The organism is Salinispora fenicalii (assembly GCF_000514815.1).
Taxonomy (GTDB): Bacteria; Actinomycetota; Actinomycetes; order Mycobacteriales; family Micromonosporaceae; genus Micromonospora; species Micromonospora fenicalii.
In genome coordinates this window covers 1-57,671 of sequence record NZ_AZWQ01000015.1, presented here as the reverse complement: position 1 = coordinate 57,671, position 57,671 = coordinate 1, and the positions used below count along the sequence as shown (strand labels likewise).

The following is a 57,671-nucleotide window of genomic DNA, read 5'->3' as shown; positions in this document are numbered from 1 at the left end:
CTGCACCGGCCGCAACTCGCCCAGATAGCGCATGCCACCCGTACCCTCGGCGCCCACCTGCTGGTGCTGATCCCGATCGGCGAGGAGAGCGGCGAGCTGCCGCCGGAGGCCCTGGTTCGCAGCGTCTTCGCCGCCCGGGACCGGATGCCGCCGGCGACGCTGATCGCCGTTCCGCTGCCCCGCCGCCGCGAGGAGATCAGCGACGCGCTGCTCCGGGCGCGGGTCTCGGCGGCGTACGGGGTGACCCATCTGCTCTCCACCGGCGAGATGCTTTCCGGGGCTGGGCTGCGGGTGCTGGTCCCGCGGGAGTTGGCCTACGACAACCGCGATGGGCAGTGGCGGTGGCGGGAGGACATCCCGCCGCGCAACCGGCGGCAGGCGCTGACCCAGGCCGAGATCAACGATCTGCTGGACCGCGGATTCCCGCTGCCGGAGTGGCACACTCCCCCGGCGGTGGCGAAGGAGTTGGTGCACGCCCGCCCACCCCGCCGCTACCGAGGCTTGGTCATCTTCCTGACCGGCCTCTCCGGGTCCGGCAAGTCCACCATCGCCCGTGGTCTCGCCGATACCCTACGGGAGCAGGGCGAACGGACGGTCACCCTGCTCGACGGCGACATCGTGCGCCGGGAGCTGTCGGCTGGGCTCGGCTTCAGCAAGGCTGATCGGGACGCGAATGTCCGCCGGATCAGCTGGGTCGCTGCCGAGATCGCCCGGCACCGGGGGGTGGCGATCTGCTGCCCGATCGCCCCCTACGAGCAGGCGCGGGCCGCCGCTCGGAAGATGACGCTGGCCGCCGGGGCGGGCTTCCTGCTCATCCACGTCTCCACCCCGCTGGAGGTCTGCGAGCAGCGGGACCGGAAGGGCCTGTACGCGCGCGCCCGCGCCGGTCTGTTGACCGGGATGACCGGAGTGGACGATCCGTACGAGGAGCCGACCGACGCCGACCTGACGGTCGACACGACCGACCTGTCGGTGGAGGAGGCGGTGCAGGAGGTCCTGCACCAGTTGGCCGAGACGGGCTGGGTCGAACCCCGCCACTCGAGCGGGTAGTTCCCGGTCACGCCGCCCCGCGGCAGAGGGGACAGGACGCTGGCCCGGGACGCCCGGGCCAGCGGTCCGAGGGCTCGCGGTGTCGCAGTGCCGGGGCCCCGGGTGTCGCAGTGCCGGACCGGGTAAGAGCCCGGGGTGCGGGGGGCCCGGGACAGGGCCCCCCGCTGGGAAGGGACGGCTGGCTGTGCGTGACAGCCGGGAAAGCTGACGGGCGGCGCACGTCGCGGGCGACCGCGGCCAACCTTCCTGGACGCGACTGGCATCTCGTCCATCTGGGTCAACGAGGCGCGCCGAAGAAAGTCGCGCCATCCGCCGGCTCGATCCCCACCCCGCCGACTACCGCACCGGTAGTCGGCGGCCCCGCCGGTCGGGAATCAGGCGAGCTTGCGGGCCAGGTTCTCGTCCAGCGCGTTCATGAACTCGTCGGTGGTCAGCCACGGGGCGTCCCGCGAGATGAGCAGCGCGAGGTCCTTGGTCATCTGGCCGCCCTCGACGGTCTCGATGATGACCTTCTCCAGCGTGTTGGCGAACTCGGAAACCGCCGGGGTGCCGTCCAGCTTGCCCCGGTGGGCCAGGCCCCGGGTCCAGGCGTAGATCGAGGCGATCGGGTTGGTCGAGGTCTTCTCGCCCTTCTGGTACTGCCGGTAGTGCCGGGTGACGGTGCCGTGCGCGGCCTCGGCCTCGACGGTACGGCCGTCGGGGGTCATCAGCACGGACGTCATCAGGCCGAGCGAGCCGAAGCCCTGCGCGACGGTGTCGGACTGCACGTCACCGTCGTAGTTCTTGCAGGCCCAGACGAAGCCGCCCTCCCACTTGAGCGCCGCGGCGACCATGTCGTCGATCAGCCGGTGCTCGTAGCTGATGCCGGCCGCCTCGAACTCGGCCTTGAACTCGGCCTCGTAGACCTCGGCGAAGATGTCCTTGAACCGGCCGTCGTACGCCTTGAGGATGGTGTTCTTCGTCGACAGGTAGACCGGGTAGCCACGGTCGAGGCCGTACCGCATGGAGGCGCGGGCGAAGTCCCGGATCGACTCGTCGAAGTTGTACATGCCCATGGCGACCCCGCCGCCGGGGAAGTTGGCGATCTCCATCTCGACCGGCTGGGTGCCGTCGGTCGGGGTGTAGGTGATGGTGACCTTGCCCGGCCCGGGGACGACGAAGTCGCTGGCCTTGTACTGGTCGCCGTGGGCGTGCCGGCCGATGATGATCGGCTTCGTCCAACCGGGCACCAGCCGCGGCACGTTGGACATGATGATCGGCTCGCGGAAGACGACGCCGCCGAGGATGTTGCGGATGGTGCCGTTCGGCGACCGCCACATCTTCTTCAGGCCGAACTCCTCGACCCGCGCCTCGTCCGGGGTGATCGTGGCGCACTTGACGCCGACGCCGTGCTCCTTGATCGCGTTGGCGGCGTCAACAGTGGCCTGGTCGTCGGTCTCGTCCCGGTGCTGGATCGAGAGGTCGTAGTAACGCAGGTCGACGTCGAGGTAGGGCAGGATCAGCTGCTCCCGGATCTGCTTCCAGATGATCCGGGTCATCTCGTCGCCGTCGAGCTCTACGACCGGGTTGTTTACCTTGATCTTCGCCATCGGCCGGCGCTCCTCTCGGGGGACATGCTCAAGCAGTACGAGCGTACTGCAAACAATCCCGATCTCCCCAGCCGGCCTCATTCCGGGGCCCTCGGCGTGGGCGACGGCGGCCCCGCGGCCGGGTGACCACGGGGCACTGCCGTCGGTGTGGTCACATGCTGGCGACGTCGCCCTGCTTGGCGCGAACTGCCTCCGCGGCCTCCTTCAGGGCGGCCAACTCGTCGGCGTCCAGATCGGTCTCGACGACCCGCCGGACTCCCTGCGCGCCGATCTCCGCCTCCACCCCGAGGTAGACGCCGGAGATGCCGTACTCCCCGTCCACCCAGGCACAGACCGGCATGACCTCGCCGGAGTCCTCGGCGACGGCCTTCGCCATCCGGGCGGCGGCGGCTGACGGGGCGTAGTAGGCCGAGCCGGTCTTCAGCAGCGCCACCACCTCGGCACCACCGTTGCGGGTCTTGACTACCAGCTCCTCGATCTGCTCGGCGGGCATCGCCTCACGCAGCGGCTTGCCGGCCACGCTGCTCTTCGACGGCACCGGGACCATGGTGTCCCCGTGCGAGCCCAGCGTCAGCGTCCGCACCGACGCCACCGGTACGCCCAGCGCCTCGGCCACGAAGTTGGTGAACCGGGCGGTGTCCAGCATGCCGGCCTGACCGAGCACCCGGTTGTGCGGGAACTGGGTGGCGATCTGGGCCAGCGCGGTCATCTCGTCGAGCGGGTTGGAGACCACGATCACGACGGCGTTCGGCGCGTACTTGGCGACGTTCTCGGCGACCTGCCGGACGATCTTGGCGTTGGTCTCCAGCAGGTCCATCCGGCTCATGCCGGGCTTGCGTGGCAGACCGGCGGTGACAACGACGACATCCGAGCCCTCGATGGCCTCGTAGCCCTCACCGTTGGGGCCGGTGGTCACGCCAACCAGCTTGGTCTCGAAGCCCTCGATGGCCCGGGACTGGTTAAGGTCCAGGGCGAGACCCGCCGGCTTGCCCTCCACGATGTCCGTGATCACGACGGTGTCGAAGACGTCGTACTCGGCCAGACGCTGCGCGGTGGTGGAGCCGTAGAAGCCGGCCCCGACGACAGTGACCTTCTTACCCATTGACGTCCCACTCCCTGATACCAGTCGGCTTTTCCGGACCGTATCAGCCATCCTGACACCGATCCGGTCAGGGGCGGACGGTTATGACCCCGATGGGTGCGCTTCGGTGCCGCTGCGGGACTTCAGCCGCGCTCGGCCCGCTCCACGACGTTGGTCAGCAGCATCGCGCGGGTCATCGGCCCCACTCCACCCGGCATCGGGACCAGGGCCCCGGCCACCTCGGCGACGCCGGAATCCACGTCGCCGGTGTAGCGGCCCTTGCCGTCAGGGCCGATCACCCGGGTGATCCCGACATCCACCACGACGGCACCCGGCGTGATCATGTCGGCGGTGAGGAGCCCCGGCACCCCGGCCGCGACGATCACGATGTCCGCGGCCCGGGTGTGCGCGGTGAGGTCGAGGGTGCCCGTGTGGCAGAGGGTGACGGTCGCGTTCTCGCTGCGCCGGGTGAGCAGCAGCCCGAGCGGGCGGCCGACCGTGTTACCCCGACCGACCACGACGACTCGGGCACCTCGCAGCGCCACGTCGTGTCGGCGAAGCAGCTCGACGATTCCGCGCGGGGTGCAGGGCAGCGGCCCCGGGTAGCCGAGCACCAGCCGGCCCAGGTTGACCGGGTGCAGACCGTCGGCGTCCTTCTCCGGGTCGATCAGCTCCAGCACTCGCTGGGTGTCGAGGTGGCCGGGGAGCGGCAGCTGCACGATGTAGCCGTGACAGGCCGGATCGGCGTTCAGGTCGGCCAGTACGGCGTCCACCTGCTCCTGCGTGGCGTCGGCCGGAAGCTCCCGGCGGAGCGAGGCGACGCCGACCTCGGCGCAGTCCCGGTGCTTGCCGTTGACGTACGCCTGGGAGCCGGGATCGCCACCGACCAGAACGGTGCCGAGACCGGGGGTGACACCCCGTTCCGCCAGAGCCTTCACGCGGACCCGCAGCTCGTCCTTGATCTCGGCTGCGGTCGCCTTGCCGTCCAGAAGCGTCGCCGTCACCTCCAGATCGTCTCACGCCAGCCCCGTGCGGAGCCGACGACCCGGGCAGTCGACGGCCGGCGCTGCTGTGGCCGGGGACACCAGAACCGCCAGCCGAGTGCAATAAGTCACTCTGAGTAACGCATGCTGCTCCAAAACCGGAAAATCGACTGCGGTCCGGGGCATGCGGGACGGTCGGCGACGGCGGGTTCGGCGTCGCCGTTACGAGTCGACACACCCCGACCGACCCACCGATTCGGCGAGCCAAAAGCGCAGGTCAGCAGCGGCATCTATAGCACGGGGGAGCACCCCCGACAAGGCTCATCCCCACCCTCCGTTACGACTTCGCAACCCTTCCGTTGTCGATCGCTGACCGGCGACCTACCGTTGCCGATCGTTGCGCAGCGTTACCCAGCGTCGGGTCATGCGCAGCGTGAGGATGAGGAGGCTTCATGCGCGTTCGTAGACTCGCCGCCTGGACGGCCCTCCCGCTCGCGGCGACCCTGGGCCTGGTGGCCTGCGGTTCCGGCGGCGGTGGTTCCGGCGCGACCGACCCCAACGCGGCCGTGCGGATCGAGATCGCCGAGCCGCAGCACCTGGTTCCGACCAACACCACCGAGACCAGTGGCTCGCAGGTGCTCGCTGCCCTGTTCAGCCCGCTGATCGACTACGACGACGCCAACCAGGCGTACGAGGTGGCAGCCGAGTCGGTGACGTCCGAGGACAACATCACCTGGACGATCAAGCTCAAGGACGGCTACACCTTCCACAACGGCGAGCCGGTCACCGCCGACAACTACATCGACGCCTGGAACTACGGCGCCTACGCCCCGAACGGCCAGGGCTCAAGCTACTTCTTCGAGAAGATCGCCGGGTACGACGAGCTACAGGGCGAGACCCCGGCGGCGCAGGCGCTGTCCGGCCTGGAGAAGGTTGACGACCTGACCTTCACCGTGACCCTGTCCGCGCCGTACTCCGATTTCCGGACCATGCTCGGGTACAACGCCTTCTACCCGCTGCCGAAGGCCGCGTTCTCGGAGCCGGGCGTGCTCGACGAGGGCTACGAGCAGGCGCCGATCGGTCAGGGCCCGTTCAAGATGAAGGGCACCTGGCAGCACGACGCCCGGGTCGAGGTCGAGCGGTACGACGCCTTCCCCGGCGAGCAGCCGAAGGTGGCGGGCGTCGAGTTCCGGATCTACCAGCAGCCCGCCGCCGCGTACGCGGATGTCCTCTCGGACAACCTCGACGTGATCAAGGCGATCCCGACCGAGAACCTGTCGACCGCCCCCACCGACCTGGGGGATCGGTTCCAGACCAGCCCCGGATCGTCCTTCCAGTTCCTCTCCTTCCCGACTTACCAGGAGGAGTTCAGCAACCCGGACGTGCGTAAGGCGATCTCGATGGCGATCGACCGGGAGGAGATCACGAAGGCGGTCTTCAAGGACTCGCAGACTCCGGCCCGCTCGTTTGTCTCCCCGGTTGTCGCGGGCTACCGCGAGAACACCATCGGCGACGCCGGCACCTTCGACCCGGCCAAGGCGAAGGCGCTCTACGAGAGCGCGGGCGGCCCGAGCCAGATCGAGATCTCGTACAACGGCGACGGCGGCCACAAGGACTGGGTCGACGCCACCTGCAACCAGCTCAAGGCGAACCTGGATGTGGAGTGTGTCGGCAACGCCGAGCCGAAGTTCTCCGACCTGCTGACGAAGGTCAAGGCAGAGCAGTCGGTCGGCCTGTTCCGGATGGCGTGGGTCATGGACTACCCGTCCATGGAGAACTACCTCGGCCCGCTGTACAGCAGCACCGGTTCGGCGAACTTCTACGGCTACGAGAACCCCGAGTTCGACAAGCTGGTCGCCGAGGGTTCGGCGGCGGCCTCCGAGGAGGAGGCGATCGCGAAGTACCAGCAGGCCGAGGAGCTGCTGGCCGAGGACATGCCGGTGATCCCACTGCGCTACGGCCAGAACGTCTTCGGGCACTCGAGCAAGGTCACGAACGTGGAGTTGGACCTCTTCAACCGAGTCGACCTGCTCAAGATCGAGGCAGTCCAGTAGTTCCGTAGCGAGCGGCGTGGTCGGGTCACCGGGTAGCTGGTGACCCGACCACGCCTCCCCTTCGCCCTTTTTCAGAGAGACTGCCTAGTATGGTCCGCTTTATTCTGCGACGACTGCTCCAGATGGTCCTCGCCTTCTTCGGGACCACGCTGATCGTCTACGCGCTGATGTTCGCCGGTCAGGGTGACCCCATCCAGGCGCTCGCCGGCGAACGCCCGGTCACCGAAGCCCAACGGGCATACCTGACGGAGAAGTTCCACCTGGACCGGACCGGAATCGACGGCTTCTTCTACCGGTACTTCGACTACATCCGGAACCTGCTCCAGGGCGACCTCGGCGAGTCCCTCACCGGGCGGCAGATCGGCGACATCCTCGCCGCCGCCTGGCCGGTGACGATCAAGCTGGCCCTGATCGCGATGACGGTCACCGTGCTCGTCGGGGTCACCGCCGGTGTGCTCGCCGGCATTCGGCGAGCCAGCATCTTCGACAACTCGACGCTGCTGCTGACCCTGGTCGTGCTGGCCGTGCCGACGATCGTGCTGGCACCCATCGCGCAGTACCTCCTCGGCGTCCGGTGGCAGCTCTTCCCGCCCACCGCCGGCGCCGACCCCGACTTCTACGCGCTCCTGCTGCCCGGGATCGTCCTCGGTTCCCTCTCCCTGGCCACCGCGCTGCGACTGACCCGGACCTCGGTGGCCGAGAACCTGCGCGCCGACTATGTCCGCACCGCCCGGTCGAAGGGCCTGGTCAAGCGACGGATCGTCGGCATCCACGTACTGCGCAACTCACTCATCCCGGTGGTCACCTTCCTCGGCGTCGAGTTGGGCAACCTGATGGGCGGCGCGATCATCACCGAAGGCGTGTTCAACATCCCCGGGGTCGGTTTCAACCTCTTCCGCGCCATCCGCACCGAAGACGGGCCGTTGGTGGTGGGGATCGTCAGCGTGCTGGTCGTGGTCTACCTCATCGCCAACCTGGTGGTGGACGTGCTCTACGCCGTACTCGACCCGAGGATCCGTTATGAGTGATTTCCAGACGGTGGCCGGGGCGGAGGATCCGAACGCCCGGCGCGGTCCCTCTGGCGAGCCGAACGCGCCGAACCAGGTCGGCGGCACCTCCGTCACCCCCGGCCGGCCGCGCAGCCTCGCCGGCGACGCCTGGCGGGACCTACGGCGAAAGCCGATCTTCTGGATCAGCTCCGCCCTGGTCCTGGTGGTCACCGCGATGGCCGCCGTGCCCGCGTTGTTCAGCAGCGCCGACCCGGCCGACTGCCTCCTCTCCCGGCAGCACGCCGGCCCCTCCGGCGGAGCGATCTTCGGGTACGACTTCCAGGGCTGCAACACCTACGCCCGAGCGGTGTACGGCGCCCGCGCCTCGCTCCTGGTCGGCGCCCTCTCAGCGCTGCTCACCGGGCTGATCGCGCTCACCGTCGGCATGCTCGCCGGCTACTTCGGCCGGTGGATCGACGCGATCCTCTCCCGGGTCATCGACATCGTGCTCGGTATCCCGCTGCTACTCGCCGCGATCGTGCTGCTCAAGCGAGTCGCCAGCGACAGCGCGACGATCCGGATCGCGGCGGTCATCTTCGTCCTCGCGGTCCTCGGCTGGACCACGACGGCCCGGGTGGTCCGTTCGTCGGTGATCACCGCGAAGGAGCAGGACTACGTCTCCGCCGCCCGGATGCTCGGCGCGAGCAACAGCCGAATCATGTGGCGACACATCCTGCCCAACACGCTCGCCCCCGCCATCGTGGTGCTGACCATCGCGCTCGGATCGTTCATCGCGGCCGAGGCGACGCTCTCCTTCCTCGGCATCGGGCTCAAGGAACCCACGATCTCCTGGGGCATCGACATCAACAACGGCCGGGTGCACATGCGGGAGTCGGCCACCCCGCTGATCGTCCCGTCGACCTTCCTCGCGCTGACCGTGCTCGCGTTCATCATGCTCGGCGACGCGATCCGAGACGCCTTCGACCCGAAACTCCGGTGAGCATGCGCGGGAACCGGCCCACCCGTGGCAGCGAGCGAAAGGCAGGCACTGTGTCCCAGTCCGCAGTCCAACCCACGCCCGCCTCCCCCACCCCGGAGGGCGGCCACCTGCTCGAGATACGGGACCTGCACGTCGAGTTCCGCACCGGCGAAGGTGTGGCGAAGGTGATCAACGGTGTCTCGTACCACCTGGACGCCGGGGAGACCCTTGCCGTGCTCGGCGAATCCGGCTCCGGCAAGTCCGTCACCGCCCAAGCGATCATGGGCATCCTGGACACCCCGCCCGCGGTGATCCGCTCCGGGCAGATCCGCTACCAGGGACGCGACCTACTCACCCAGTCCGAGGAGCAACGCCGGCAGGTACGCGGCACCGAGATCGCCATGATCTTCCAGGATGCCCTCTCCGCGCTGAACCCGACCTTCCCGGTCGGCTGGCAGATCGGCGAGACGCTGCGCCAACGGGCCGGGATGTCCCGCGGTGACGCCCGTCGGCGGGCGATCGAGCTGATGGAGCTGGTCAAGATTCCGGCTGCGGCCAACCGGCTCGGCGACTACCCGCACCAGTTCTCCGGCGGTATGCGGCAACGCGTCATGATCGCCATGGCGTTGGCGCTGGACCCGAAGGTCCTCATCGCCGACGAGCCCACCACCGCGCTGGACGTGACCGTGCAGGCCCAGATCATGGACCTCCTGTCCGACCTGCGCCGAGACCTCCGCATGGCGATAATCCTGATCACCCACGACCTCGGCGTGGTAGCCGGCGTCGCCGACCGGATCGCCGTCATGTACGCCGGGCGGATCGTCGAACACGCCGACGTCCGGTCGCTGTACAAGGCACCCGCCCACCCGTACACCAAGGGGTTGTTGAAATCGATCCCGCGGCTGGACTTCCAGGGCCAGCAGCTGTCGACCATCCGGGGGCTCCCGCCCAACCTGATGCGGATCCCCTCCGGTTGCCCCTTCCACCCCCGATGCCCGTACGTCCAGCAGGTCTGCGTGGACGTCGTACCGCACGACCTGGTCCTCGGCGACGGCCGGACCAGCGCGTGCCACTTCGCGCAGGAGGTCCGCGATGACCGCGCCCGCTAGCCCGCCGAAGAAGGTACGCGGCGAGCCGATCCTGGCCGTCGAGAACCTGGTCAAGCACTTCCCGATCACCCGGGGCGTCGTCTTCCAGCGCCAGATCGGCGCGGTCCGCGCCGTGGACGGGGTCAGCTTCGACCTGCGCCGCGGGGAGACCCTCGGCATCGTCGGCGAGTCCGGCTGCGGCAAGTCCACCCTGGCCCGGCTGCTGATGCGGCTGGAGATGCCGACCTCCGGAGCGGCGACGCTGGAGGGGCGGGACCTCTTCGCCGCCCGTGGCGGGGAGCTGCGCCGGCTCCGCCGCAACATGCAGATGGTCCTCCAGGACCCGTACACCTCACTGAACCCGCGGATGACCGTCGGCGACATCATCGGGGAACCCTTCGAGATCCACCCGGAGGCGGCGCCCAAGGGCAGCCGACAGCGGAGGGTCCAGGAACTGCTGGACATGGTCGGGCTCAGCCCCGAGCACATCAACCGGTACCCACACCAGTTCTCCGGCGGGCAGCGGCAGCGCATCGGCATCGCCCGCGCGCTCGCGCTACGCCCCGAGGTGATCGTCTGTGACGAGCCGGTCTCCGCGCTGGACGTCTCGATCCAGGCGCAGGTGATCAACCTGCTCGAACAGCTTCAGGACGAGCTCGGCCTCTCGTACATCTTCATCGCCCACGACCTGTCGGTGGTGCGGCACATCTGCGACCGGGTCGCGGTGATGTACCTGGGCCGGATCGTCGAGCTCGGCACCGAGGAGGAGATCTACCAGCGGGCCACCCACCCGTACACCCAGGCGCTACTGTCGGCGGTGCCGGTGCCCGACCCGGAGCTGCGGGACAGCCAGAACATGATCCGCCTGATCGGCGACGTACCGAGCCCGGCGAACCCGCCGAGCGGCTGCCGATTCCGCACCCGGTGCTGGAAGGCGCAGGACATTTGTGCCACCCAGGACCCGGACACCGTGCCGCGCGCCGCCGACCCGCACCCGTCGGCCTGCCACTTCGCCGAACTCCGCGAGCCAGCGTCCCCCTCCTGACGACCGCACCCCAGCTCGCGGCCACCAGGGATCCGGGCAGCGGGCCCGGCGAAGGCCGGTCCACCCGGTTGCCGTGTCGCCGGCCTGCTGCCTGTCCGGTAGGCGGGTTTGTTCGGGCTACCGGAGCCCGCCCCGTGGCCTAACGGCTTGACCGGCGCTGGCGGCCCGGCCGGTGGGCCACACACGGGCCTCACCTTGTTCAGTGAAAGAAGTGCCGGGTGCCGGTCAGGTACATGGTTATGCCGGCCGCCTTGGCATCGGCGATGACCTACTCGTCCCGGATTGATCCGCCGGGGCTGGACCCTGATGCCGACCCCGGGGTTTCGATCTGCGGGGCACTCACCTTTCGATCTGCGGGGCACCCGGCTTTCGATCTGCGGGGGCCTCAGGCAGGCCGCCTACGACGCCGACGTGACTGCCCACGTCGTCCCGGTCGGCGGCGCCGAGGACGGCGCCTAACAGTCCGGGGAAGCGGGCGTCGAGGTCGCCGCCACGAAGTTCGACGAAGCAGCGGGTGCCTTCCTGTCGGGTGCGGGTGATGCCCGCATCGCGGAGCACGCGCAGGTGATGGCTGAGGGTGGACTTGGCGACCGGCACGCGAAGTTCGCCCCACCCGCGTTCGCGGCCATCGGCGAGCACACGTACCAGACCGACCCGGATGGGGTCGTTGAGGGCCCCCAGCACGTCGATGAGGGAGAGCTCGTCGGGGTCGGGATGTCGTGCTCTTTTCATGGCGACCATGCTACCTTGTTCGACGTTTTGCGAACATCGAACAAGGAGATGGACCGTGAACGCCGGACCCTGCATCGATCTCACCGCACAAGTCGTTGTCGTCACCGGCGCCGGATCCGGCATCGGCCGCGCCACAGCACACGCGTTCGCCCGCGCAGGCGCCCAGGTGCTGGGGGTCGGACGCCGCAAGGATGCCCTCGCGGAGACCGCCGCCGAAAGCCCCGCGATCGCCGTTCACCCGGCCGACCTGAACGCCCCCGGAGCACCGCAGGAAGTGGTTGACGCCGCAGTCGACCGCTGGGGACAACTGGACATACTGGTCAACAACGCCGGTGCCACCAGGATCATGCCGTTGGCACACACCACGGCCGCGGGCATCGCTGCCCTGTTCGACCTCAACGTCGTCGCGCCCAGCCTGCTGGCGCACGCGGCCCTACCACACCTGCGCCGGAGCCGCGGATCGATCGTCAACGTCTCCAGTACCTACGGCCACCGGCCCCTGCCCGGCGCCGCCCACTACGCGGCCTCCAAAGCCGCCCTCGAACAGCTCACCCGGAGCTGGGCGGCAGAACTCGCGGCGGACGGCATTCGGGTCAACGCCCTGGCTCCCGGCCCAACCGAGAGCCAGGCGTTGGCCGCCGCCGGACTCTCCGACCCGGCCATCGAAGAGATCAAGCGAGCAGAGGCCGTCCGCATCCCCCTCGGTCGCCGCGGTGACCCCGAAGAGATCGCCGCCTGGATCCTGCGTCTGGCCGACCCGGCCAGCACCTGGCTGACCGGGCAGGTCCTCACTGTCGACGGTGGGCTGGAGCTGACGTGACCTCGGTCAGTGGAAGAAGTGCCGGGTGCCGGTCAGGTACATGGTCACGCCGGCCGCCCTGGCAGCTTCGATGACCTCCTCGTCCCGGATCGACCCGCCGGGCTGGACGATCGCCCGCACGCCGGCGTCGAAGAGGATCTTCGGCCCGTCGGCGAACGGGAAGAACGCGTCGGAGGCGCACACCGCCCCGCGCGCCCGTTCGGCACCGGCCCGCTCCACCGCCAGCCGGGCCGAGTCGACCCGGTTGACCTGCCCCATGCCCACGCCGACGGTCGCGCCGTCGCGGGCGAGCAGGATCGCGTTGCTCTTCACCGCTCGGACCGCCCGCCAGGCGAAGGCCAGGTCCCGCAGGGTCGCCTCGTCGGCGGCCTCGCCGGTCGCCAGCTGCCAGGTGCCCGGGTCGTCGCCCGCGGCGTCCACCCGGTCCCGCACCTGCACCAGCATCCCACCAGTGACCGGTCGCCACTCCGCCGACGCCGGGGCGTAGGCCGGGGCGCGCAGCAGGCGCACGTTCTTCTTGCCCCGCAGCACCTCGAGGGCGTCGGGTTCGAACTCCGGGGCCACAACAACCTCGGTGAACACCTCCGCCACCTGCCCGGCGAGCTCGACGCCGACCGGCCGGTTCACGGCGATCACGCCGCCGAAGGCGGACACCGGGTCGCAGGCGTGTGCCTTGCGGTGCGCCTCGGCGACGTCCGCACCCACCGCGATGCCACACGGGTTGGCGTGCTTGATGATCGCCACCGCCGGCTGGTCGGAGAAGTCATTGGCGGCCCGCCAGGCGGCGTCGGCGTCAACGTAGTTGTTGTACGACATCTCCTTGCCGTGTAGCTGCTCGGCCTGGGCGAGCCCGGCCGGGCTCGACGGGTCGGTGTAGAGGGCGGCCGGCTGGTGCGGGTTCTCCCCGTACCGCAGCACCGCCTCGCGACGCAGCGCCAGCCCGGCGAAGCCCGGCCACGGCGCGTCCTCCTCGACCAACTCTCGCGCGCACCACTCGGCGACGGCCACGTCGTAGTCGGCGATCACCGCGAACGCCCGGGCCGCGAGCGCCCGGCGCTGTGCCAGGGTGAAGCCACCCGCCCGTACCGCCGCCAGCAGTTGGGGGTAGCCCGACGGGTCGGTCACCACGGCGACCGAAGCGTGGTTCTTGGCGGCGGCCCGCACCATCGCCGGCCCACCGATGTCAATCTGCTCGACGCACTCGTCCTGCCCCGCCCCGGAGGCGACAGTCGCCTGAAACGGGTACAGGTTGGACACCAGCAGGTCGATCGCCCCGATGCCGTGCTCGGCGAGCTGCCCCACGTGCGATTCCTTGCGCAGGTCCGCGAGGAGACCACCGTGGATCTTGGGGTGCAGCGTCTTGACTCGGCCGTCGAGGATCTCCGGGAACCCGGTCACCGAGTCCACCGCGGTGACCGGCACGCCGGCACCGGCGATGGCCGACGCGGTGCTTCCGGTCGAGACGATCTCCACGCCGGCGTCGTGCAACGCCTGGGCCAGCTCGGCCAGACCGGCCTTGTCGTAGACGCTGACCAGCGCCCGCCGGATCGGGCGGCGCTCGTCCTGACTGGAACTCACGGGACCGTGACCTTTCTTCCGGAAATTGTCCAACCTGCACGGACCAGGCGGCCCACCTGCTCGACGAGCTGGCGACGCTCGGCCTCTTTGATGCGCTCGGTGAGCGTCTGCTCGTCGTCGCCGTCCCGGACCGGCACCGCGACCTGGGCGACAATCGGGCCGGTGTCCGTGCCCGCGTCAACGAAGAAGAGGGTCGCCCCGGTGATCTTCACCCCGTAGGCGAGTGCGTCGCGGGGCCCGTGAATGCCGGGGAAGGCCGGCAGCAGAGTGTTGTGCGTGTTCAGATAGCGGTCGCCGAACGCGGCGAGGAAGTGCGGGCCGACCAGCTTCAGGAAGCCGGCGGAGACGACCAGGTCGGGAGTGTGCTCGGCCACTCGCGCGGTGAGCGCGGCGTCCCAGTCGGAGCGGGTCGGATAGTCCTTCACCCGCTCAACGAAGGTCGGCACCCCCGCCGCCGCGGCCCGGTCCAGCCCGGCGATGCCATCGCGGTCCGCCCCGACCGCGACCACCCGAGCCCCGTACCCGGGATCGGTGCTGGCGTCGAGCAACGCCTGAAGGTTACTGCCGGAGCCGGAGACGAGAACGACGATACGGGCGGCAGACGCGGGCTCAGGCACCGGACAACCCTATCGGGGCCGCCCGGCCACCGATTCGCTGGGCGGCAAGCCGGCGCTGAATCAGCGACCAGGCCAGGTACGCTGCCGATCGCTCCCCCGCGCACCGGTAGCGACAGTTGTCCCGATGTCGCATCCTGTGCAAAGGAGTAGCGAGAGATGCAGCCCGGAATCCCGCCCCAATCCACGAGCTCCTGCTGATCGACCGGGAGGACGCATGCAGCCCGACCCATCCACTCCGCAGCACGATCCGTCCACCCCTCAGCCCACTCCGTCCACCCCACCCGCGGACCCGTACGCTCCACCGGCCGCAGACCCCTACGCCCCACCCGCGGACCCGTACGCCCCGCCCGCGGACCCGTACGCCCCACCGGTGGACCCCTACGCCCCACCCGCGGACCCCTACGCCCCACCGGCTACCTCGGTTTCGCAGCAGCCGTACCCCCCGCCGCCGGTAAACCCGTACGCCATGCCCACCACACCGCCGAACCCGCCACCACCGGACCCGTACGCCGCGCCCACCGCTGCGCCGTACCCAGCGCCCTATGGTGGGATGCAGATGTACCCGAACGCGGGCTACCCCCTACCGGCGGGGAAGCAGAACACGCTCGGGCTGATCTCTATGATCCTCGGCATTGTGTCGGTCCCGCTGACCTGTTGCTATCTCGGCCTGCCGCTGGGAATCGCCGCGGTGGTGACCGGACGGCTCGGCCAGCAGAAGGTCGAGCAGGGGCTCGCGGACAATCGTGGCCAGGCCCTGGCCGGGATGATCTGCGGACTGATCGGCGCGCTGCTGGGCCTCGGCTGGATTCCCCTGAGCATCGTGCTCAACAACTAGTCATGTCACGGCGTCAGCCGCGGGACAGGAAGCGAGCCGCCACCACGCCACCCAGCACGCCGGTCCCGGTCACCACAGTCGCCACCGCCGCCACCTGCCACGGCACTGGTCCGACCTCCGCCAGCCGGCCCGCACCCAGCGGGCCGGCTGATGCCACCGCCGCGACCCCCACCAGTAGGCCCGCCACCGGGCCGGCGAGCAACGCCGGGCGCAGTAGCGGACCCCACTCTTCCCGGGCTCCGTTGCCACCGGACCGAAGCATGCGCCGGGTCAACGACCAGCCCGCCACCATCCCGACCAGAACTGGCACCGCGAGCAGGCCCGTCCCCAGGCCGTCCACCGGTCCGCCGGGGAGGCCCGCGACCAGCGGCAGGGCCGGCAGCACCCCCACTGTCACCTCGCTGGTCTGCACCGTGGTGTCGGTGCCGACCGCGAACCCGGGGCCGAGCAGGTAGCTGGTTGACCAGATCGCCGCGTTCGGGGCGTACGCCAGGTTGACCAGGGTGATCCCGGCCTGCCCCGCCACCCCGGTGTGGTAGGCCGCGATCAGGTCGGCCGCGTCACCGCCGCCGGTCGCGACCGCCAGGCCGGCCACACCGGCACCCGCCGCGAGCAGCAGAAGCGCCGCGACCAGACCGGTCCGGATCCCCTCCCGCAGCGGTAGCGGCGCCCGCGCGGCGAGCAGGTCACCGAGCCCGGTCGTACGAACCGCCCCGGCGAGGGCAGCAACGGTGGCAACCGCGGCGAGGGTCAGACCGGCCCGTACCGGCGATACGTCCAATTCCCCGCGGGCCACCAGCAGTGCGGCGAGCACTCCGAGGATGGTGTACGCGACGCCGACCGCCCCCGCGGCGACCAACGCGCGCTTTGGCGACCTGCTACCCCGGGCGCCGATGGCCCGGGTGACGTGCACCCCGGCCCGAATGAGTCGCCAGCTGGCGAGCAGGGTCACCACCAGCGGGGCGAGCCCGAGGGGACCGGTGTTCGTCGTCAGCGGGACGCCATGCCCGAGCAACCAGCCGGCCAGCCCGACCCGGACCGCCTCCGGCAGGCTCGACGCACCCTCACTGAGCTGAAAGAACCAGAGCACCACTGCCACCGGCAGCCAGGAGGTGAGCGCCGCACCAACAGCGGCGACGCCCGCGGCCACGGCCAGCGGCGGACGACTCGGCGGCCCACTCGCCCGTGGCGCGGGTGCTCGGCGAGCCGGCCCGGGTCGCCCCGGCGGGCGGGCGCTCACTGGGGCGCGTCGGCCGGGCTGATCGGGGGTGACAGAGGACATCAGGTCCACTCTGACATGCCGTCGGGGTAGTGGCAGGTCGATAAACCCCTCGGGCGGGTTCGAGTTACGTGATCCACCGTCTCCTGCCTCCGATCCGGTCTAGCCTCGGCCAGAGGACGCCACCGCGGCCGACCAGGGTGTCAAGTGGGGACCTCCACCACTGCCAGGTGTGGACCATGGACCGTGCCCCTGCACCCCCGGCGGGCGCGGGCATCGACGCAAGGAGGCACGCCGTGACCGCTGCATATCCGCCGCCCGGCGCGGCGGCGGGCAAGGACCGGACGACGCTCTGGGGCGTACTCGGCATCGTCGTCGGCCTGCTCTGCTGCGGCGTCCTCGGGATCGTCTTCGGCTACCTGTCGATCCGCGATGCGCGGCGCTTCGGCAACTCGCCGGTGCTCGGTTGGTTAGGCATCGCCTTCGGCGTGCTCAACATCATCGGGAACGGACTTCTCTACATCGGCGGCAGCAATCCGTTGAGCTGAGTTGACGACCGGAGGGATCAGCCGTGGACGGCCGATCCCTCCAGCTGTCGTCGCCGGGGCTTAGCCCGCGGACATAATCTCCCGCATCAGCCGGGCCGTCTCGGTCGGAGTCTTGCCGACCTTGACGCCGGCTGCTTCCAGCGCCGTCTTCTTGGCCTCCGCGGTACCGGCCGAACCGGAGATGATCGCACCCGCGTGCCCCATCGTCTTACCGGGCGGTGCGGTGAAGCCAGCGATGTAGCCGACCACCGGCTTGGTGACGTTCGCCTTGATGAACTCGGCGGCCCGCTCCTCGGCATCGCCACCGATCTCACCGATCATGACGATCGCGTCGGTGTCCGGGTCATCCTCGAACGCGGCCAACGCATCGATGTGCGTGGTGCCGATGATCGGGTCGCCGCCGATTCCGACGCAGGTGGAGAAGCCGATGTCACGCAGCTCGTACATCATCTGGTAGGTCAGCGTGCCGCTCTTGCTGACCAGGCCGATCCGGCCGGCGCCGGTGATGTCGGCCGGGATGATGCCGGCGTTGGAGGCGCCCGGCGACACGATCCCCGGGCAGTTCGGCCCGATGATCCGAGTCCGCTCGCCCTGCGCCACGTTGTACGCCCAGAAGGCGGCGGTGTCGTGCACCGGCACGCCCTCAGTGATCACCACGGCGAGCGAGATGCCGGCGTCGATCGCCTCGATCACCGCACCCTTGGTGAACTGCGGCGGCACGAAGATGACCGTCACGTTGGCGCCGGTCTCCCGCATCGCGTCAGCGACGCTAGCGAAGACCGGCAGTTCGGTGCCGTCGAAGTCAACGGTGGTGCCCGCCTTGCGCGGGTTCACCCCACCGACGATGTCGGTACCCGCGGCGAGCATCCGCCGGGTGTGCTTGGAACCCTCGGAACCGGTCATCCCCTGCACGATGACCTTCGAGTCCTTGGTCAGCCAGATCGCCATTGTCAGACCCCCGCAGCGGCCAGCTCGGCGGCCCGCTCGGCCGCACCATCCATCGTGTCGACCCGCTGGATCAGCGGGTTGTTCGCGCCGTCGAGAATCGCCCGACCGGCCTCCGCGTTGTTGCCGTCGAGGCGGACGACCAACGGCCTGGTGACCTTCTCGCCGCGCTGCTCGAGCAGGGCCAGCGCCTGCACGATGCCGTTGGCGACCGCGTCGCAGGCGGTGATCCCGCCGAAGACGTTGACGAAGACGCTCTTCACCGCGGGGTCGGAGAGCACGATCTCGAGGCCGTTGGCCATCACCGCGGCGCTCGCACCGCCGCCGATGTCGAGGAAGTTCGCCGGCTTCACGCCGCCGTGCCGCTCACCGGCGTACGCGACCACGTCGAGGGTCGACATGACCAGTCCGGCGCCGTTACCGATGATGCCGACCTCACCGTCGAGCTTGACGTAGTTGAGGTCCTTCTCCTTGGCGGCCTGCTCGAGGGGGTCCACCGCGGCCTGGTCAACCAGTGCCTCGTGGTCCGGGTGCCGGAACGCCGCGTTCTCGTCCAGGCTGACCTTGGCGTCGAGCAGCAGCAGCCCACCCTCGGCGGTCTTGGCGAGCGGATTCACCTCGACCAGCGTCGCGTCCTCGGCGACGAACGCCTTCCACAGGTCCACCGCGATCTCGACGGTCTGGTCGGCGACCTCGGCCGGGAAACCGGCCTGGGTGACAATTCGCCGGGCCGTCGCCGCGTCAACGCCGGTGTTCGCGTCGATCGGCGCCTTGACGACCTTCTCCGGCGTCTCGGCGGCTACCTGTTCGATGTCCATCCCACCCGCGACGCTGGCGATGCAGAGGAAGGTGCGGTTCGCCCGGTCCAGCAGGTAGGAGAAGTAGTACTCGTCGGCCACGTCCGCGGTCACGGTGATCATGACCTTGTGGACGGTGTGTCCCTTGATGTCCATGCCGAGGATGTCGGTGGCCCGGGCCACCGTCTCCTCCGCGCCCTCGGTCAGCTTCACCCCGCCGGCCTTGCCCCGGCCACCGACCTTCACCTGCGCCTTGACAACCACCCGACCGCCGAGGCGTTCGGCGATCGCGCGGGCCTCCTCCGGGGTCGTGGCGACGCCGCCGGCGAGCACGGGCAACCCGTGCCGCTCGAACAGGTCCCGCCCCTGGTACTCGTACAGGTCCACGATTGCGCGTCCCGTCCCGTCTCCGCGGCGCGCCGTCGCGCCGCCACCAGCGTATGGAAAACAGTTTGACGCCTGTCATCAGTTGTAACAGGCCATTGAAGGCAGCCTAGCGAGGTCGACACCACCAACGACCAAGCGGGTACGTGATGTGCGGTTTTGCACAGCCGACTGGCCAGCACCCGCCGTTTGGCCGAGTGTCAACCTTCCGGACGATGTTTTCCCCGACACGTAACCCCGGGGGTCAGGCCTCGTTGAGTCAGATGTCGAAGCGCTGGTCAGCGCGACGACAGGACGGCCGATGCCCTGTCGGTCGAGGGGTGGCGGCGGGGCATCGTGCATAGAGAGGCCGGGCGTGTGAGGGGTGCGTCCGGCCTCTCCCCCTGTCCGGCCCGTGACCTCCCCGGCCCGTGACCTTCCCAGGCCGACCGTCAGGCGACGGTCTGCGCCACGTTTTGCCGAACCCAGTCCACGATCGACCCCGTGGTGGCTCCCGGAGTGAAAATCTTGGCCACGCCAATCTGCTGCAGTTCCGGGATATCAGTGTCCGGGATGATGCCTCCACCAAAGACGACGATGTCTCGTGCGTCTCGCTCGGCAAGGAGCTCCAACACCCGCCGGAAAAGGGTCATGTGCGCCCCGGACAGAACGGATAGTCCGACCGCGTCGGCGTCCTCCTGGATTGCGGTCTCCACGATCTGCTCCGGGCTCTGATGCAGACCGGTGTAGATAACCTCCATCCCGGCGTCCCGGAGGGCACGCGCGACGACCTTCGCGCCGCGGTCATGGCCGTCCAGGCCCGGTTTGGCGACGACGACCCGAACACGAGAGCTCATCTACGCATCCCTTCACCGGCTTCGCGGCTTGACCTTAACGAACGGTAACCCGACCGGTCCGGGCTGAGGAATCCGGGCCGTCGAACACCTCGCCGCCTCGGCGTCCGCCCACCCACCGAAGACAGGACAACATCCCAGGTCGGTCAAGTCGGATGGGTCCGCTGTTCGGTCACCCTACGCGACGAACAGGATGAGACTGGGGACACCTTCACCAGCTCAGCCAAAGGACAATAGTGGATACAATCGGACAGAACATCACACCAATCTGGCGATGCGGCTTGTGACGGACGTGGCGGTTGGCTACCGTGTCCAACGGTTGTCATCAGGTCCATGGACGGGTGACGACGCGGTCGGCGAAGTTCATCCAGCTTCACGAACCCACCCGATCGCCTCGATACCCCGACAACGGAGGGTGTGCGTGCGCCAGCGCCTGTCGTCTGAGCCCGATAGATATCGCGGCCGCCGCCGCGTACCCACCCCACCGCGAAGCCGCTACGCCGCAGTGGTCACCACCGCCCTCGTCGGCGCCAGCGGGGTCGCACTCTTCGCCGGCAGCGCCCTTCCCGATGCCAAGAGCGTCAGCCCGACGGTCCTCGACGAGCTAAAGACGGCCTCCGCGCTGAGCGAGGACGCCGCCGCGGAGCGCGCCAATGCGGCCGACCGCTCGTCGCGGGACGGCGAGCGGGTCAACCCGGAGGCGGAGACAGAAGTCTGGTGCCTCCCCCTCAAGGACTACGAGTTCAACTCCCCATACGGCGTTCAGGGTGAAGAGCTGCACACCGGCGTGGACCTGGTCGCCCCAGAGGGCACCCCCTACGTCTCCATTCATGACGGCACCGTCACCAAGGCCGGCTGGTTCGGCGGGTACGGATACACGGTGATCGTCGCGAACGCCGACGGTAGCGAGGCCATCTACGGCCACTCCTCCACTCTCAGCGTGCAAGAGGGACAACAGGTCAAGGCCGGCGACCAGCTCGGCCTGGTCGGCAACACCGGCCTCTCCTACGGCTCCCACCTGCACCTGGAGGTCCATGTCAAGGGCGAACCGCTCGACCCGGTGCCCTGGCTGATGGAGCGCGGAGTGGACATCAAGCTCCAGATGGAGCCTTTCCACAGCGAGGTAGCCACCCCCTGACGCTAAGTCATGCCTTACTGCCGCCCGGATCATCCGATCCGGGCGGTTTTTTCTCGCCCTCGGCCGGCGAAGGTGTTTGAGGTCACCTCCAGCAATGTGACTGAGCGCACGCCCAGGCTGGATCGCTACCGCTGCTATTCGCGACACGGACCGACAAAGCTCCGACACGCCCGCCGGACCGAGCCCGCCCGAGGGCCCCTCGTCTCCGGCCGGCTCCGGAAGGACCTCAGGATGTCGGGGTCACGTGCCCCTACGAGCAGTGAAGGTCCGTTGTGCAGAACGACACCCCCCGCTCACGCAGGAACACCACACCGGCCCGCCATCGGCGGCCGACCAGCACCCGGAGCCGGGTGCTGCGGGCCGCGGCTGCCGCGGTAGCCGGACTCGCCCTGACCGGAGTCGCGGTAACAGCGATCACCGGAGATGATCAGGACGCCACCCCGAACGGTGCCGTCGACATTGACCTACAAGCCCAGGCCGAGGCCGCCGCCCAAGCCCAGGCCGAGGCCGAAGCCGCCACCCAAGCCCAGGCTGAGTCCGCCGCCCAAGCTGAGGCCGCCGCCCAAGCTGAGGCCGCCGCCCGCGCTGAGGCCGCCGCCCGCGCGGATCGCTCCGCCCGGGAGTCGGCGAGCAGCAGTCCGACCCCCAGCGCATCGGCAAGTCCCTCGGCGCAGCCCTCGGCCAGCACGGCACCGAAGGTGACAGCCAAGCCGACAACCACGACAACCACGACGTCAACGCCGACCTGGGTCATCCCCATGGCCGATGCCGCCATCACCTCCTGTTACGGCAATCGGTGGGGGGTGCTGCACGCCGGCATCGACTTCGCCCTGCCCGCCGGCACCCCGGTCCGCGCCGCCTTCGGCGGCACCGTAACGAAGGCCAGCGACGTCGGCGACGGGTACGGCATCTCGGTCGTCATCGATCACGACAACGGATATCTGACCCACTACGCCCACCTGAGCACCGCGAAAGTAAGCGTCGGCGACCAGGTCAGCACCGGTGACACCATCGGCCTGGAGGGTTCCACCGGCGACTCCACCGGCCCCCACCTGCACTTCGAGGTACACCAGGGCCAGCTATGGAGCCAGATCGACCCGGCGCCGTTCCTCCGCGAACGCGGCATCGACGTGGCCTGCTGACCGAGCGGCATCCGGGGCCGACGACGGACGAACAGAGCTCGTGCCGGAGAGGGCTGCGCTGGGGAGCTGGCCCGCTCCACTCAGAGCCGATCGATCGGTGCGTGCCGGAGCACCAGCCAGAGCGTCTGGTCGCCGAAGTCGATCTGGGCCCGAGCGCCCGGGCCATGTCCCTCCACCGCGAGCACGCGACCCAGCCCGTACCGCTGGTGGCTGACCCGGTCCCCGACCGCGACCCGCGGGGGTGCTGACGGCAACTCGCTGGCTGTGGTGAGGCGGCTACCGTCAACACCGAGCCGACGCGCCAGCTGAGCGGCCTTCGGCGTGCCCCCGGTGAAACCGCTCTGCCCCCGATCCGCGCGACCGCCCACGCCCCCGCCGCCACCGGCCCATGAGGTGTACGAACCCTCGGTGCGCTCCCAGCGCACCAACTCCACAGGCAACTCCGCAAGGAACCGGGACGGCGCGTTGTATGCCGGCTGGCCCCACGCCGAGCGGGTGACCGCCCGGGACAGGTAGAGCTGCTGCCGGGCCCGGGTGATCCCCACGTACGCCAGGCGCCGCTCCTCCTCCAGCTCATGGTTGTCGCCGAAGGTACGGGCGTGCGGAAAGACCCCGTCCTCCATCCCGGTCAGGAACACCACCGGAAACTCCAGTCCCTTGGCGGTGTGCAGCGTCATCAGGGTGACCACCCCCTGATGCTCTGGGTCGTCGGCGGGCAACTGGTCCGCGTCGGCCACCAGCGCGACCTGCTCCAGGAAGCCTGCGACGGTGGCCCGCTCGCCCTCCGCGCCCAGGCCCTCCACCCGCTCGGTGTACTCCCGGGCCACGCTGACCAGCTCCTGGAGGTTGTCGACCCGGCCGGCATCCTGCGGGTCCAGGCTCTCCTCCAGCTCGGTCAGGTACCCCGACCGGTTCAGCAATGCTTCCAGCACCTCCTCGGGCGCACTGGTCTCCGCAACCTCCCGGACACCATCGAGCAGCGCGACGAATTCCGCGATTCCGTTCGTCGCCCGGGTGGAGATGCCCGGTGCGTCCTTGGCCCGGCGCAGGGCCGCGCCGAAGGAGATCCGATCCCGGCTGGCAAGCGCCTCAACACATGCCTCGGCTCGATCTCCGATGCCCCGGCGGGGAGTGTTCAGCACCCGGCGAAGGCTGACCGTGTCGTCCTCGTTGACCAACACCCGCAGATAGGCCAGGGCGTCCCGGACTTCTTTCCGCTCATAGAAGCGAACCCCGCCGACGACCTTGTAGGGGAGGCCGACACGGATGAACACCTCCTCGAAGACCCGGGACTGGGCGTTGGTGCGGTAGAAGACCGCCACGTCTCCCGGCCGGGTGTCGCCGTCGTCCACGAGCCGGTCGATCTCCCGGGCCACCCAGTCGGCCTCGGTGTGCTCGGTGTCGGCGACGTAGCCGACGATCGGGTCACCGGTCCCGGCGTCGCTCCAGAGTCGCTTGGGCTTCCGGGAGGTGTTTCGGTCGATCACGGCGTTGGCCGCGTTCAGGATGGTCTGGGTGGAGCGGTAGTTCTGTTCCAGCAGGATTGTCCGGGCATCGGTGAAGTCCCGCTCGAACTCCAGAATATTGCGGATCGTCGCGCCCCGAAACGCGTAGATCGACTGATCGGCGTCACCCACGACGCAGAGCTCCGCCGGGTCGAGCCCGGCTGTGCCCGACACCAGCTCCTTGATCAACACGTACTGGGCGTGGTTGGTGTCCTGATACTCGTCAACCAGCACGTGCCGGAACCGACGCCGGTACGTCTCCGCGACGTGCGGATGCGACTGGAACAGATGCACCGTCGTCATGATCAGATCGTCGAAGTCCAGCGCGTGCGCCTCCCGGAGCCGCCGCTGATAGAGCGAGTACGCCTCGGCGAGCGCCCGCTCATTCGGCCCCTTGGCCCGGCCGGCGAACTCCTCGGGGTCAACCAGCTCGTTCTTCAGGTTGGAGACCTGGGCGGCCAGCCCCCGCGCCGGGTAACGCTTCGGATCGAGGTCCAGCTCCCGGGCGACCAGCTGCATCAGCCGACGGGAGTCATCGGCATCATAGATCGAGAAGGTCGACTTCAAACCGGCGTGCTCGTGCTCGGCCCGCAGGATGCGGACACACGCGGAGTGGAAAGTCGAGACCCACATCAACCGAGCACGCGGCCCGACCAACTGGGCCACCCGCTCTTTCATCTCGCCCGCGGCCTTGTTGGTGAAGGTAATCGCGATGATCTCACCTGGGTGCACCTGTCGTTCTGCGAGCAGGTAGGCGATCCGATGGGTGAGTACCCGGGTCTTGCCGGAGCCGGCCCCGGCCACGATCAGCAGCGGTGACCCGGCGTGGGTGACCGCGTCCCGTTGCGGGCCGTTCAGCCCGTCGAGCAGCGCCTGCGGGTCGAGGCGTGTCGGAGTGGGCCGTCGCGGCGGGGCCGGGTCGGGCGCGGACGAGGGCACGGGAATGTCAAAGAGAGGATGCATCGCATGGCGAGTCTATGCCGTCGCCCCGACGAATCCCTTCGGCCACGGCCCCGGATGTGTGTGCCGCCGCGCGCCCCGTCCCGCCCCCGGTCATCTCCCTCCGGCGGCAACAGGCTCCCTGGTCAGGACTTCCTTGCGGCACTCGGCAGGAGAGGGCATACTCGGATCCGTGTTCGGTCAGCGCGACTACTTTTACTACGGCCCGGAGAGTCCGGCAGCCGTAGGTCACGCCTGATCAACCAAGACCTACGAAAAGGCCCCGGGCTCGCGAGCCCGGGGCCTTTTCGTCTTGGGATCCGCGCACCAGAGCCCGACACCCGAAGGGTACGACGATGATGACAGGCGTGGCGGAGCAGAACGGCAACACGGACGGAACAGGTGGCACGGAGGCCACCGTCGATCGCGACGCCGGCACGAAGGAGCCGTTGGCGGCAGCGCAGATCGCGAATATCCGGCAACGAATCGACGAGATCGACGGCACCCTGATCGACCTCTGGCAGGAGCGGGCACGGCTCTCCCGGCAGGTCGGCGCGACCCGCATGGCCTCCGGCGGCACCCGCTTGGTGCTCTCTCGGGAGCAGGAGATCCTGGAACGCTTCCGGGCCGCGCTCGGGGCGGATGGCACCCAGGTCGCTCTCCTGCTGCTCCGCGCCGGCCGCGGCCCGCTCTGATCCGACACCCGGTAGCAAAACAGGACCGGGGCGTCGGCCATGGGTGGCCGACGCCCCGGTCGCTGTGAAGCTGCTACCGCTGCGCGTGCACCACGTCCCGAACCTCGGCGAAGTGGCAGGCGCTCGGGTGCGCCGAGCTCTGCCGGACGGCCAGCTCCGGCTCCTGCTGGGCGCAGATATCCTGCGCCTTCCAGCAGCGGGTCCGGAAGCGGCACCCGGAGGGCGGGTTGGCCGGCGACGGTACATCACCGGTCAGAACGATCTGGTCCCGCAGACCCCTCAGCTTCGGATCCGGCACCGGCACCGCCGAGAGCAGCGCCTGCGTGTACGGGTGGGTGGGGTTCTCGTAGATCTGGTCCTCGGTACCGATCTCGACAACCCGACCGAGGTACATCACCGCGACCCGGTCGGCGATGTGCCGCACCACAGACAGATCGTGCGCGATGAAGATGTACGACAGCCCCAACTCGTCCTGGAGCTTCTCCAACAGGTTGATCACCTGTGCCTGGATCGACACATCCAGGGCGGAGACCGGCTCATCACACAAGATGATCTCCGGGTTGAGCGCCAACGCGCGGGCGATACCGATGCGCTGTCGCTGGCCGCCGGAGAACTGGTGCGGGTACCGGTTGATGTGATCGGGGTTCAGACCGACCAGATCCAGCAGCTCCTGAACTCGGGCCCGCCGCTTGGGCTTCGCCAGCACCTCGGGGTGCACCTCGAACGGCTCGCCGACGATGGCACCGACGGTCATCCGCGGGTTGAGGGACGTGTATGGATCCTGCATCACCAGCTGGATGTTGCGCCGGCCGCGACGCCGCTCGGTGCCGCCGACCTTCGCCATGTTCCGGCCCTGCACGAACAGGTCACCGGAGGTGGGGGTCTCCAGCCCCACCAGCATCCGAGCCAGGGTCGACTTTCCGCAGCCGGACTCGCCGACGATGCCAAGGGTCTCCCCCCGACGCAGCTGCAGGTTGATCCCATCAACTGCGCGGACCGCACCGATCTGCCGCTTGAAGAGGATCCCCTGGGTCAGCGGGAAGTGCTTCACCAGGTCACGGGCCTCCAGCACGATGTCAGACATCGGCCTTGACCTCCTTCCAGAAGTGGCAGGCGGAGCTTCGGCCCGGCGCCACCTGATGCAGCGGCGGCATCGGATCCTGACGGCAGGCATCCTGCGCGTACCGGCAGCGGGGGCTGAACGCGCATCCCGCCGGGATGTCGGTCAGCAGCGGCGGCAACCCCTTGATGGCGGAGAGTTCCTGGCCCTTGAGGTCCAGGCGGGGAATCGACTCCAGCAGGCCCTTGGTGTACGGGTGGGACGGGCTCTCGTAAATGTCCCGGACCTGAGCTTCCTCAATGACCCGGCCGGCGTACATCACCGAGATCTGGTCCGCCACGTCGGCGACCACGCCCATGTCGTGCGTAATCAGCAGCAGACCCATGTTCCGTTCCTGCTGCAACTCGGCGAGGAGGGCCATGATCTGGGCCTGCACGGTGACGTCCAGGGCAGTGGTCGGCTCATCGGCGATCAGCACCTCCGGGTCGAGCGCCAACGCCATAGCGATCATGACGCGCTGCCGCATACCACCGGAGAACTGGTGCGGATACTCGTTCACCCGCTGCTTCGCCGCCGGAATCTTGACCAGGTCAAGGAGCTCGATAGCGCGCGCCTTGCTGTCCGCCCGGGACATGCCCCGGTGCTTGCGGAACAGCTCACCGAGCTGGAAGCCGACCGTGAAGACCGGGTTCAGCGCGGAGAGGGCATCCTGGAAGATCATCGCGATCCGGTTGGCGCGGACCTGACGCCGCTGCGCCTCCCGCAGTTGGAGCAGGTCAACGCCGCGGTAACGGATCTCCCCGCCGGTGACAAACCCGGGTGGGGTGTCCAGGATCCCCATGATCGCCTGGGCTGTGACGCTCTTTCCGCAGCCGGACTCACCGAGAATCGCCCGGGTTTCGCCGGCCCGCAGACTGAAGCTGACACCGTTGACCGCGTGGGCGATGCCGTTGCGGGTGCGGAACTCGACGTGTAGATCCTTGACCTCGAGTGGCAGGGCATCCGAGTCAAGGCCAGGCAGGGCATCCAGCTTGACGTTCACATCAGTGCTCATGGCGGTCACCGGAACTTCGGGTCGAGGGCATCACGCAGGGCGTCACCCATGAGAATGAAGGACAGCACCGTGCCAATCAACAGCCCGCAGGGGAAGAGCAGCAGCCACGGATGCTCCAGGAAGTACACATCGTGGGCCGAGATCATGATGCCCCACGACTGTGCCGGCGGCTGAAGCCCGATACCGAGGAAGGTCAGCGTGGCCTCCGCGGCGACGAACGCACCCAGCACGATCGTGGCGTACACCAACATGGGTGCGATCGCGTTCGGCAAGATGTGCCGGAACATCAACCGGCCGTTACTCGCCCCGACCGCCTTGGCGGCCTGCACGTAGTCCAGGTCCCTTGAGGAGATGACGCTACCGCGGATGATTCGGGCGATCGTCGGCCAGCTCAGCAGGAACAGCACCAGGGCGATGGTCGCTTCGTTCTGCTTCTTGATCAGGGTCAGGAAGACGATCGCTCCGAGCAGGAACGGCAGTGAGAAGAAGATGTCCATCAGCCGGGAAATGACCCCGTCGACCCAGCCGCCGTAGTAGCCCGCGAGGAGTCCCATCAGGCCGCCGAAGAGCACGATGCCCCCGGTAGCGGCGATCGCGATCACCATCGACGGCCGAGCGCCGTAGATGGCGTGCGAGTAGTAGTCACAGCCCTGGGTGTTAAAACCGAATGGGTGCTCCCAACTCGGCGAGAGCCGGGACATGTCGGTGTTGCACGCCCGGGGGTCCTGACTGGTCCAGAGCCTGGGGAAGGCCGCCATCGTGCTGACTACGAAGATGTAGAGCACGGCGAGCATGAAGACCGGGTCGCGAACCAACTGCCGACGGGCATCTGCCCACAGGCTGGCGTTGCGCTCCTTGCGGCTCTTGCTCGTCTTCTCCGGGGACCGGCCGTCACCGGAACCCGGGGCACCGCCGACGGCGGTGCCGGCACTCGTCACGTCACTCATGTCCACACCTCGTTTCGCTTCGCCCTGCCGCGAATCGCCGGGATCACCGGCCACCGGTTTATGACCAGGGTGCCGTCACTCATAGCGGATCCTCGGGTCGAGCACGGCGTACAGAAGGTCGACCAGCAGGTTGACGAGCAGAATGACCAGCACCAGCATGGTCACCACGCCGATGATCACAGGCGCTTCACCTGTGCGGGCGGCGTTGGTCACCAGCCGGCCGATGCCGGGCACGTTGAAGATGGATTCGGTGACCACCGCGCCGGCCATCGCCGAACCGATGTCGACACCGAGGTACGTGATAACCGGAATCAGCGAGTTACGCAGCGTGTGCACGCCGATGACCCGCTTGTTCGCCAGGCCCTTTGCCCGCGCGGTCCGGACATAGTCGGCCCGGATATTCTCCATGATGCTGGTCCGGGTCAGGCGCGCGGTGGTGGCGAGCGCGACCGCGCCGAGCACCATGCCGGGGATCAGAAGACTGGCGAAAGGGTAGTCCGGCTTGAAACCGGGGCTGAAGAACCCGTATGCGATGACATCGGGGACCCACTCCTGATCACGCAGGATGTTGCCGAACTTGACCCCGATGAACTCCCGTACCACCACACCGAGCACGAAGATCGGCACAGAGATCACGAAGACGGTGCTGATCTTCACCAGGTTGTCGGCGAAGCTGCCGCCCCGCAGACCCGCCCACACGCCGGCGGCGATACCGACGACGGCCTCGAAGACGATCGCGATCACCAGCAGCTTCAGGGTGAACGGAATAGCGTTGGCCACCAGGTCCGTGACCTCCTGCCGCCGCATGTTGATGCCGAAGTCAAAGTGCAGGAAGACTCCGCTCACCCGGTCGAGGAAGAGCCCGAAGCAAGGGTTGCCCTTCTGCTCGAGGCAGGGGTCGCCGTAGCCGAGTCGGTCGGTGATCGCCTGAAGCAGGGCAGGCGGCGGGGTCCGGTCGCCGAAGAGCGCCCGGACCGGGTTACCGCTGAACTGGATCGCCAGCGAGGTCATGTAGTGGAGCAGGAACATGGTGCCCAGCACGGTCGGGATGAACTGGAGCAACCGTCGAATGACGTAGCGCCCCATGTCGGGGTCTCCTCTCGGCGCTGATACGGCGGCAACGATCACCCTGGTGGGGTGACCGTTGCCGCCACATCCTTGTACGGCGGGATCAGATTGCTGAAGCTCGGTTCTACTTCAGCGAGGTCGCACCGTAGTCGGCGCCAGCGACCTGGTTCCAGACGAAGGTGTCGACGTTCTCGCTGTAGATCGCCGCCTCCTTACGCCAGAACATCGGGACAACCGGCATCTCCTCAGCCAGAATGTCCTCAGCCTGCTGGTACAAGGTGATCGCCTCGTCAATGGTGTCGGCGGAGTCACCCTGCTTGATCAGGTTGTCGAACTCGGTGTTGCTGAAGGTGGAGTTGTTACTGGAGGCACCAGTGGTGTAGAGCGGAGACAGGTAGGTCTCCAGGTACGGGTAGTCCGGGCCCCAGCCGAGCCGGAACGGGCCGGTGAACTGGTTGTTGTCGGCCTTTTCCAGGTACTCGGGGAACTGCAGGTTGACCTTCAGCTCGTAGTCGATCCCCAGCGCCGCCTTGACCTGGTCGCCGACCGCCTGCAGCCAGTCCTCGTGGCCAGAACCCGCGTTGGCCCACAGGACCAGCTTGCCGCCCTTCCAGCCACCGGCCTCGGCGAGCAGCTGCTTGGCCTTCTCAAGGTCCTTCTCGCAGTAGGTGCAGACACCCTCGCGAGCACCCTCGAAGATCGGCGCGACGAAGCCGGTAGCCGGGGCGTACCGGCCGTCGAAGACCGCGTTCACGATCGACTGCCGGTCGATCGACAACGAGAACGCCTGACGGATGCGCTTGTCCTGGAAGTTCTCGTTGTACATCGGCATACCGACGTAGTTGAAGCTGTCACCGGGCTGCTCGAACAGCCGGTCGCCGTAGTTGGCCTTGGCGTCCTTGAAACGCGCCGGTGGCAGCGTGTACATCACGTCCAGCTCGCCGGCCTGGAAGGCGGCGTAGCCGCTGTCCACGTCCGCGAAGATCCGGTAGTTGATCGCGTCGGGCTTGCCCGGCTCACCCTTCCAGGTGTCGCTACGAGCCAGGTTGATCTCGACCTCGTGCTCCCACTCACCGTCGATCTTGTAGGGGCCGTTGCCGATCGGCGTCTCGTTGCAGGCATCGATGTCGTCAACGCAGGCCTGCGCCATCGGGAAGAAGCCCGAATACCCGACTGTGGTCGGGAAGCCGGTGAACGGCGCCTTGAGCTCGACGGTGAAGGTCAGGTCGTCAACCTTCTTCAGGCCGGACATCGTCTCGGCCTTCGGCGCCGGGGCCTCCTCCGGTCCGTCGCCGTCCGGGTCCTTGGCCGTGACGTCGTCGACACCGGCGATCCGCTTCATGAAGTACGCGTTGTTCTGGGCGTTCGGCCCGTAAGCGGCGTAGTTCCACGAACGAATGAAGGAGTCAGCGTTGACCGGCTCACCGTTGTCGAAGGTGTAGCCGTCCTTCAGCTTGATCGTCCAGAGCTTCTTGTCGTCCGACTCGATCGACTCGGCCAGATCCATCTCTGTTTCGCTGGTCTCGGCGTTGTACTTGACCAGACCGCGGTAGAGCTGACGGATCACGTAGATCGACGGCTCGTCATTGGCATTCGACGGCAGCAAGAACGCCGGCTCGGTCGCGTAGACGCGGAGCGTGCCACCGGCCTCGCCGCCGCCAGCATCGTCCGAGTCGTCGCCGCCACCACCACAGGCGGTGGCCAACATTGCGGTGGCGGTCGCGGCGACCGCCACCTTCAGAAATTTCCCACGCATGGGAGTGCCTCCTCAGGGCGCTCAGCTCACGAGGGGGTGTGAGGTGCCTGCCACTGTGACACCAGACGCGCGCTAGCGGGAAGACGTGTTATCAACCCGATACCCGGCCGGGACGGTGTGTACATCCACCCGGAGGTGACTGCGTCGGCCTCAGGCAAGCGTGGTAGGAGCTGCGGAAACAGCATCGACAACGACCAACGTCACCACCCTGCGCACCCCCACCGGCACAGTCGGTGGGCGGCTCAGACGAGCCGACGATCCGCCGCCCAGCGTGACAGCTCGTAACGGCTGGACATCTGGAGCTTACGGAGCACGTTCGACACATGCGTCTCGACCGTCTTGATCGAGATGTACAGCTCCTTGGCGATCTCCTTGTACGCGTACCCCCGAGCGAGCAGACGCAGCACCTCCCGTTCCCGGTTGGTCAGCTGGTCCAGCTCCGGGTCGGAGATCGGCGCGTCCGGGCGAGCGGCGAAGGCGTCCAGCACGAAGCCGGCCAGCCGGGGGCTGAAGACGGCATCGCCCTCGGCGACCCGCCGGACCGCCGCCGCCAACTCGTCCGGCGAGATCGTCTTGGTGACATAGCCACGGGCGCCAGCGCGGATCAGCCCGATCACGTCCTCAGCGGCGTCCGAGACGCTGAGCGCGAGGAACCGCACGTGCGGGTAGGTGCGCCGGACGGCCTCGAGCACCGCCCGGCCGCCCCCCTCCGGCATGTGCACGTCGAGCAGCACCACGTCGGGCTCAGTGGCGGCGATCCTAGTAACCGCCTCCCCCACCGTGCTTGCCTCGCCCACCACGTCGACATGCGCACCCAGTTCGGCGCGGACTCCGGCCCGGAACATCGCGTGATCGTCGACGAGGAAGACCCGCAGCCGCCGCGCGGCCACACCCACCTCCGCCGCTGTGCTCGGCGTCTGCTCCGCCATCACCTACTCCTCTCCGCCGTGGACCCGTCGCGGGAGATCGGCAGGATCAACCGGATCTCGGTCCCCTCCCCAGGCTCGGAGCGGATCTCCGCCCGGCCACCGTGTCGCGTCATCCGGCCGATGATCGAGCCTCGAACGCCGTGCCGGTGTTCCTCCACCGTAGCCGGATCGAAGCCCCTCCCCCGATCCCGAATGAAGACGCTGACCTGCTCGGGTTCGACCTCGGCGTAGAGCGAGACGGTCTGCACTCCAGCGTGCCGGGCGGCGTTAACCAGCGCCTCGCGGGCGGCCGCCACCAACGCGCCGACGCGCTCGTCGGTCTCCCGGTCACCGACGACCACCGTCTCCACCGTGATCGCGTACGTGTCCTCTACCTCGGCCGCCACCTGCTCCAGCGCTGCCGCGAAGCGCTCCGTCGGCGAGGCCGTCGGCCGGTAGAGCCAGTTACGCAGCGAGCGCTCCTGCCCCCGGGCCAGCCGCGTCACCGCCTTCCCGTCGCTGGCGTTTCGCTGGATCAACGCGAGGGTGTGCAGCACCTGATCATGCACCATGGCGGCCAGCTCGGCCCGCTCCTGCTGGCGGATCCGTCCTTCCCGCTCCGACCGGAGCTGGTTCCAGGTTCGCCAGAGCACCGGCGCGGCCACCACCCCGACACCCGCCAGACCGACCAAGGCAAAGATCACGCCGTTGAGCACCGCGTCAAAGTTCTGCGTCGGGGAGTAGACCGCCGCGACCCCGATCACTCCCACCGCGACCAGGACTCCGCCGCCGATGAATCGGAGCACGAACGCCCGCCGGTCGCTCTCCTCCACCACCGCACTCAGCCAGGGCACCGGCAGCGTCCCGCCCCACTGCCGTCGCCGCTGCGGTGCGGACTGGTGCCAGATCAGCCCCGCCCCGACCGCGATGATCGTGACCAGCCAGCCGGCGGTACCGGCCACACCGGTGGCAGCCGCCGAATCAAAGAAGACCATCTGAAGGATCAGCACCCCCAGGCCGATCGCCACGAACGGCAGCAGCTGAGCCACGTCGCGACGGGGCGGGGTGGCGGTGTCCCCCGGTCGCAGCGGCACCACCGCCCAGAAGGCCGCATACAGCAGCAGCCCGAGGCCGTTGAAGCCGAGCAACATCAGGAACGCGACCCGGACCCAGAGCACCGGAATGCGAAGGTGCCCGGCGATCCCCGCCGCCACCCCAGCAGCGATCCGGTGCTCGCGGGCGCGATAGAGGCGTGGGGGGTTGGTCACGACACTGATCGGGGACTCCCTAGCTAGTCGCGGCGCTTTCGCCGGCGAGCGGCGCCCGCCGCCGGTTCCGATCGTCACACGCCAGGTCACCACTCGACCACGGGGGCGTCCCGGAGATCCTGCTTGCCTGATCTCAGGGTGAGGTCAGGGTCTCCGCCGGAGGCCGACGAAGCGGCGAGAGAGCAGGATCGAGGTCATGACCGAGGAAGCCGCCCGGCAGCCAACCGGGGCGACACCACCACCTGCAGCGCCGATGGGTGAACCGCCACCGCCTGAGGGCCCGCCCGGGGGCACCCCCTGGAGCCCACCCACCCCACCGACCGGAGGCAGCAGTTTCACCTCACGGTACGGGCTGGTCCGTCCGCACGACGGCCGCTATCTGGCCGGTGTCTGCGCGGCTATCGGCCGGGCGACGAACACTGATCCGGTGCTCTGGCGGGTGCTGCTCGCCGTGCTCGGCTTCTTCGGCGGCATCGGCATCCTGGTGTACGTCTCCGCCTGGCTGATCATCCCAGGTGAGGGGGACACCGCCTCACCGATCGAGTCGATGCTGGGCCGGGGACGCTCCAGCATGTCCCCGGTCACCGTGATCGTGCTCGGCATCCTGGTGGCAATCAGCTTCGCCTTCATCGTCACCGACGCGTTCCGGGCCGTGCTGCTCGGCGCGGCGATTCTGATCAGCGGCGCTCTGCTACTCAACCGCGAACGCCCAGGCCCGCCCGGATCGCCCATTCCACCGGCGCCGGCCTGGCCGACTTGGCCACCGCCGCCGGACGCACCGACAACGCCCGAGGCTCCGCCCAGCGGCTTCCGCCCCCCGTTCGCCCCGCACGGGCCGTACGCCCCGCCGACCCCACCGCCGGCTCCCCCACCGCAGCGGAAGCGACCGCGGGAACGGTCCGCGCTCGGTGGGGTGACCTTCTCGCTGGTCTTCCTCGTCCTCGGGCTGCTGGCCGTCCTCGATCTGACCGGCGTACCCGCCCTCAGCGCGTCCGCGTACTTCGCGGCGGTCCTGGCCACCATCGGCCTTGGCCTACTCGTCGGCGCCTGGTTCGGCCGGGCCCGCTGGCTCATCGCGCTCGGCCTGATCACCGCCGCCGCACTGGGGGTGGCCACGGTGGCCGAGTCCGACCGCTTCCAAACAGTGAACCAAACGGTGAACTGGTCTCCTGCCAACCACGCCGAGCTCGCGAGCCGGTACGAGAACACCGTCGGCAACTCGCTGCTCGACCTGCGCTCGGTGGATTTCACCGGGAAACACAGCGAGGTCACGGTAGCGGTCATAGCCGGAGAGGCCGTCGTGGTGTTGCCCCCGAACGTTGACACCACGGTCACCGCGACCGTCGATGTCGGCGACTCGGTCGTCTTCGATCAACGCGTCGACAAGCGCGGCGGCTCCACCGGTTCGCGGCACGAGAGCACCGATCTGGGGGCGGACGGTCCCGGCGGCGGGACGCTGCGCCTCTTCGTTCACGTTGACATCGGCCAGCTGGAGGTAACCCGGTGAAGGCCCACCGCACCGACCCAGTGTCTCTGCTCTTCGGACTGCTCTTTCTGCTCCTTGCCGCCTGGTGGCTGGTCGCCCAGCTACTCGAATTCACTCTTCCCCCGGTGGGCTGGTTCCTGGCCGGAGCACTGCTACTGATCGGCGCGCTGGGGCTCATCGGGGCGCTTCGCGCAGCCCGGTCCGGCAGCCCGGCCGCTCCGGGGGCGCAGGCCCCACCGACGGGTGCGATGCCGGAGCCCGGGCCAGCTGAGGGGGACCGGCACTGAGCGCGACGCCGGGTCGGCACGACTCGGGGCATATGCTGGCCGGTGGCGCCCACCCCCGCCGCGCATTTGCCGGCTCGGCCCCGGCCGCCCATCCAGGGGGCGACGCCGAGCCGGCCCGACGCCGATCGCGCCGATTCGCCAACCCGTCGTCCCGACCCCGTCAGGAGCCTGTCCGACATGACCCAGTCCCCCGCCGTGCTTCCCACCGGCCACTCCGGTCCGGTCCGCGTCGGCGAGCGCGCCGCCCGTGTCCTCGTCTCGGAACTCGCCCGAATCAACGAGCCGAAGGCTGCCCTGCTGGTTGACGCCAGCCCGGAGTCCCCGGTGCTCGCCGCGGCGATCGAGGCGCTACTGCCCGATGACACGCTCACCGTCGTACCGGCCGGATGGTCGGACGCCGGGATGCTGCGCGGGCACGTGGCCGCCCAGGGGCCCTGGGTCGCCGAGCGAGTCCGGGTCGTTGACGCGCTGGCCGAGGCCGAGGCCGCCGCGGTGGCGATCATCGGTGAACCGCTCATCGGGACGGTGGAGGAGACCCGGGCCACCCTCGACGGGCTCGCCATGTACCTCGGCAGCGGAGCCACACTGAGCGTCGCCACACCCGCCACCGGCAAGCGCACCGGCGGCGCGAGCGACGAACTGGACCGCCAGGCCGCGCTGCACGGCGTCGGTAGCGACCTGCTGCTACGCAACAACCCGCCGCTGCGGGTGCACCGACTTCGCTTCAGCCCGGCCGACGCGGCGGCGGCGGTGGGGCTGGCCCCCGCATACCGGCCTTCCAGCGTGCCGCTGACCCGCACGATGCACATCGACAGCAACGGGGTGGCCGCCGCCGGAATCGCCCTCGGGCTGGCGGCGGTGGCCCGCGTCGCCCGGCCGACCTCGAAGCTGTGGTTGCTGCCGGCCCTCGCCGCCGCGCCGGTCGCTGCCTTCTTCCGGGACCCGGAGCGGGAGGTACCAGCGGATCCGTCCGCGGTGGTCGCCTCGGCCGATGGCAAGGTGCTCTCGGTACAACGGCTCTCCGACGAGCGGTTCGGCGAGGGCGAGTGGCTGCGGATCGCCGTTTTCCTGTCGGTGCTCGACGTCCACATCAACCGTTCCCCGGTGGCGGGCAAGGTGGTCGACTACTTCGTGACCGACGGTGGCTTCGCCAACGCGATGAAGCCCGACGCGGAACACAATGTCGCCGCCTACACGGTGTTGGACACCACCAACGGAACGGTGGTCGTGGCGCAACGTACCGGTTTGATCGCCCGCCGAATCGTGCAGCGGGCGCCCATCGGGTCGTTGCTCGCCAAAGGTGAACGGTTTGGGCTGATCAGGTTCGGCTCACGCACCGATGTCTACCTGCCGGCCGATTCGGCCCAACCGCTGGTCGGGCCCGGCGACCGGGTCGTCGGTGGGTCTTCGGTGATCGCCCGCTGGCACTGACCGCGACGGGCGCGGGGCGACGGCAGAAGCTGCGCGGGACGCCGGGAATCCACGGCGTCCCGTCGCGAAACCAAATCAGATGGTACGGCGCTGCCGCAGCCAGAGCACCGGACCGCTGAGCAGGTAGCCCACCACGACCAGGGCGAAGGTAAGCCGGATATCGACCAGCGCACCCACCACCGGAGCCAGCCACACCCAAGGCGGCAGCTTCATCAGGCGAGCGAGCTTCGCGTACGGAAAGCTGGAGACCATCGCGAAGGCGAGCAGGGCCACCCCGCCGAGCAGGACCAGCCCGGACACCGGCAGCCCGATGGCAACACTCAGCGCCAGCATGGCGGCGGCCATGGTGGTGGGCACACCGCGGAAGAACCGGCCGTCCTTCGGCGAGACATTGAACCGGGCGAGGCGAATCGCGGCACAGGACGCGACGAGCGCACAGGCCACCGCGGCGGCGGCCGGCGGCACCGAGCCGGCCAGGGAGGCGTAAACCACGACCGGGGCGGCTAGGCCGAAGGAGCACATGTCGGCCAACGAGTCCATCTGGGCACCGAACGGACTGGCCACGCCGAGTCTGCGCGCGAGGGCACCGTCGAGACCGTCGAAGGCGACGCAGGCGATCAGGCAGAGCGCCGCGGGCCGCACCTCGCCCTGCATGGCCAGGAAGATTGCCAGCATGCCGAGGGTGAGACTGGCGAGGGTGCAGCCGTTGACCAGCGCGAACTTCATCCGCCGAGCCGCCGTCCGCGCACCGGGAAGGAGCGGAATCGAGATCGCCGCCGCTTCCTCCACCGACGGTGCCGCTTCCTCCACCGACGGCGCCGGGACGACAGCAGGGCTTGCCGGGATGGCAGTAGGGCTTGCCGGGAAGATCGGCGCCGCTTGCTCCACCGGCGACGCCGGGACAACGGCAGGGCCCACCGGGACGATCACCTCCGCCTCGGCGTCGTACCCCGGATAGCGACGCTTTGGGAACCGGCGCTCGATCAGCGGCCGGTCACCGCCGGCACGCAGGCCACCATCGTGGCGGCCGGCCCGGACCCACAGCACCTGACGGGCGATCGTGCCGCTGCGCCGCAACGGACCTGCCCATCGACGCCCTGCAGGACGTGGACTGTCTGTCGTACGACGCCGGCGCCAGGGGGCTCTCGGCACGTTCCCTCCATCACCGGATCGGCGCACCGCCGCAATGGCGGGCGTCCGGCTGTCTCGTGCCGGACCTTCTTGGCCCAGCAGCCGCTTTGCGGGGTACACCATCGCACAGGCAAACGGGGCTTGGCGATAGCTGCCGGTGGTACTTAAAACTCCCTTAAACCGCGCGAACCGCCCTCTTGCTCACAACTCGGATCGCATCGCCCGTTACACCGTTAACTCCCGCACCCAAATGTACCGGAGTTCAGCGACGCCACCATGACGAGCGCTCTCTGGCACCCGTAATGCCTTAATTGCGGGGAATCTGCGGGGTCGCATATCCACCTGGTCGCCCCGCACGGGGCCAACACCGAGCCAAGATGGGTCAGCAAAGCCCGGCGACCATCCGGGCAGCGATATCGCTAAGCCGAAGCCCCGTGAGCTCGGCGACGGTAAACCAGTTCGCCCGGGCAGTCGACCCGCCGGTTAGCTCCAGTACTCGCGCCTCGGTCGGCTCATCCACCGCCACCGTGTAGATGGCCCGAACGGTGTGCCAGTCCAACGGGTATCCCTCCGGCCCGACCGCCCCCGGGTGGTGGAGGCTGTCCACCCCGACCAACTCGACGACCCGGCCGATCTGACCGGACTCCTCGACCAGCTCGCGGAGCAGCCCCGTCTCCGGCGCCTCACCGTAGTCGGTGCCCCCGCCGGGCAGGTGCCAGCTGCCAGCCCCCGGGTAGCCCTCCGCGATCAGCGTCAGGAGCACCCGACCAGCGGGGTCGGTGACCAGCCCGTACGCGCCGAATCGGTGCCGTCGAGGGGTCGGCGCCACGGCAGTCGACACCACAGCCGTCGGCGCCGACGGCAGCACGTGGGACAGCTCCGGCGGCAGGGGCGTGCCCGGCAGGCCAAGTAGCTCCGCCGTGAAGGGCATCAGAGGCACCGACGTCGCCGAGCCGGGCGGGAACCACCCCAGCCTGGTACCGCCGCCACCCTGGTCCGCCGGGAGCACTCCACCCGTCGTCGCGGTCACGTCGAACACCAGCCGGTCGGTGTGCAGCCCGGTTCCGGCGGGGAAGGTGGCCACATCGGCTACCGCCGCCCGGACCCCGGCCACCGTCACGGCTAACCCGGTCTCCTCGGCGAACCCGCGGACAACCGCGGCGGCTGGATGCTCGGCGTGCCGAAGCTCGCCGCCCGGCAGCCGCCAGGCGCCCCAGTCCGGGTGCCCGTCCGAGCCCTGTGCGAGTAGCACCTGCCCACGGTCATCCCGCAGTAGCCCGTAGGCCGCCGTCCGCCGCTGCTCCTGCACTCTGCCCCCGCCCTGAGCCGCATCGATAGAAGTTGTCGCCGCGACCCGACAATAGCCCCCGGGAACGCCAGCCAGGGCGGTCAGGTCAGCCGGGCGGCCTGGACTGCCTCGGCCGTCACCTCGGTCAACCTGTCTACCGGGAGGGCGCCCAACTCCTCCTTCGCGAACCAGCGGGCCTCACAGGTGGACCCACCGACATCGATCACGGTAGGCGGGGCGGGGCGATCAACCACGACCCGGTAGAAGGCGCGGACTCCGTGCCAGTCGATCGGGTAGCCCTCCGGACCGAGCGAGGCGGCGTCCCGGTGACTCGCCACACCAAGCAGCTCGACCAACCGCCCGGTCTGCCCGGTCTCCTCGACCAACTCACGGATGAGGGCCGCGCCCGGCTGCTCACCGTAGTCCGTTCCGCCACCCGGCAGATGCCAACAGCCGGCACCCGGATACCCGTCCGAGACCCGGGTGAGCAAGACCCGCTCGTCTGGGTCGGTGACGACCGCGTACGCGGCGAAGCGCTGTGCCCGATGCAGGCCGTCCGGCCCCTCGACCGCGTAGAAGGAGGGGAACTCGGGCGGCTCGTCCGGCACGACATCCGCCGACGAGGCGGGCAGGCCGAGGGCCCGCGCCGTGAACGAGCGCAAGGGCAGCTCACGGGCCTGCTCAAGGGTGAACCAGCGAGCCAGGTCGGTGGGCTGATCAGCACGGTCGGCGAGCGTCCCGCCCCGCACCGACACCTGGTAGAGCAGACGGTCAGTGTGGATCGTGATGCCCCGCTCAGGCAACGCTCGCATGTCGGCGAGCACGTCGGTGAGGGTGGCGACACTGACCGACAGCCCAGTCTCCGCGGCGGTCTCCCGCACGACCGTGTCGCAGGGGTCCTCGCCATGGTCGACCGCGCCCCCGGGCAGCGACCACGTACCGGGTGTCCCGGAACGCTGCGAGGCGCGGACCAGCAGCACCTGACCGACAGAATTAGTACAAACCGCGTACGCCGCAATCCTACGAAGCGGCTCCAGCATGAGGGTCACAGAGCTAAATTCTCCCCGCTCCCCGCCACCAACGTCGAAAAGGGTCGGATTCATGACTCTCAGCTCGCGGGCGAGGGGCAGATCAGGGTAAGGCCCCGGGAAATCACCGAGGTCGACCGGAGTGGGACGACGCACCATGAGGACATGACAAACACCGGAACTTTGCAGCCGCCGTACAAGCAACTCCGTCGCCCTACCACCGACCGAATGATCGCCGGGGTGGCCAGTGGCATCGGCCGCTACTGCAACGTCGACCCCACGCTGATTCGGGTCATCTTCGCGGTAACCGTCCTGTTCACCGGCGGAATCGCAGTGCTCGCGTACCCGATCATGTGGTTCCTGATTCCGGCGGAGCCGGTGGGCACGCCGGCCTGGCCGCACCCGGCGACACCCGGGCCGACCACCACCGCACAGGCCTGGCCGCACCCAGCGGCACCCGGGCCGACCACCACTGCCCCCACCTGGCCGGGCCCGGGGCCTCAGCCGCCGGCTACTCCCGCCAGATGAGCGCGACTTACTCCCACTCGATGGTGCCCGGCGGCTTGCTGGTGACATCCAGAGCCACCCGGTTCACCTCGGCGACCTCGTTGGTGATCCGGGTGGAGATCCGGGCGATCAGGTCATACGGCAGCCTCGACCAGTCGGCCGTCATCGCGTCCTCGCTGGAGACCGGGCGCAGCACCACGGGATGCCCGTAGCTGCGTCCGTCTCCCTGCACGCCCACACTGCGCACGTCGGCCAGGAGGACCACCGGGAACTGCCACACACCCCGGTCCAGGCCAGCAGCGCTGAGCTCCTGCCGGGCAATGAAGTCGGCCCGGCGGAGCACGTCGAGCCGCTCGTGGTCCACCGCGCCGATGATCCGGATCGCGAGCCCCGGCCCAGGGAACGGGTGCCGCCAGACCATCGCCTCCGGCAGGCCCAGCTGCAGGCCGAGCGCGCGAACCTCGTCCTTGAAGAGCGTACGCAGCGGCTCGACCAGGGAGAATCCGAGATCTTCCGGAAGCCCGCCGACGTTGTGATGGCTCTTAATGCTGGCCGTGCCCGCACCGCCACCGGACTCCACCACGTCCGGATAGAGGGTGCCCTGCACCAGGAACTCCACGTCGCCGTGGGCGGCGATGTCCCGGGCAGCGGCCTCAAAAGTCCGAATGAACTCCCGACCGATGATCTTGCGCTTCCGCTCCGGATCGGTCACCCCGGCCAGCGCGGTCAGGAACTGATCCGCCGCGTCAACCACCCGTAGCTTGATTCCAGTGGCGGCGACGTAGTCCTTCTCCACCTGCTCGGCCTCACCCGCCCGCAGCAGACCATGATCAACGAAGACGCAGGTCAACTGGTCGCCGATGGCCCGGTGCACCAGCGCTGCGGCGACCGCGGAGTCAACGCCACCACTGAGACCGCAGATGACCTCCTTGGCACCGACCTGCTCCCGGATCCGGGCCACCTGCTCGTCGATGATGTTCTCCGGCGTCCAGGTGGGCTCGATGCCGGCGATGTCGTAGAGGAACCGGGTCAGCATCTCCTGGCCGTGCGCCGTGTGCCCGACCTCCGGGTGGAACTGCACCCCGGCCCGTCGCCCGGCCCGATCCTCGAAGGCCGCCACCGGGGCACCCGCTGACTCGGCGGTCACCGCGAAGCCAGCCGGCGCCTCCGTCACACAGTCGCCGTGACTCATCCAGACCGAAAGATCACCGGGAAGGTCGCGCAGCAGCACCCCGGACTCCGGCCGCGGGCGCAGCACAGTGCCGCCGTACTCCCGGTTGCCGGTCTGCGCGACCGTGCCCCCGAGCGCCTGCGCCATCGCCTGGAAGCCGTAACAGATACCGAAGACCGGCACCCCGGCCTCGAACACCCCGGCGTCAATACCCGGAGCATCGGGCGCGTAGACGCTGGACGGGCCGCCCGAGAGGATGATCGCTGCCGGGTCCTTCGCCAGCATCTCGGCCACCGACATCGTGTGCGGGACGATCTCCGAATAGACCCGGGCCTCCCGTACGCGACGTGCGATGAGCTGGGCGTACTGGGCTCCGAAGTCCACCACCAGGACGGGGCGCGGGGTGCTCATGTGCAGCAAGCCTACCCACCGGCACGCCCGACGCCGACCCGGGACCCGAGTCGGCGCAGCGGCCCCGCCAACCGCGCGCCGCCGAGGTCTCCCCGGCGCTACCGCAGGGCACCGGGGGCGTGCGCGGGCACCGCCGGATGACGCGGAACCACCGGGGCCAACCGGACGTACGGGGAGCCAAGCGGAGGGCGGGGATCCGGGTCCCCCTGATTCGGCCAGAACGACATGGCCCGCTCGGCCTGGGCGGTGATGGTCAGGCTCGGATTCACCCCGAGATTGGCCGAGACCGCCGCGCCGTCAACGACGTGCAGCCCAGGGTGCCCGTACACCCGCTGCCACGGATCCACCACCCCATCCTCCTCGGTGGCGCCGATCACCGCGCCACCCAGGATGTGCGCGGTCACCGGAACGTTGAACGGTTCGGTGAGCGAACCTCCCGGCACGCCATTGATCTCCTCGGCCAGCAGCCGAACCGCCCGGTTGCCGGCCGGAATCCAGGTCGGGTTCGGCGCTCCGTGACCCGGTTCGCAGACGAGTCGACGACCGCCGAGCCCACGGCGTAGCCGCGTGGTCAACGAGTTGTCCACCGACTGCATGACCAGGGCGATCACCGTACGCTCGGACCAGTTGCGAACCGACAGCATCCCCGCCGCAGCCCGAGGCTGTCGCGCGAGGGTGCCCAGCCAGCGACGTACCCGGCGCGGGCCGCCGTCGACCAGCAGGGACTGCAGCAGCCCCATCGCGTTCGAGCCCCGGCCGTAGCGGACCGGCTCGATGTGGGTCTGCGGATCAGGGTGGAACGAACTCGTGATCGCCACCCCTTCGGTGAAGTCGACCCCCGCCGCCCGCGCCTGCCGCCGGGGCACCGCCGCGCCGAGAATCGCCTCCGAATTGGTACGGGTCAACGCTCCGAGGCGGGAGGAGAGCCGCGGCAGAACCCCAGCCGCCTTCATCCCGTGCAGCAGGCGCTGGGTACCCAACGCACCGGCGGCGAAGACCACCTGGTCGGCGTGGATCACCTGCGAGCGCCCCCGCAGCCAGGAGCCGGTACGCCGGGTGTGCACCGCGTACCCGCCCCCCTCGACCGGCGCGACGGCGGTCACGGTCGTCAACGGATGCACCCGGGCGCCGCGCTGTTCGGCCAGCCACAGATAGTTCTTGGCCAGGGTGTTCTTCGCGCCGAGCCGACAACCCGTCATGCAGGCGCCGCAGTGCGTACAGCCGGTTCGCTCCGGCCCCGCCCCACCGAAGTAGGGGTCGGGCACCCGCTGCCCGGGCGGGCCGAGGTGCACTCCGACCGGCGTGGCCCGGAAGGTGTGCCCGACCCCCATCCGCTCCGCCACCGCCCGCATCGCCCGGTCCGCCCCGGTGGTTTCCGGGTACGTGGTGACGCCGAGCATCCGCTTCGCCTGATCGAAGTGGCGGGTCAACTCCTCCCGCCAGTCGGTGATGTCCCGCCACTGCGGATCCTGGAAGAAGGCGTCCTGCGGCTCGTACAGGGTGTTCGCGTAGACCAGGGAACCGCCGCCCACCCCGGCGCCGGAGAGCACCAGCACACCACCTGCCCGGCGCCGGCCCGCCCGCAGCAGGGTGATCCGCTGCAGGCCGTAGCAGCCCAGCCACGGCGCCCAGACGAAACGGCGCAGCTGCCAGGAGGTCTGGGGGAAGTCGCCGTCGGCGAAGCGTCGGCCCGCCTCCAGCACCCCGACCCGGTAGCCCTTCTCGGCCAGCCGCAGCGCGGCGACGCCCCCGCCGAAGCCGGAACCGATGACGACCACGTCGTACCGCATAGACGCATCATTACCGACCGGTAGCAATCGCGCCAGAGGCAGCTCAGCCCGATTCGGGGAGAGCGGGTCGGGTGGTGCCGGAGAGCCAGGCGTCGAAGAGATCGTCGAGCTGCTTCCCGGAGACCCGCTCAGCCAGTTCGATGAAGTCGTCGGTGGTGCCATTGCCGTCGCGCCGCTCGGCCGTCCAGGCCCGCAGGATGGCGAAGAAGGCGTCGTCGCCGACCGTCCGCCGCAGCGCGTGTACGGCCAGCGCCCCGCGCTGGTATACGGCGCTGCCGAACATCTGCTCCGGCCCCGGGTCCAGGGCCGGCAGCGACCAGTCCGTCACCCCGTACCGGCCCTCGAACGCACGCTGCACCGACCGACCCTCCTGGTGCTCCGCCCAGAGCCACTCGGCGTAGGTGGCGAAGCCCTCGTTCAGCCAGATGTCCCGCCACTGGGTCACCGCCACACTGTTGCCGAACCACTGGTGCGCCAGTTCGTGGACGACCACATCGAAGTTGGGCCGCCCGCTGAGGAAGAAGACAGGACCGTACACGGGACGGGACTGCGTCTCCAACGCGTACCCCACCCGGTGGTCGGCGACCGCCACCCCGCCGTAGGAGTCGAACGGGTACGGCCCGAAGAGGTCGGCCAGGAAGTCGGCGATCTCGCCGGTACGGGCCAGCGAGACGGCCTCCGGGCTGGTCTCCGCGAGCTGCTCCGGCACGGCGGTGACGATCGGCTTCCCGGCGTGGGTGCCGGTCTCCACCCGGTAGGCACCGATCACCAAGGTGGTCAGATAGCTCGCCATCGGGTCCCGCTGCGCCCAGCGCCAGGTGGTCCGGCCGCCAGCGCTGCTCTGCTCCCCGGGCACCCCGTTGCTGAGCGCGGCGAGCCCGTCCGGGACGGTCACCTCGATGTCGTACGTCGCCTTGTCGCTCGGGTGGTCGTTCACCGGAAACCAGGCGGCGGCCGAGTAGGGCTGGCCGAGCACGATCGCACCGTCCTCGGTGTGCAGGAAACCGCCGCCGCCCAGTGCACCGTTCGGCCGGGTGCCGGGGCGGCCGGCGTACTCGACCGCGACGGTGAAGCGGCTACCCTGGGCCAACCCCCGCGCTGGCGTCACCACCAGCTCGTCACCGTCGTGCCGGTGCCGGGCCCGCTCCCCGTCCACCTCGACCGCCGTGACCTCCAGACCCTGCAGGTCTAGGTTGAACCGGGACAGCGGCTGGGTGGCCACCGCGGTGACCGCCGTCTGTCCCCGGAGCCGGTCGGTGGGCGGGTCGTAGTCGACGGCGAGCCGGTAGTGCTCCACGTCGTATCCCCCGTTACCGGCACCCGGCACATACGGGTCGCCCACGTCGGCAGCGCCCGGGCGGAAGTCGCCGCCCGGATCCGCCGCCGAGCAGCCGGTGAGCAGGGTCGCCGCCACGACGACGGCGAGGCCGGGTCGAACCCGGGCGAAGGTGGAACGCACCGGTCGAGCCTAACCACCCGACCGGCGCGGCGACGCCCCTCCGCGCCGGCTAACGGTCCAGGACCAGGCCGACCTTCTGGAATTCCTTGAGGTCGCGATAGCCACACTTGGCCATCGCCCGACGCAGCCCGCCAAAGAGGTTGAGCTGGCCATCCGGCTCGTCGGCCGGGCCGTACAGCAGCCGTTCCATCGAGCCGACCGGCTCGCTGGCGGCTTCGAAGGCGCCCCGGGGCAGCGACGGGTGACTGGCGGCCGAGTGCCACCAGGCGCCGCCGGCCGGCGCCTCCGGGCAGAGCGAGAGCGGCTCACCCAGCATCACCGCGTCGGCGCCGCAGCCAAGTGCCTTGGCGATGTCACCGGACGTCCGAATATCGCCGTCGGCGATCAGGTGGACGTAGCGGCCACCGGTCTCGTCCAGGTAGTCCCGGCGCGCCGCCGCGGCGTCGGCGATCGCGGTGGCCATCGGCACCCGGATGCCGAGCACCGATTCGGTGGTCGACCAGTCGTCACCGCCGATCCCCACGATCACACCGGCGGCGCCGGTACGCATCAGGTGCAGGGCGGTCTTGTAGTCGGTGCAGCCGCCGACGACCACCGGCAGGTCGAGATCGGCGATGAACTCCTTGAGGTTCAGCGGCTCATCGGTGGTGGAGACGTGCTCGGCGGAGACGATGGTCCCCTGGATCACCAGGATGTCCACCCCGGCGTCGAGGATCACCGGGGCGAGCGCCAGGGTGTGCTGCGGCGAGACGCGTACCGCCACCGTCTGGCCGCCGGCCCGCAGCTCCCGAACCCGCTCGGCGATCAGGTCCGCGCGGATCGGCTCGGCGTACACCTCCTGCAGCCGCCGGGTGTGGTGCGGCCCGGTCGCGCCGGTGCGGGTGGGGCGGGGCGACGGGCCGGTGGCGTCCTCGCCTAGGCTGGCCAGCTCCTCCAGCACCTTCGCCGGGTTCTCGTACCGGGTCCACAGACCCTCCACGTTGAGCACACCGAGGCCGCCGAGCTGGCCGAGCCGCACCGCCGAGGCCGGGCTCATCGTCGCGTCGGAGGGGTGGCCGACGCAGGGAATGCCGAACGGGTACGCGTCGAGCTGCCAGGCCGTTGACACGTCGTCAACGTCCCGGGTACGGCGGCTCGGCACGATCGCGATGTCGTCCAGGTGGTAGCCGCGCTGTGCGGTCTTACCCAGCCCGATCTCGACCACGTCTCGCATGGGGACTCCAGACGGTAGGGGGTGATGGGTCAGCGGGTTTGGTAGTTGGGTGCCTCAGCGACCATCTGGATGTCGTGCGGGTGGCTCTCCTTGAGCCCGGCCGCGGTGATCCGAATGAGCTGTCCGCGCCGGTGCAGCTCTGAAATGCTCTCCGCGCCGGAGTACCCCATCGCCAGGCGCAACCCGCCGACCAGCTGATGGGCGACCTGGGCGAGCGGGCCCCGGTACGGCACCTGGCCCTCGACGCCCTCGGGGATAAGCTTCTCGTCGCTGGTGACATCCTGCTGGAAGTAGCGGTCCTTCGAGTACGACCGGACCTGGCCCCGGGATTGCATCGCGCCCAGCGAGCCCATCCCCCGGTAGGCCTTGTACTGCTTGCCGTTGATGAACATCAGCTCGCCGGGGCTCTCCGCGCAGCCGGCGAGCAGGCCGCCCAGCATCACCGTGTCGGCGCCGGCCACGAGCGCCTTGGCGATGTCACCGGAGTACTGGATGCCGCCGTCCCCGATGACCGGAACGCCGGCCGGTCGGGCCGCCCGAGCCGCCTCCATGATCGCGGTCACCTGCGGCACGCCGACGCCGGCCACGATCCGCGTCGTGCAGATCGCCCCCGGACCGACCCCTACCTTGACCCCGTCCACACCGGCGTCGACGAGCGCCTTCGCCCCCGCGTAGGTGGCGACGTTCCCGCCGACGACATCGACGCGGACATCCTTCTTGATCCGGGCGACCATCTCCAGCACGTCCCGCTGGTGGCCGTGCGCGGTGTCCACGATCAGCACGTCCACGCCGGCGTCCACCAGGGCACGGGCCCGCTTGTACGCGTCCTCGCCCACCCCGACGGCGGCGGCGGCGCGAAGCCGACCGGCGGAGTCCTTGGTGGCGTTCGGGTACTGCTCGCTCTTGGTGAAGTCCTTGACGGTGATCAGGCCCCGCAGCTTGCCGGTGCCGTCGACGATCGGCAGCTTCTCGACCTTGTGCTGGCGCAGCAGGCCGAGCGCCTCGTCCTTGCTGACGCCGACCGGTGCGGTGACCAGCGGGGTCCGGGTCATGATCTCGCGGACCGGCGTGGCCGGGTCGGAGACGAAGCGCATGTCGCGGTTGGTGACGATGCCGACCAGTTGCCCGTCGCCGTCGACCACCGGCACACCCGAGATCCGGTACTGCCCGCAGAGCGTGTCCACGTCCTGGAGGGTGTCGTTCGGGCCGGCGGTCACCGGGTTGGTGATCATGCCCGACTCGGAACGCTTCACCAGGTCGACCTGGAGCGCCTGGTCCTCTATGGAGAGGTTGCGGTGCAGCACACCGATCCCGCCCTGGCGGGCCATGGCGATCGCCATCCGGCCCTCCGTCACCGTGTCCATCGCGCTGGACAGCAGTGGAATGTTCAGCTCGACGGTGCGGGTGAGCTTCGTGCGGGTGTTCACCCGGCTCGGCACGACATCCGACTCGCCCGGCTGGAGCAGCACATCGTCAAAGGTCAGACCGAGTGGAACCACCCGCGCCGAACCGGCGGGCAGTTCCGGCAGGTGACCGCCCAGCTCACCGTTGTCGGCGTCGGTCGGTTGAACTGTGCTGGGCGAATTTTCCACGATTGCTCCCCTGAGCTGCTCGAACGGGCTTCAGCGAGGTGGCGCGGGCGGGCACCGGCAGAAGCCGGGGTAACGGCGCTTCGCCCATCGTACCCATCCACTGGCCGCGCCCCCGCCACCGGCGGGCAGGTCACGTACGCCCAGGGTGGGCAGGTCACGCGGGCCCAGGGCGGGCGGCGATCGAGCGTTGGGTCTACGGTGAGGGGGTGCACGACGAGCCCATCGATCCCTTCAATGGAGAGCCGGCCGATTCGACGGCGGGCCAGCCCGATTCCGGCGACGCTGAGCTCGACCCACTGAGCGACGCCGAGCGGCAGGAGGTGCTGGAAGACCTCGCCGACTTGGAGATCTACCAGGCACTGCTGGCGCCGATCGGGGTACGCGGCCTGGTGATCAAGTGCGAGGATTGCCGGGAGCCGCACTACTTCGGCTGGGATCTTCTTCGCGGCAACCTGCGGCACCTGCTCAGCTCCGGGCACCCCCGGGTGCACGAGCCGGCGTACGACCCCGATCCGGATCACTACGTGACCTGGGACTACGCCCGCGGGTACGCCGACGGGGTGCACGACACCCTGAGCGAGGGCACCGACGAGGAGCCGAACTCCAACCGCTGATCCTGGCGCTCGACCGGGCCTCGGGCCTGATCGACGCCGGGGCCCGGGCGGATCGACGCCAGGTTCCCGGGCGGATCGGCACCGGGGTCCCGGGCGGATCGACCGACACGTCAGCGACGCATCAGGCGACCAGCCCGGCGCGGAAGCCGGCGGCGACGGCGTGGGCGCGGTCCCGGGCGCCGAGCTTGCGAAAGAGTCGTCGGGCGTGGGTCTTCACCGTGTCCTCGGAGACGAACAGCTCCCGGCCGATCTCGGCGTTGCTCTTGCCCTCGGCCATGCCCAGGAGCACCTGTAGCTCCCGCTCGGTCAGCCCGACCGCGGGCCGTGACTCCCGAGCCGGGCCGCCGGCGGGCACCGCAGCGGGCTCTCCCGCCGGGTCGGCGGGGTCGTCGCCGCGCTGCACCGGTACGACCGTGGGCGCCCCACCGGCCCCTTCGGTGGCCCCGGCCGGCCAACCCGACGGTGGGTCGGCGGGAGCCCGGCCGCCGGGGGTTGCGCGGACCGACCCGCCCACCGAGGCCGCGTCCCGCGCCGGGTCGACCCGGTGGCGGTTGGCCCGCCCGGGGGCGGAGAGCAGCAGCAGCGCCTTCGCCACCGAGCTGGTGAGGTCGTGGTCGGCGCCCTGAATCAGCCCCCGGGCGCCCGCGCTGATCGTCGCCGCCGCCGACTCGGACTCCTCGGCTCCCAGCAGCACCACCGCCGCCTGCGGTGCCCGGGCCAGGACCCGGCGGACGAACCCCGCGCTGTCTGGCCGGGTCAGCGCCGTATCAACAAGCACCACGTCGGCGGGGCGTTCGGCGAGCCGCAGCATCACCTCAGGGTCGGAGACGGCGGTCCGCACCGCCCCGGATAGCCCCAGCCGCGCCGCGGCGGAGGTCAGGTGCTGCGCCGCCAAGGGCGTCCGAACGCACACGAGAACCGTACGCACAGTGGTCTCCTCTCCGTCAATGAGCAGACCATGACGGAGTCCGGTCGGGAGGGGGTTCCCGCCAATCCTTCGAACTTTTCCGACAGTTGGGGCATTTGCCGTGAGTTGTCCAAGGTTCCCGATCCTGGGGTGTACGTCACGCCGCCCAGACGACGAATCGGCGCCTGTCGCGCCGCGGGTCAGCCAACCCGCGATGGACACTGACCAACCGGTCGCGCCGCAGGTCAGCCAACTGTGACGCGCACCGTGTGCCAACCGGTCGCGCCATCCGGAGCCACCGGCGTGCTCTGGCCGGTCTGCGTCTCACCGGTCACGTCGGTGGCCCGAACCTGCAGCGTGTGCTCCCCCGGTGTCGCCTCCCACCGCCACGACCACTGCACCCAGGTATCCACCGAGACCGTCGGCGCGAGGTCAGCCTCCCGCCAGGGCCCCTCGTCCACCCGGACCTCCACCCGCCGGATGCCCCGGTGCTGCGCCCAGGCGACACCGGCGACAACCACCTCCCCCGCCACCAGCCGACTCCGCCGACGGGGCGTGTCGATCCGCGACTGGGTCTTCACCGGGCCCTGCGCTGACCAGCCACGCGGCACCCAGTACGCGTCGAAGTCCGCGAAGCTGGTCAACTCCAGCTCAGTGACCCACTTACAGGCCGACACGTAGCCGTACAGGCCCGGTACCACCATCCGGACCGGGAAACCGTGCTCGACCGGCAGCGGCTCACCGTTCATACCGACCGCCAGCAACGCGTCCCGGCCATCCCGCAACACCGCGGTGGGAGTGCCGCAGGTCCAGCCGTCAACCGACCGACCGACAACCTGATCCGCGCCCGGCAACGGATCCGCCTCGGCCAACAGCTCCCGCAGCGGCGCCCCCAGCCAGCGGGCGTTGCCGATCAGGTCACCGCCGACCTCGTTCGACACACAGGCCAACGTGACGTACCGCTCGACCAGCGGCCGAGCCAGCAGGTCGGCGAAGCTGAGGGTGATCGGGTTCCGGACTCGGCCGTGGATGCGCAACTGCCAGGTGGCCGGATCCACCTGCGGCACCACCAGCGCAGTGTCGATCCGGTAGAAACCGGATCTGGGCGTGACGTAGGAGGCGAGCTGGGGAAGATTCAGGTCGGCGCCAGCGGGCACCACGGAGGCCGGCGACGCCGGGGCCGGCAACTCGACCGCCGCGCGGGCCGCCGATACTCCCCGTCGGCCGCTCAGCCACCGGCCGCCGACGCCGGCCGCCCCCGCCGCCCCGAGCAGCAGCCCACTCGCGGTGAGGAACCGTCGCCGGGACTCCGGGCTCGGGCCCACGGCCTGCTCCCGGTCAGCCAGCCCGGCCACCGGCGCACCGGAATCGACCGGTGGGGTGGGGGCGGACCAGGGCCACGGATCCAGCTCCAACGGGCCCTGAATGAACGCCCAAAGCACCAGCCCACCGAGGCTGCCCCCGGCCAGCGCCGGCAGGGCGTCGGCGAGATCCGCATCGGCCCGGGTCAGGGCGGCGAATGTCCCCAACGCCGTGAACGCCGTGACACCGGCCAGCCCGTACGCCAGGTGCCGCCGGGACAGTACGCCGAGCAACGCGGCGAAGCCGGCCAGCAGCAGGGCCGTCCCCACCAGCAGGGCGACCTTGTCGTAGCGCCCGAAGAGCGCGATACCGAACTGTTTGAGTGGCTCCGGCACGGTGTCGACCACCAGGCCGCCGACAGCTACCAGGGGAGCGGAACGGGGGCCGGTCAATACCGCGACAAGCTCCGCCGAGCCGATCGCCACCGCAGCGGCGATCGCCCCGGCCAAAGCGGCGTGGGGACGGGTCGTACTGGTCACGCGGACCAGTGTTTCCAATCTCGGTCCGCGCCGGTAGTCGCCGTCAGCGTTCCGTAAGCAGTCCCGAAAGACGCGTCGGGGCGCATCGCCACTGTGGACGACGCGCCCCGACAGAGCGTCCGGCGTGGGTCAGAAACCCGGGCCGTGCTGGTGACCGTGGCCGTGGCCAGCCGCGGCCGGCTCCGGCTCCTGCGGCTTGTCCACCACAAGGCTCTCGGTGGTGAGCAGCAGGCCCGCGATCGACGCGGCGTTGACGACCGCGTTGCGGGTCACCTTCACCGGGTCGAGAATGCCGGCCTTGGCAAGGTCGACGTACTCGCCCGTAGCCGCGTCCAGGCCGTGGCCCCAGTCCTTGTCGACGACCCGCTGCACCACCACGTAGCCGTCGTGGCCAGCGTTCTGGGCGATCCAGCGCAGCGGCTCGACCAGCGCCTTGCGCACGATCGAGACGCCGACCTTCTCGTCCCCAGTGAGGCCGAGGTCATCGTCGAGCGCCGGCAGGACCTGGGCCAGGGCGGCACCACCGCCGGGCACCGTGCCCTCCTCGACCGCGGCCTTGGTGGCGGCGATGGCGTCCTCGATGCGGTGCTTGCGCTCCTTCATCTCGACCTCGGTCGCCGCGCCCGCCCGGATCACGGCGACGCCGCCGGAGAGCTTGGCCAGCCGCTCGGCGAGCTTCTCCCGGTCCCACTCGGAGTCCGAAGCCTCGATCTCCTTGCGGATCTGGGCGACCCGGTCCTCGGCGTCGGCGGCCTGGCCGCCGCCGTCAACGATGGTGGTGTTCTCCTTGTCGACCACCACCCGGCGGGCGGTGCCGAGCACCTCCAGCCCGACCTGGTCGAGCTTGTAGCCCAGCTCCGGGGCGACCAGCTCGGCACCGGTCAGGATCGCCATGTCCTGCAGCATCGCCTTGCGGCGGTCACCGAAGCCGGGAGCCTTCACCGCGCAGACCTTCATGGTCTTGCGGAGCGCGTTGACCACCAGCGTGGACAGCGCCTGACCCTCGACGTCCTCGGCGATGATGAGCAGCGGCTTGCTCTCCTGGAGGACCTTCTCCAGCAGCGGCAGCAGCTCCTCGATCGCCGAGATCTTCTGCGTGGTGATGAGGATGTACGGGTCCTCCAGGACCGACTCCTGCCCCTCCGTGTCAGTCACGAAGTTGGGCGAGATGAAGCCCTTGTCGAACTGGAGGCCTTCGGTCACGTCCAGCTCGGTGGCGAGGGTGGAGCCCTCCTCGACGGTGATAACACCGTCGCGGCCGACCCGCTCCATCGCCTCGGCGATGAGCTCACCGATCGTGGAGTCCTGCGCGGAGACGGTCGCGACGTGCGCGATCGCCGCCTTGTCCGACACCTCGACGGCCTTGCCGAGCAGCGTCTCGGAGACCTTGGTGGCCGCCGCGTCGATGCCCCGCTTGAGGCCGGTCGGGTTGGCGCCGGCCGTTACGTTCCGCAGGCCCTCCCGGACCAGCGCCTGGGCCAGCACGGTGGCGGTGGTGGTCCCGTCGCCGGCGACGTCGTTGGTCTTGGTCGCCACCTCCTTGACCAGCTGCGCGCCGAGGTTCTCGTGCGGGTCGGTGAGCTCGATCTCCTTGGCGATAGTCACGCCGTCGTTGGTGATCGTGGGTGCGCCAAACTTCTTGTCCAGGACGACGTTGCGCCCGCGGGGGCCGAGGGTGACCTTGACCGCATCCGCGAGGGCGTTGACACCGTGCTCCAGCTGGTGCCGAGCGTCATCCGAGAAACTCAGGATCTTCGCCATGAATGTCCCTTCGAAGCGTCGTCGCCCCGGCCCGGCGAGCCGGACCGGGGCGACGACACTGCTCGGTTACCTACTTCTCGATGACCGCGAGGACGTCGCGGGCGGAGAGCACCAGGTACTCCTCGCCGGCGTACTTGACCTCGGTGCCGCCGTACTTCGAGTAGAGGACGGTGTCGCCGACCTTGACGTCGATCGGCACGCGGTTGCCCTTGTCGTCGATCCGGCCCGGGCCGACAGCGAGGACGGTGCCCTCCTGCGGCTTCTCCTTGGCGGTGTCGGGAATCACGATGCCCGACGCCGTGGTGGTCTCAGCCTCATTCGCCTGGACCACGATGCGGTCCTCAAGCGGCTTGATCGCAACCTTGGTCGCGGTAGTCACGGGCATACCCTCCTGGGGTACTTGGTTTCGTTGCCGACCGGCAAACCGGCCAGCTCAATCTGCCACATGCCACCGGGCGGGGCCGTCGTCGCGGGTGCCGGTCCGCCTGGCGTTAACCTGCCGGGCACCAGGGCCCGGAGGTTGGCACCCTCAGGTCGAGAGTGCTAATCGCAGGTTATTCCTCGGCTAGCACTCCGTCAAGGAGAGTGCCAACGAACCGCCCCACGCGTCGCCCGTACGAGTGAGGGGCCGGCAACACCCCGGCTCCGGCCCCCGCGGACCAGCCGGAAGAATGAGGGGGTGGACCTGGGACAGCTGGCGCAGCTCCGTACCCCCGCGGGGTCAGCAGCGCTCGCGGCGGCGACCGAGGTGGCTGGTGGTGACCCGCTGGCCGCGGCGGCGGCGCTCCGCTCCGCCGGGCTCCCAGCCGACCTGGCCGCGGCGGCACTGACCCAGGCCGAGCTGCGCCGTCGCGCGGTGGGCAAGTTCGGTCCGGCAGCGGCCACCATGTTCTTCACCCGGGCCGGCCTGGAGCAGGCCACCCGCCAGGTGGTGGCGCGGCGACGCGCCGAACGGGTGCGCACCAGTGGCGTCTGTGCCCTGGCCGACCTCGGCTGCGGAATCGGCGCCGACGCGCTCGCCGCCGCCCAGGCCGGGATCCGGGTGTACGGGGTGGAGGCCGATCCACTCACCGCCGCGACCGCCGCCGCGAATGCCGAGGCGACCGGACTCGCCGAACGCTTCACCGTCGAACACCGGGACGCGACCACCTTCGATCTCAGTCGGGTTGATGGGGTCTTCTGTGACCCCGCCCGCCGGGCCTCCGGTCGACGGATCTTCGACCCGAACGCCTACTCCCCACCGTGGGACTTCGTGCTCTCGCTGACCGAACGGGTGCCGCGGACGGTCGTCAAGGTGGCACCCGGCCTGGACCACGCACTGATCCCACCCGGCGCGGAGGCGGAGTGGGTCAGCGTCAACGGTGACCTGGTCGAGGCCGCCCTCTGGTGCGGCGAGTTCGCGACGGTGACCCGCCGCGCGACCGTGCTGCGGGAAGAGCCGCCAACCGACACCGCCGGCCGGAACGGATCCGCCACGCGCCGCACGAGAGTGCACGAGCTGACCAGCTCGCGCGTGGCCGAGGCGCCGGTCGGACCGGTCCGCCGCTACGTCTATGACCCGGACCCGGCGGTGGTCCGTGCCCACCTCGTCGCCGAGCTGGCCGACGCCCTCGACGCCACCCTCGCCGACCCCACAATCGCCTATCTGTACGCCGACGCTCCCACGCCGACCCCCTTCGCCCGCTGCTTGGAGATCACCGACGTACTGCCGTTCTCGCTGAAGCGGCTTCGCGCCCTGCTGCGCGAGCGGCGGGTCGGCCGGGTGGAGATCCGCAAGCGGGGCTCAGCCCTCGAGCCGGAGAAGCTTCGCCGCGATCTGCGGTTGAGCGGTGATCAGCCGGCCAGCCTCGTGCTGACCCGGGTGGACGGCGCCCCCACGGTGCTGGTCTGCCGTCCCGCTCGATGCCTCTGACGAAATCTGCGCCCGGGCCGGCCGGCTTGTGCTCGGTGCCGGCGAGGTCATCGCGGGCCGCGTCGACGGGCGAGAGGTCGACCTCGGGTTCGCCTCGGCGGAGTGGCGCAAGCTCATCGTAACCATGTCCGCGTCTGTGGCGAGACGGCCAGGTCGGACGGCTGTCGGACGATCCCGCCGCTCCGACGTATTTCGCTGCACGGGCGGTTCGTTGCGGGGGGTCTGTGGGTAGGTATCGGAGTGCCTCACGCCTCGTACCCTGGATGATCGTGGATCGCGTGGTCTTTGGTCGTCCGCTGCGTAGTGTCGTCTTCGACGTCGCCGTTTCCGGGGTGGTGGCGTTGTTCGCGGTCCCATCGATCTCGGGTGAGCCGGGTGGCTGGAAGGCCACCTTGGTGGGGTTCGGGATGGCGGCGGTCCTGGTGTTCCGGCGGACTCACCCGTTGGCGGTAACGGCGGTGGTGGCTGCGCTCGCGCTGGTGCAGGTGGCGGTCGGTTGGGGGCCGCGGGCCTATGACATCGGGGTGCTGATCGCTCTTTACAGCGTGGCCAAGTACGCCGACCGACTCCGTTACGGCATCATCGCGGGGCTGGTCGCTGCCGTTGGTGTGGTGCTGGCCGCTCTCCAGTTGGGCGGACCGGCGTACTGGTGGTCGGACGCGCTTGAGCTTGGGGTGGTCACTGGGGCGGTCTGGCTGGTCGGGTTGAACGTGCGGACCCGCCGGTTGTACATGCTCAGCCTGGAGGAGCGGGCCGCGACGCTGGAACGGGGGCGGGAGGCCGAGGCCAGGGCCGCGGTGGCCGAGGAACGCACTCGGATTGCCCGGGAGCTACACGATGTGGTCGCGCACACCATGGCCGTGATGGTCGTGCAGGCAGACGGGGTGCGGTTCACCATCGACCGGGACCCGGCCGTTGCTCGAGAGGCGGCCAAGGTGGTGGGGGACACCGGGCGGCAGGCGTTGGAGGAGATGCGCCGGCTGGTGGGTGTACTGCGGGAGCCGGCAGACGCGGCCGGGTCCGACGGCGTTGTCTACGCGGAACCGGCGCACCGCCGGCCGGCGTTGGTCGGGCTGTCCGACCTGCTGGACCGCTTCCGCGCCGCCGGTGTGGCGGTCGCTTACGCCACGTCGGGTGAGCCGACGGTGCTGTCACCGGGTCTGGAGCTGACCGTCTACCGGGTGGTGCAGGAATCGCTGACCAACACGCTCAAGCATGCCGGGGTGGGCGCGTCCGTCGAGTTGGTTTTCGACTGGTCTCCAGCCGCCGTCGTGGTCCGGGCCGTGGACGATGGGCGCGGCCGGTCGGTGGTCCGTGCGGCACCGTCGGGCGGACACGGCCTGGTCGGCATGCGTGAGCGGGTAGGAGTGTATGGCGGGAGCCTCACCGCCGGCCCTACGTCCGCTGGTGGATGGCGGGTCGAGGCGCGGCTGCCGCTACCGTCGGCACCGCCTGACGCGGGGCAGGCTCTGCCGTGAGCGCGCGGAGTGTCGGGTCTGCGAGCCCCGCAACCACGAACAGAGGTGTGACATGGCCGTCCGGGTGGTGATCGTCGACGACCAGGCGCTGGTGCGGGCCGGCTTCCGTATGGTGCTCGACTCGCAGCCCGATCTTCATGTGGTCGGCGAGGCGATCGACGGCGCGGACGCGCTGCGCGTGCTGGACCGGGTCGAGGCCGACGTGGTGGTGATGGACCTGCGGATGCCTACCATGGACGGAGTGGAGGCGACCCGGCGGATCGTCGCCCGGCCCGCCGACCGCCGGCCCCGGGTGCTGGTGCTCACCACGTTTGACACTGAGGCGGACGCGTTCGCCGCGCTACGGGCGGGGGCCAGCGGTTTTCTGTTGAAGAACGTGCCGCCGGAGGAGCTGCTGGCCGCGATCCGGGTGGTCGCCGAGGGCGACTCGGTGGTGGCCCCGTCGATCACCCGGCGGCTACTCGACCAGTTCGCCGGCCAGCTCGGTCCCGGCCCGGCGCAGGACCCACGGCTCGCCCAGCTCACCGAGCGGGAACGCGAGGTGCTGCTACTGGTCGCCCAAGGCTTGTCCAACGCCGAGATCGCCACCCGGGTGCACATCGCGGAAGCGACCGTGAAGACCCACGTCGGGCGGATCCTAGCCAAGTTGCAACTCCGTGACCGGGTCCAAGCCGTGGTACTGGCGTACGAAAGCGGACTGATCACGCCCGGCGGATAA

At 69.6% G+C, this 57,671-nt stretch carries 50 protein-coding genes (1 of these 50 running past the window's edge); 20 read left to right on the top strand and 30 right to left on the bottom strand.

All coding sequences use genetic code 11. The features are described 5' to 3' along the window. Positions 1-1,050, top strand: the 3' portion of a protein-coding gene (cysC, locus tag B116_RS0104755; RefSeq protein WP_027659350.1) for an adenylyl-sulfate kinase. It extends 477 nt beyond the left edge of the window; 1,050 of the gene's 1,527 nt are visible here — the last part of the coding sequence; its start codon lies off the left edge, out of view; the stop codon is at positions 1,048-1,050. A gap of 374 nt (positions 1,051-1,424) precedes the next feature. Here cysC and B116_RS0104750 read toward each other — a convergent pair whose 3' ends face one another. From B116_RS0104750 to B116_RS0104740, 3 genes are all read right to left on the bottom strand, one after another. Beyond that, positions 1,425-2,639 (bottom strand): NADP-dependent isocitrate dehydrogenase, encoded by a 1,215-nt coding sequence (locus B116_RS0104750; RefSeq protein ID WP_027659349.1) that lies wholly within the window; start codon positions 2,637-2,639, stop codon positions 1,425-1,427. Between the two features lie 151 nt (positions 2,640-2,790). Then, positions 2,791-3,741, bottom strand: coding sequence for a malate dehydrogenase (locus B116_RS0104745; protein WP_018720567.1), 951 nt, complete (start codon positions 3,739-3,741; stop codon positions 2,791-2,793). Between the two features lie 122 nt (positions 3,742-3,863). Then, positions 3,864-4,724 (bottom strand): bifunctional methylenetetrahydrofolate dehydrogenase/methenyltetrahydrofolate cyclohydrolase, encoded by an 861-nt coding sequence (locus tag B116_RS0104740; RefSeq protein WP_018720568.1) that lies wholly within the window; start codon positions 4,722-4,724, stop codon positions 3,864-3,866. Between the two features lie 431 nt (positions 4,725-5,155). On the opposite strand from B116_RS0104740, the gene B116_RS0104735 reads away from it, so the two are divergent. The 5 genes from B116_RS0104735 (at position 5,156) to B116_RS0104715 (ending at position 10,858) form a co-directional block, all read left to right on the top strand. Beyond that, positions 5,156-6,757: a peptide ABC transporter substrate-binding protein gene (locus B116_RS0104735; protein ID WP_027659348.1), complete on the top strand. Its 1,602-nt coding sequence runs from the start codon at positions 5,156-5,158 to the stop codon at positions 6,755-6,757. Between the two features lie 89 nt (positions 6,758-6,846). Further along, on the top strand, positions 6,847-7,785 hold the full coding sequence (locus tag B116_RS0104730; protein ID WP_018720570.1) for an ABC transporter permease: 939 nt from the start codon (positions 6,847-6,849) through the stop codon (positions 7,783-7,785). After that, positions 7,778-8,746 carry an ABC transporter permease gene (locus tag B116_RS0104725; RefSeq protein ID WP_027659347.1) on the top strand — a complete coding sequence of 323 codons (969 nt, stop codon included), beginning with the start codon at positions 7,778-7,780 and terminating at the stop codon, positions 8,744-8,746. The genes B116_RS0104730 and B116_RS0104725 overlap by 8 nt, the downstream gene beginning before the upstream one ends. A gap of 2 nt (positions 8,747-8,748) precedes the next feature. Then, positions 8,749-9,834, top strand: a complete 1,086-nt coding sequence (locus B116_RS0104720) for an ABC transporter ATP-binding protein (RefSeq protein WP_027659346.1) — start codon at positions 8,749-8,751, stop codon at positions 9,832-9,834. Continuing rightward, the gene (locus B116_RS0104715) at positions 9,818-10,858 is read left to right on the top strand and encodes an ABC transporter ATP-binding protein (RefSeq protein WP_018720573.1); all 1,041 of its coding nucleotides are present in this window, start codon (positions 9,818-9,820) and stop codon (positions 10,856-10,858) included. Before B116_RS0104720 ends, B116_RS0104715 begins: the two co-directional genes overlap by 17 nt. 339 nt (positions 10,859-11,197) lie before the next feature. On the opposite strand, the gene B116_RS0104710 is transcribed toward B116_RS0104715, so the two are convergent. Further along, on the bottom strand, positions 11,198-11,599 hold the full coding sequence (locus tag B116_RS0104710) for an ArsR/SmtB family transcription factor (RefSeq protein WP_027659345.1): 402 nt from the start codon (positions 11,597-11,599) through the stop codon (positions 11,198-11,200). A gap of 46 nt (positions 11,600-11,645) precedes the next feature. Between B116_RS0104710 and B116_RS0104705 the strand changes: the two genes are divergently transcribed. Then, on the top strand, positions 11,646-12,410 hold the full coding sequence (locus tag B116_RS0104705) for an SDR family NAD(P)-dependent oxidoreductase (RefSeq protein ID WP_027659344.1): 765 nt from the start codon (positions 11,646-11,648) through the stop codon (positions 12,408-12,410). A gap of 6 nt (positions 12,411-12,416) precedes the next feature. On the opposite strand, the gene purH is transcribed toward B116_RS0104705, so the two are convergent. Together purH and purN are read right to left on the bottom strand one after the other, a co-directional pair. Beyond that, the gene (gene purH / locus B116_RS0104700) at positions 12,417-13,988 is read right to left on the bottom strand and encodes a bifunctional phosphoribosylaminoimidazolecarboxamide formyltransferase/IMP cyclohydrolase (RefSeq protein WP_027659343.1); all 1,572 of its coding nucleotides are present in this window, start codon (positions 13,986-13,988) and stop codon (positions 12,417-12,419) included. Beyond that, a complete protein-coding gene (gene purN / locus B116_RS0104695; RefSeq protein ID WP_027659342.1) occupies positions 13,985-14,605 on the bottom strand; it encodes a phosphoribosylglycinamide formyltransferase in 621 nt (206 codons plus the stop codon). The genes purH and purN overlap by 4 nt, the downstream gene beginning before the upstream one ends. Positions 14,606-14,819: 214 nt before the next feature. Between purN and B116_RS24680 the strand changes: the two genes are divergently transcribed. Further along, positions 14,820-15,440, top strand: coding sequence for a DUF4190 domain-containing protein (locus B116_RS24680; RefSeq protein ID WP_033667295.1), 621 nt, complete (start codon positions 14,820-14,822; stop codon positions 15,438-15,440). 13 nt (positions 15,441-15,453) lie between these two features. On the opposite strand, the gene B116_RS0104685 is transcribed toward B116_RS24680, so the two are convergent. Continuing rightward, a complete protein-coding gene (locus B116_RS0104685) occupies positions 15,454-16,722 on the bottom strand; it encodes a cell division protein PerM (RefSeq protein WP_027659341.1) in 1,269 nt (422 codons plus the stop codon). Between the two features lie 233 nt (positions 16,723-16,955). Between B116_RS0104685 and B116_RS0104680 the strand changes: the two genes are divergently transcribed. Then, positions 16,956-17,207 carry a hypothetical protein gene (locus B116_RS0104680; RefSeq protein WP_018720580.1) on the top strand — a complete coding sequence of 84 codons (252 nt, stop codon included), beginning with the start codon at positions 16,956-16,958 and terminating at the stop codon, positions 17,205-17,207. Between the two features lie 60 nt (positions 17,208-17,267). On the opposite strand, the gene sucD is transcribed toward B116_RS0104680, so the two are convergent. The 3 genes from sucD to B116_RS0104665 all read right to left on the bottom strand — a co-directional run bounded on the left by sucD (position 17,268) and on the right by B116_RS0104665 (position 20,169). Next, the gene (gene sucD / locus B116_RS0104675) at positions 17,268-18,155 is read right to left on the bottom strand and encodes a succinate--CoA ligase subunit alpha (protein WP_018720581.1); all 888 of its coding nucleotides are present in this window, start codon (positions 18,153-18,155) and stop codon (positions 17,268-17,270) included. A 2-nt stretch (positions 18,156-18,157) separates the two neighbouring features. Then, positions 18,158-19,336 carry an ADP-forming succinate--CoA ligase subunit beta gene (sucC, locus tag B116_RS0104670; RefSeq protein ID WP_018720582.1) on the bottom strand — a complete coding sequence of 393 codons (1,179 nt, stop codon included), beginning with the start codon at positions 19,334-19,336 and terminating at the stop codon, positions 18,158-18,160. 428 nt (positions 19,337-19,764) lie between these two features. Further along, a complete protein-coding gene (locus tag B116_RS0104665) occupies positions 19,765-20,169 on the bottom strand; it encodes a cobalamin B12-binding domain-containing protein (protein WP_018720583.1) in 405 nt (134 codons plus the stop codon). A 418-nt stretch (positions 20,170-20,587) separates the two neighbouring features. Between B116_RS0104665 and B116_RS0104660 the strand changes: the two genes are divergently transcribed. Both B116_RS0104660 and B116_RS0104655 read left to right on the top strand, forming a co-directional pair. Next, a complete protein-coding gene (locus B116_RS0104660; protein ID WP_033665167.1) occupies positions 20,588-21,304 on the top strand; it encodes a M23 family metallopeptidase in 717 nt (238 codons plus the stop codon). Between the two features lie 272 nt (positions 21,305-21,576). Next, entirely contained in the window at positions 21,577-22,446 is an 870-nt protein-coding gene (locus B116_RS0104655) for a M23 family metallopeptidase (protein WP_027659340.1), read from the top strand. A gap of 80 nt (positions 22,447-22,526) precedes the next feature. Here the strand turns inward: B116_RS0104655 and pcrA are convergent, their stop codons facing one another. Next, positions 22,527-24,914, bottom strand: coding sequence for a DNA helicase PcrA (gene pcrA, locus B116_RS0104650; RefSeq protein WP_027659339.1), 2,388 nt, complete (start codon positions 24,912-24,914; stop codon positions 22,527-22,529). 332 nt (positions 24,915-25,246) lie between these two features. Here pcrA and B116_RS0104645 point away from each other — a divergent pair, with 332 nt between their 5' ends. After that, positions 25,247-25,585 carry a chorismate mutase gene (locus B116_RS0104645; RefSeq protein ID WP_033665168.1) on the top strand — a complete coding sequence of 113 codons (339 nt, stop codon included), beginning with the start codon at positions 25,247-25,249 and terminating at the stop codon, positions 25,583-25,585. Positions 25,586-25,658: 73 nt separating this feature from the next. Here B116_RS0104645 and B116_RS0104640 read toward each other — a convergent pair whose 3' ends face one another. The 7 genes from B116_RS0104640 to B116_RS0104610 form a co-directional block, all read right to left on the bottom strand. Then, the gene (locus tag B116_RS0104640; RefSeq protein ID WP_018720588.1) at positions 25,659-26,669 is read right to left on the bottom strand and encodes an ABC transporter ATP-binding protein; all 1,011 of its coding nucleotides are present in this window, start codon (positions 26,667-26,669) and stop codon (positions 25,659-25,661) included. Further along, positions 26,662-27,699, bottom strand: coding sequence for an ABC transporter ATP-binding protein (locus B116_RS0104635; protein ID WP_027659338.1), 1,038 nt, complete (start codon positions 27,697-27,699; stop codon positions 26,662-26,664). The genes B116_RS0104640 and B116_RS0104635 overlap by 8 nt, the downstream gene beginning before the upstream one ends. A gap of 5 nt (positions 27,700-27,704) precedes the next feature. After that, complete coding sequence (locus tag B116_RS0104630) at positions 27,705-28,646, bottom strand: ABC transporter permease (protein WP_018720590.1); 942 nt, start codon at positions 28,644-28,646, stop codon at positions 27,705-27,707. A 75-nt stretch (positions 28,647-28,721) separates the two neighbouring features. Continuing rightward, a complete protein-coding gene (locus B116_RS0104625; RefSeq protein WP_018720591.1) occupies positions 28,722-29,732 on the bottom strand; it encodes an ABC transporter permease in 1,011 nt (336 codons plus the stop codon). A 106-nt stretch (positions 29,733-29,838) separates the two neighbouring features. After that, positions 29,839-31,470 carry a peptide ABC transporter substrate-binding protein gene (locus B116_RS0104620; RefSeq protein ID WP_018720592.1) on the bottom strand — a complete coding sequence of 544 codons (1,632 nt, stop codon included), beginning with the start codon at positions 31,468-31,470 and terminating at the stop codon, positions 29,839-29,841. A 242-nt stretch (positions 31,471-31,712) separates the two neighbouring features. Continuing rightward, a complete protein-coding gene (locus tag B116_RS0104615; RefSeq protein WP_018720593.1) occupies positions 31,713-32,399 on the bottom strand; it encodes a response regulator in 687 nt (228 codons plus the stop codon). Then, positions 32,399-33,646, bottom strand: coding sequence for a sensor histidine kinase (locus tag B116_RS0104610; RefSeq protein WP_018720594.1), 1,248 nt, complete (start codon positions 33,644-33,646; stop codon positions 32,399-32,401). The genes B116_RS0104615 and B116_RS0104610 overlap by 1 nt, the downstream gene beginning before the upstream one ends. Before the next feature lie 196 nt (positions 33,647-33,842). Between B116_RS0104610 and B116_RS0104605 the strand changes: the two genes are divergently transcribed. The 3 genes from B116_RS0104605 to B116_RS0104595 all read left to right on the top strand — a co-directional run bounded on the left by B116_RS0104605 (position 33,843) and on the right by B116_RS0104595 (position 36,850). Beyond that, complete coding sequence (locus tag B116_RS0104605) at positions 33,843-35,153, top strand: PspC domain-containing protein (RefSeq protein ID WP_027659337.1); 1,311 nt, start codon at positions 33,843-33,845, stop codon at positions 35,151-35,153. Next, the gene (locus B116_RS0104600; protein WP_018720596.1) at positions 35,150-35,419 is read left to right on the top strand and encodes a hypothetical protein; all 270 of its coding nucleotides are present in this window, start codon (positions 35,150-35,152) and stop codon (positions 35,417-35,419) included. The genes B116_RS0104605 and B116_RS0104600 overlap by 4 nt, the downstream gene beginning before the upstream one ends. 177 nt (positions 35,420-35,596) lie before the next feature. Continuing rightward, positions 35,597-36,850: a phosphatidylserine decarboxylase gene (locus tag B116_RS0104595; protein ID WP_027659336.1), complete on the top strand. Its 1,254-nt coding sequence runs from the start codon at positions 35,597-35,599 to the stop codon at positions 36,848-36,850. A 75-nt stretch (positions 36,851-36,925) separates the two neighbouring features. Here the strand turns inward: B116_RS0104595 and B116_RS0104590 are convergent, their stop codons facing one another. The 3 genes from B116_RS0104590 to B116_RS0104580 all read right to left on the bottom strand — a co-directional run bounded on the left by B116_RS0104590 (position 36,926) and on the right by B116_RS0104580 (position 40,318). Further along, on the bottom strand, positions 36,926-37,927 hold the full coding sequence (locus B116_RS0104590; protein ID WP_027659335.1) for a CDP-alcohol phosphatidyltransferase family protein: 1,002 nt from the start codon (positions 37,925-37,927) through the stop codon (positions 36,926-36,928). Positions 37,928-38,363: 436 nt separating this feature from the next. Further along, complete coding sequence (locus B116_RS0104585) at positions 38,364-39,290, bottom strand: NUDIX hydrolase (RefSeq protein WP_027659334.1); 927 nt, start codon at positions 39,288-39,290, stop codon at positions 38,364-38,366. Positions 39,291-39,370: 80 nt separating this feature from the next. Continuing rightward, positions 39,371-40,318: an NUDIX hydrolase gene (locus tag B116_RS0104580; RefSeq protein WP_026321416.1), complete on the bottom strand. Its 948-nt coding sequence runs from the start codon at positions 40,316-40,318 to the stop codon at positions 39,371-39,373. Positions 40,319-40,462: 144 nt separating this feature from the next. Between B116_RS0104580 and B116_RS0104575 the strand changes: the two genes are divergently transcribed. Continuing rightward, a complete protein-coding gene (locus B116_RS0104575; protein WP_027659333.1) occupies positions 40,463-40,825 on the top strand; it encodes a PspC domain-containing protein in 363 nt (120 codons plus the stop codon). Between the two features lie 7 nt (positions 40,826-40,832). Here the strand turns inward: B116_RS0104575 and guaA are convergent, their stop codons facing one another. The 5 genes from guaA to guaB all read right to left on the bottom strand — a co-directional run bounded on the left by guaA (position 40,833) and on the right by guaB (position 48,440). Then, complete coding sequence (gene guaA, locus B116_RS0104570) at positions 40,833-42,386, bottom strand: glutamine-hydrolyzing GMP synthase (protein WP_018720602.1); 1,554 nt, start codon at positions 42,384-42,386, stop codon at positions 40,833-40,835. A gap of 98 nt (positions 42,387-42,484) precedes the next feature. Further along, positions 42,485-44,176 carry a GMC family oxidoreductase N-terminal domain-containing protein gene (locus B116_RS0104565; RefSeq protein ID WP_027659332.1) on the bottom strand — a complete coding sequence of 564 codons (1,692 nt, stop codon included), beginning with the start codon at positions 44,174-44,176 and terminating at the stop codon, positions 42,485-42,487. A gap of 43 nt (positions 44,177-44,219) precedes the next feature. Next, positions 44,220-45,635: a M1 family metallopeptidase gene (locus tag B116_RS0104560; protein ID WP_027659331.1), complete on the bottom strand. Its 1,416-nt coding sequence runs from the start codon at positions 45,633-45,635 to the stop codon at positions 44,220-44,222. Between the two features lie 49 nt (positions 45,636-45,684). Further along, complete coding sequence (locus tag B116_RS0104555) at positions 45,685-46,848, bottom strand: GuaB3 family IMP dehydrogenase-related protein (protein ID WP_018720605.1); 1,164 nt, start codon at positions 46,846-46,848, stop codon at positions 45,685-45,687. A 29-nt stretch (positions 46,849-46,877) separates the two neighbouring features. After that, the gene (gene guaB, locus B116_RS0104550) at positions 46,878-48,440 is read right to left on the bottom strand and encodes an IMP dehydrogenase (protein WP_018720606.1); all 1,563 of its coding nucleotides are present in this window, start codon (positions 48,438-48,440) and stop codon (positions 46,878-46,880) included. 206 nt (positions 48,441-48,646) lie between these two features. Here guaB and B116_RS0104545 point away from each other — a divergent pair, with 206 nt between their 5' ends. Further along, the gene (locus B116_RS0104545) at positions 48,647-49,054 is read left to right on the top strand and encodes a DUF5319 domain-containing protein (protein ID WP_018720607.1); all 408 of its coding nucleotides are present in this window, start codon (positions 48,647-48,649) and stop codon (positions 49,052-49,054) included. 121 nt (positions 49,055-49,175) lie between these two features. On the opposite strand, the gene B116_RS0104540 is transcribed toward B116_RS0104545, so the two are convergent. The 4 genes from B116_RS0104540 to groES form a co-directional block, all read right to left on the bottom strand. Further along, the gene (locus tag B116_RS0104540) at positions 49,176-49,982 is read right to left on the bottom strand and encodes a response regulator transcription factor (RefSeq protein WP_018720608.1); all 807 of its coding nucleotides are present in this window, start codon (positions 49,980-49,982) and stop codon (positions 49,176-49,178) included. Positions 49,983-50,206: 224 nt separating this feature from the next. Then, complete coding sequence (locus B116_RS0104535; RefSeq protein ID WP_027659330.1) at positions 50,207-51,802, bottom strand: molybdopterin-dependent oxidoreductase; 1,596 nt, start codon at positions 51,800-51,802, stop codon at positions 50,207-50,209. A gap of 129 nt (positions 51,803-51,931) precedes the next feature. Then, positions 51,932-53,563: a chaperonin GroEL gene (gene groL / locus B116_RS0104530; protein ID WP_018720610.1), complete on the bottom strand. Its 1,632-nt coding sequence runs from the start codon at positions 53,561-53,563 to the stop codon at positions 51,932-51,934. Between the two features lie 70 nt (positions 53,564-53,633). Next, on the bottom strand, positions 53,634-53,948 hold the full coding sequence (groES, locus tag B116_RS0104525) for a co-chaperone GroES (RefSeq protein ID WP_018222648.1): 315 nt from the start codon (positions 53,946-53,948) through the stop codon (positions 53,634-53,636). A gap of 294 nt (positions 53,949-54,242) precedes the next feature. Here groES and B116_RS0104520 point away from each other — a divergent pair, with 294 nt between their 5' ends. The 3 genes from B116_RS0104520 (at position 54,243) to B116_RS0104510 (ending at position 57,671) form a co-directional block, all read left to right on the top strand. After that, positions 54,243-55,475, top strand: a complete 1,233-nt coding sequence (locus B116_RS0104520) for a class I SAM-dependent methyltransferase (protein ID WP_027659329.1) — start codon at positions 54,243-54,245, stop codon at positions 55,473-55,475. 263 nt (positions 55,476-55,738) lie between these two features. Beyond that, complete coding sequence (locus tag B116_RS0104515) at positions 55,739-56,953, top strand: sensor histidine kinase (protein ID WP_018720612.1); 1,215 nt, start codon at positions 55,739-55,741, stop codon at positions 56,951-56,953. A 52-nt stretch (positions 56,954-57,005) separates the two neighbouring features. Continuing rightward, positions 57,006-57,671, top strand: a complete 666-nt coding sequence (locus tag B116_RS0104510) for a response regulator (RefSeq protein ID WP_027659328.1) — start codon at positions 57,006-57,008, stop codon at positions 57,669-57,671.

Coding starts and splice junctions, on each gene's coding strand:
- B116_RS0104735 (WP_027659348.1), top strand. CDS start 5,156: ATGCGCGTTCGTAGACTCGCCGCCTGGACGGCCCTCCCGCTCGCGGCG.
- B116_RS0104555 (WP_018720605.1), bottom strand. CDS start 46,848: ATGCGAGACGTGGTCGAGATCGGGCTGGGTAAGACCGCACAGCGCGGC.
- groES (WP_018222648.1), bottom strand. CDS start 53,948: ATGCCCGTGACTACCGCGACCAAGGTTGCGATCAAGCCGCTTGAGGAC.
- B116_RS0104620 (WP_018720592.1), bottom strand. CDS start 31,470: ATGCGTGGGAAATTTCTGAAGGTGGCGGTCGCCGCGACCGCCACCGCA.
- B116_RS0104665 (WP_018720583.1), bottom strand. CDS start 20,169: ATGAGCTCTCGTGTTCGGGTCGTCGTCGCCAAACCGGGCCTGGACGGC.
- B116_RS0104565 (WP_027659332.1), bottom strand. CDS start 44,176: ATGCGGTACGACGTGGTCGTCATCGGTTCCGGCTTCGGCGGGGGCGTC.
- groL (WP_018720610.1), bottom strand. CDS start 53,563: ATGGCGAAGATCCTGAGTTTCTCGGATGACGCTCGGCACCAGCTGGAG.
- B116_RS0104745 (WP_018720567.1), bottom strand. CDS start 3,741: ATGGGTAAGAAGGTCACTGTCGTCGGGGCCGGCTTCTACGGCTCCACC.
- B116_RS0104725 (WP_027659347.1), top strand. CDS start 7,778: ATGAGTGATTTCCAGACGGTGGCCGGGGCGGAGGATCCGAACGCCCGG.
- B116_RS0104575 (WP_027659333.1), top strand. CDS start 40,463: ATGACAAACACCGGAACTTTGCAGCCGCCGTACAAGCAACTCCGTCGC.
- B116_RS0104510 (WP_027659328.1), top strand. CDS start 57,006: ATGGCCGTCCGGGTGGTGATCGTCGACGACCAGGCGCTGGTGCGGGCC.
- B116_RS0104715 (WP_018720573.1), top strand. CDS start 9,818: ATGACCGCGCCCGCTAGCCCGCCGAAGAAGGTACGCGGCGAGCCGATC.
- B116_RS0104595 (WP_027659336.1), top strand. CDS start 35,597: ATGACCCAGTCCCCCGCCGTGCTTCCCACCGGCCACTCCGGTCCGGTC.
- B116_RS0104605 (WP_027659337.1), top strand. CDS start 33,843: ATGACCGAGGAAGCCGCCCGGCAGCCAACCGGGGCGACACCACCACCT.
- B116_RS0104730 (WP_018720570.1), top strand. CDS start 6,847: ATGGTCCGCTTTATTCTGCGACGACTGCTCCAGATGGTCCTCGCCTTC.
- B116_RS0104615 (WP_018720593.1), bottom strand. CDS start 32,399: ATGGCGGAGCAGACGCCGAGCACAGCGGCGGAGGTGGGTGTGGCCGCG.
- B116_RS24680 (WP_033667295.1), top strand. CDS start 14,820: ATGCAGCCCGACCCATCCACTCCGCAGCACGATCCGTCCACCCCTCAG.
- B116_RS0104630 (WP_018720590.1), bottom strand. CDS start 28,646: ATGAGTGACGTGACGAGTGCCGGCACCGCCGTCGGCGGTGCCCCGGGT.
- B116_RS0104515 (WP_018720612.1), top strand. CDS start 55,739: ATGATCGTGGATCGCGTGGTCTTTGGTCGTCCGCTGCGTAGTGTCGTC.
- guaA (WP_018720602.1), bottom strand. CDS start 42,386: ATGAGCACCCCGCGCCCCGTCCTGGTGGTGGACTTCGGAGCCCAGTAC.
- B116_RS0104640 (WP_018720588.1), bottom strand. CDS start 26,669: ATGTCTGACATCGTGCTGGAGGCCCGTGACCTGGTGAAGCACTTCCCG.
- B116_RS0104720 (WP_027659346.1), top strand. CDS start 8,749: ATGCGCGGGAACCGGCCCACCCGTGGCAGCGAGCGAAAGGCAGGCACT.
- pcrA (WP_027659339.1), bottom strand. CDS start 24,914: ATGCATCCTCTCTTTGACATTCCCGTGCCCTCGTCCGCGCCCGACCCG.
- B116_RS0104710 (WP_027659345.1), bottom strand. CDS start 11,599: ATGGTCGCCATGAAAAGAGCACGACATCCCGACCCCGACGAGCTCTCC.
- B116_RS0104645 (WP_033665168.1), top strand. CDS start 25,247: ATGATGACAGGCGTGGCGGAGCAGAACGGCAACACGGACGGAACAGGT.
- B116_RS0104635 (WP_027659338.1), bottom strand. CDS start 27,699: ATGAGCACTGATGTGAACGTCAAGCTGGATGCCCTGCCTGGCCTTGAC.
- sucD (WP_018720581.1), bottom strand. CDS start 18,155: ATGGCGATCTGGCTGACCAAGGACTCGAAGGTCATCGTGCAGGGGATG.
- B116_RS0104685 (WP_027659341.1), bottom strand. CDS start 16,722: ATGTCCTCTGTCACCCCCGATCAGCCCGGCCGACGCGCCCCAGTGAGC.
- B116_RS0104625 (WP_018720591.1), bottom strand. CDS start 29,732: ATGGGGCGCTACGTCATTCGACGGTTGCTCCAGTTCATCCCGACCGTG.
- B116_RS0104750 (WP_027659349.1), bottom strand. CDS start 2,639: ATGGCGAAGATCAAGGTAAACAACCCGGTCGTAGAGCTCGACGGCGAC.